Source organism: Clostridium sp. MCC328 (genome assembly GCF_018785465.1).
GTDB lineage: Bacteria > Bacillota > Clostridia > Lachnospirales > Lachnospiraceae > Pilosibacter > Pilosibacter fragilis.
The window spans coordinates 1-50,435 of sequence record NZ_WQPW01000022.1; the positions used below are offsets into that span (position 1 = coordinate 1).

Sequence of the window (50,435 nt, forward strand, 5' to 3'; positions counted from 1 at the left end):
CGTCTGACATTCCCACGGATTTTCTGCACAAGGTCAAAGGTCTGCTGGTCAATGATAGCTTCATGGGTATTCTCGAAAATCGTCCATTCGTCCTCCGGGACATAATGGCTTTTCTTGTCCTTGAAGTGCTTTCGGGTCTTGAAATTGATGGTGTGTCCCAGATATTCACGCTTTTCAAGAAGGTTGCAGATGGTTGAAGAACCCCAGCCGTACACATCTTTGAAAGTCTTGTTTTTGTTCACGCCCTCGCCGTGTTGGGCAAGGTAAGCAGACGGAATAAGCACCTTTTCCGATTTCAGTTTGCTGGCGATCTGATACGGACCGTAGCCGTCAATCGTCATGGCAAAGATGCGCTTGACCACCTCGGCGGCTTCGGGGTCAACCAACCATTGGTCTCTGGCTTCGTTCCAGAGATAGCCGTAAATGACCGTGCCTGTAAGGTGCTTGCCGGACTTGCCTTTGGACTGGAAAGTGGAACGGATTTTACGGCTGGTGTCTCTGGCGTAGTATTCATTCATGATATTTAGAAATGGTGTAAAATCATTATCTGCCGGATTGGCACTGTCAACTCCGTTATTGACTGCAATAAAACGGACATTTTTCTTAGGAAACATCATTTCAGTATAGAAACCTACTTGCAGATAGTTTCTGCCAAATCGGGACATATCTTTGACGATCACTGTTCCCACCCTGCCAGCTTCAATCTCTGTCAGCAGAGAATTGAATGCCGGTCTGTTGAAAGCTGACGTTAGATAACGATACTTTTGAAAACACTGGAAAATCAAGGTTTTTCGAGCGACGGACAAGCAGGGTATTGTACTAAAAACTGAATACGACGCAGAAGCGGCGTTTCTTACTCTCTACATGGGAGAACAGGAACGCCGCTTTTTTATGCCCTTTGTTACGCAGTAGGGGCAGAAAAAGCCTTGCTACAAGCGATTTTGCGGGCGCGTATCTGGCGCGGCAAGGGATTTATACCTTATCCCCCGAAACCGCGCTTCTACTGCGTAACAAATCCACAGCAAAAGGAGTGATTTACTATGGCAGTTTTCAGAGTGGAACGGAACAAGGGCTACACCGTAATGAGCAACCACCACCTACGCAACAAGGAGCTTTCCTTAAAGGCAAAAGGGCTGTTGTCGCAAATGCTGTCACTCCCCGAAGATTGGGACTACACCTTGAAAGGCTTATCCCTTATCAACCGGGAGAAGATAGACGCTATCCGCGAAGCCATTAAGGAGCTTGAACGCGCCGGGTATATCGTTCGGTCAAGGGAGCGCGACGAGAAAGGACGCTTGCGGGGCGCGGACTATGTGATATTCGAGCAGCCGCAGCCGCCTACGCCGGATTTACCTACATTGGAAAATCCAACATTGGATAATCCAACGCAGGAAAAACCAACATTGGAAAAACCTACGTTGGAAAATCCAACGCAATTAAATAAAGATATACAAAGAACTGACTTACCAAAAAAAGAAAAATCAAATACAGATTTATCAAGTACCCATTCCATTCCTATCCTTTCCCCTAACCCCTCTCCTTGCAGAGAAGCGGCTACGCCGCCGGAACGGAAAGGAACGGAAGCGGCAGCACAGAGCGCAGTTGATATATACCGGGAAATCATCAAGGACAATATCGACTACCACATTCTCAAACAGGACATGAAGTTTGACGGGGACAGGCTGGACGAGATTGTAGACCTCATGCTTGAAACCGTATGCACCGCCAGAAAGCGGGTACGGATTGCGGGGGACGACTACCCGGCAGAGCTTGTGAAATCTAAGTTTATGAAACTGGACGGCGAGCATATCCGCTTTGTGCTTGACTGTATGCGGGAGAACACAACGAAAATCCGCAACATCAAGCAATATCTGAAAGCAGCCCTTTTCAACGCCCCGTCCACTATCGGCAATTATTACACTTCCCTTGTCGCCCATGACATGGCAAGCGGCGCACTGTCACCGAAGAAGCCGCAGTACGGCGACCCGGACTATTATTCATTCAAACCGGGCGAAAGCCTGTAAAACAACAAAAGGAGGATTTTATTATGGCACAGAAAATGACAGGAGCATTGGTATTTGACGAGCGCACCGACCGTTACGACATTCGCTTTGACTTAAACAGCTACTACGGGGGCTTGCATTGCGGTGAGTGCTTTGACGTATTCGTGCGGGGCAAGTGGAAGCCGACCCGGATTGAGTACGGCGACAACTGGTATCTTGTGGGTATCAGAGCCGAGGACTTGAACGGGCTGCGGGTGCGTATCTGACCGCCGCCCCATAAAGAAACGCGAAAGGAGGACGCGAGGAATTGCAGGACGAAGTAAACGAAAAGACCATAGCCCTTTACATCAAGACCGGGAAGCTGACCGCCCAGACGCTCCAAAAGGCAATGAAAGCCATACTGTCAAAGGGCAAAAAGCAGCTTGCAAAACCGCCACAGGGAAAGCAGAGCTTAAAGCAGCTTATGAAGCAGAACGCGGGCGTTTCCAACATTGAGATTACCGAGGGCAATATCAAAGCCTTTGAGAGTACGGCGAAAAAGTACGGTATCGACTTTGCGCTGAAAAAGGACGCAACGGAAAGCCCGCCCCGCTATCTGGTTTTTTTCAAGGGGCGGGACGCGGACGTGCTGACCGCAGCCTTTAAGGAGTTTTCCGCAAAGAAGCTGACACAGGAGAAAAAGCCCTCTATCCGAAAGCTGCTCTCTACGCTCAAAGAAGCCGCACAGGGCAAGAACGCGGAACGGGCAAAGGTCAAGAACAAGGACAGGGAGGTATCGCTATGAAGCCGGAAATCAAGAAGCTGCTTATCCTAAATCTCCCGTATCTGCTCTTTGTCTGGCTCTTTGATAAAGTGGGCGCGGCTGTCCGTCTATCCCCCGGCGCGGACGCAAGCGCAAAGCTGCTACATCTTGGGGACGGTTTTACCACCGCCTTTTCCAGTATCGCGCCGAGCTTCCACCCGGCAGACTTACTTATCGGCATTGCGGGGGCGGTCATTGTCCGGCTGATTATCTACACCAAAGGCAAGAACGCGAAGAAATACCGCCGCGGGACAGAATACGGTTCGGCGCGTTGGGGCGGGGCTGACGACATAAAGCCGTACACAGACCCGGTATTTGAGAACAATATCCCCTTAACGCAGACGGAACGGCTCACCATGAACAGCCGCCCGAAGCAGCCGAAATACGCAAGAAACAAAAATATTCTTGTAATCGGCGGTTCCGGCAGCGGCAAGACCCGGTTCTTTGTGAAACCGTCGCTCATGCAATGTACGTCAAAGGATTTTCCAACGTCGTATATCGTCACTGACCCGAAAGGAACACTGATTTTGGAAACCGGGAAAATGTTGCAGCGGTACAAATACCGTATCAAAGTGCTAAATACGATTAACTTCAAAAAATCCATGAAATACAATCCCTTTGCCTATCTGCGGAGCGAAAAGGACATTTTGAAATTAGTCAATACCATTATCGCCAACACCAAAGGCGACGGGGAAAAATCCGGCGAGGATTTCTGGGTGAAAGCGGAAAAGCTCTACTACACCGCACTAATCGGCTATATCTGGTATGAAGCCCCAGAGGACGAGAAGAACTTCACGACGCTGCTTGAAATGATAAATGCGTCGGAAGCCCGCGAGGACGACGAGGATTTCCAGAACCCGGTTGACCTCATGTTTGAACGTCTGGAAGAAAAAGACCCGGAACATTTTGCAGTCAAGCAGTACAAAAAATACAAACTGGCGGCGGGTGTTGTATGCTTTAAGAGACTTATTCATCACGATATGAGTAAGTCTCTTAAAACATATAAGGCTACAAAGCAGAAAGGAGACCCCCATGAGCAAACAGAAAATAACCGCCCTGTATGAGCGTTTGAGCCGTGACGATGAACTGCAAGGCGAGAGTAATTCCATATCCAATCAGAAAAAATTATTGGAGGAATACGCCGCACAGCAAGGCTTTACAAACTGTGTCCACTTTACGGACGATGGAATAAGCGGGACTTGTTTCGATAGACCCGGCTTTCTTGATATGATGCGGCAAGTCGAAGCCGGAAATGTGGACTATCTGTGCATTAAGGACATGAGCCGTCTGGGGCGTGATTATCTCAAAGTCGGTCAGATTATGGAGATTTTACGCCAGAGAGGTGTCCGTCTCATTGCCATCAATGACGGTGTGGACAGTGCCAGAGGAGACGATGATTTTACCCCTTTTCGCAATATCATGAACGAATACTACGCCAGAGACACAAGCCGCAAAATCAAGTCCACTTTCAAGACCAAAGGCATGACAGGCAAGCATCTGACAGGGACGGTCATTTATGGTTATCTCTGGAATGAGACGAGAGACCAATGGATTGTTGATGAATACGCCGCCGAGGTTGTCAAGCGTATTTTTGCTATGACGATTGACGGCTACGGACCGTATCAGATTGCAAAGAAGCTGTCCGAGGACAAGATACTCATTCCCTCTGCCTACCTTGCACAGCATAACGAGGGCGTGAACAAAAACAAGACTTTCAAGGATGTGTACGGTTGGGGTTCTTCCACTATCGTCAATCTGTTGGACAAGCGTGAATATCTCGGTCATACCGTCAATTTCAAGACCCGAAAGCACTTTAAGGACAAGAAAAGCCATTATGTCCCGGAGGACGAATGGACGATTTTCGAGAATACCCACGAAGCCATTATCAGCCAAGAGACTTTCGACCTTGCACAGAAAATCCGAAGCAAGGTCAGACGATACCCCGATGGATGGGGCGAAGCTGCTCCCCTCACAGGCTTGCTCTACTGTGCCGATTGCGGCGGCAAGATGTATGTCCACCGCACTAACAACGGCAAGCGTATCTCTCAATACACTTGCTCACAGTACACAAAAGTCCCTTGTGGAACGCTCTGCAAGACACAGCACCGTATCAATGAAGATGTGGTACTTTCCCTTGTCTCCGATATGCTCCGAGCCATAGCCGAGTATGCAAAGCATGAGCGAGCCGAGTTTGTCCGAGTGGTACAAGAAGCACAGTCCAGTCAGCAGACAAGCGAGGTCAAGAAGCAACGCACAAGGCTTGCTACGGCAAAACAGCGTGTTTCAGAACTGGAAGTTTTGCTCTGTAAAATTTATGAGGACAATGTATTGGGCAAGCTCCCCGATGCCAGATATGCCGTTCTGGATGCACAGTACGCAAAGGAACAGGCGGCACTTACCGCCGAGATTGCAACACTTGAAAAGGCTGTCGGAGATTATGAGAAGCATGAGAAATCCGCAGACCGCTTTATCGCTCTGATTGACAAGTATCAGAACTTCGACAAGCTGACAAATACCATGCTCAATGAGTTTGTCGATAAAATCCTTGTCCATGAGCGAGCCAGAAAAGGCAGTCGAGAGACTACGCAAGAGGTTGAAATCTTCTTTAACTTTGTCGGGCGTTTCGTCCCTCCGGCATTTGCCGAAGTGGAGCTTACACCGGAAGAATTAGAGGAAATCCGCAAGCGTGAGGAACGCAAGGACAAACTTCATCAGAACTACTTGAAGCGTAAAGCCAGCGGTGCCCAGAAGCGTTATGAGGACAAAATCAAGGCGGCAAAGAAAGCCGAGATGGACGAAAAGAAAAATGCCATTCGAGCCGAGGATATTGCAAGGGGCGTATTTATCCCTGTCAGCAATCTTCCGAAGCGAGAACCACAGAAAGGAGCTATCACAGCATGAACGAACTGAAAGCGAGAATCCATGAAAACGGCATTGACTATGTCCTTGTGGGAGATTACTATGTGCCGGATTTGAAGCTGCCGGAGGAAAAGCGACCTATCGGGCATTGGGGCAGACTTCACAAAGCCTATTTGCAGAACTACCGCCCCACCGTTTACAACGAGCTTGTTTTGTCCTGTCGGCTTCATTCCGTCCTTGCGGATCTGAACGAACAGGCAAATGACCGCTTCTCTCTGATTATGGAGCAGATGGCAAGAGCCGAGGGCGTGACAGAGCAAATGAAAGCGGAAAATCAGATGTTGTGGGTGCAGTCTATGAACTCTATCCGCAACCGAGCCGAGGAAATTGTCAAGCATGAAATGATTTACTGCCATTATAGCGGAGGGGGTGATTAAATGATTATGGAAGCGATTTTCGGCGGCGATATGTACCCATTGGAGAACATTGTACCGCAACAGGACGGCTACAAGGCAGAGGTCAAAGCCATTGCCGACCTTATGGACGAACTGGCGAACAGGTTTTCAAAAGCTGACTTTTCCAAAGTGGAGGAGCTTCATCAGCGAATGACGATTATTCAGCAGTACGAAAGCACCGAGCATTTTAAGTGCGGACTGTCCACAGGATTGCTACTTATGAAAGAAGCCTATGAATATCCACTCAATCCCAAAGAGGATTAAAAAAACAAGGTCTGAACCCGACAATTTAATACCGTAATTCAAGCGGCAAGTGTTTCGTTCTTCGTGAAATGCTTGTTGCTTTTATTAACCTTAAATCTTAATCTTTCAAGGAGGAACCCACTATGAATATGAACATCAATGAAAAGAAAGCTCTTTATGCTTTTGGCTGTCCGAATCGAGAAGCGACCGTTCAACGCTTGCGTCTTGTGGCTGCACTTGCTCCCGACCCTGCGGCTAAGAAGCTGTTTTTCGCTCTGGCAGTCAAGTTGAATGACAAGGACTGTGACCGTTGGTATCGCTGTTTCTTCTACAACATGAGGGTGGAAATGGAACGCTTTGCTCACCACAAGTATGTGCCGGACAGCTATCCTGTTCCGATTATGGAGGGGCTTTATGAGTAAGCTGACGAAGTATGAGAAAGAAACAATCGTCCTGTTTAATGAAGCAGACGAAGAAGCTCATATCCAGACTTACAATGCCGGACTTCGGAAACGCCTTGAAGCGTTCAGCAAGAAGTACCCCGACCTCTGCCGTTTGGATATGAGTATGGGGCAAGGCGGTGTGTCCTATTGGATTGACAAGTCCAGATTGTCTATCCGCTTTCAGCCGCCCATGAGCGAGGAACGCAGACGAAAAGCAAGCGAATTGGCGAAGCAAAACGGTTTTAACGGTCAGAACGGATAATGTAGCTTTTCGGGTCTGTTTGCGGTCAAAATGTCGGGTCTGTACCCGATGTTTTGACTGTTACATATCGTCAAGGTATAAAGTCCTTACCTACCCAAAAAAGGAAAAGTATGCGTTATGGAGCTAATATGAACTACGAATTTACCGCAAGAGTGTTGATTTATTCACACTTGCGTGATATAATAATAGAATATGTAAGCACAAGGAGGGTAAGCTATGGCGGTAACATATAAAAAGTTGTTTCATTTAATGATTGACAAGGGTATGAGCAATGCGGAATTGATGGAACAGGCAGGTTTTAGTGCCAACATCATAACCCGATTGAAACGAGATAATTACCTTTCCCTTGACACCATCGAAAAGATATGCAACACACTCCATTGCGGAGTTGATGATATTCTTGAATTTATACCTAACGAAAAAGGCAATGATGCCAGAAATCCTTTCAGCAAGGAGAATACATGATGAGTAAATTATTATTAGTGGAGGATGACCAAAGTATCGTATCCTCATTATCGGACTATTTAGGAAATGAAGGGTTCAAAATCGAAAGTGCTTCCGGGCAAAAAGAAGCAATAGAAAAATTGGATAACGACCAATACGATATAGCCTTGGTGGATATTCAATTATCAAATGGAAATGGCTTTTCTGTTTGTTCTGCAATTAAAGAAAGAGGAACTATGCCGGTTATTTTCTTAACGGCGTCTGATGATGAATATAGTGTTGTGGCAGGACTGGACATGGGAGCTGACGATTATATCAGTAAACCATTTAGACCAAGGGAGCTTCTTTCAAGGATCAACAGCGTATTAAGGAGAACTAAGAACACGCAAAACATTATCAGCTACCATGACTTAGTTGTGGACACAAATCAAGCAACCGTGGTAAAAAACGGAACAGAGATTTTATTGTCTGCTATGGAATATAAGTTGCTGTTAGTCTTTTTGCGTAACAAAGGTATTGTCCTTTCTCGCAGAAGATTGTTGGAGCTTTTATGGGACACTACCGGAGAGTTTATCAATGATAATACGCTGACTGTTTACATGAAAAGGCTGCGTGACAAAATTGAAACAAATCCACAGGAGCCGGAAATCATAATTACCGTTCGTGGGCTTGGCTATAAGGTGGGTTGATATGGACTTTATCAGAAATAAAGAAGTTAAAAGGCAGATTGTTGTCAGCAGTATTCTTATTCTATTTTGGGGCGGCATTGGCATTATCGTTGATAGCAAAGCTGTGTGGATTGTTCTGTCGGCTATCATTTCATCAAGTGCAGTTTCCCTCTTTTTTACATATCAGAGATACAAGAAAATTGCTGATTTTAGTTTGCATATTGATAGGCTGCTGCATGGAGATGAAACGATTTCTTTTGGGCAGTTTCAAGAAGGCGAATTATCTGTTTTACATGATGAAATATCTAAGATGACAAGACGACTTATTGAACAGGCAGAAGCTCTGAAAATGGAGAAAGGTAATTTGGCGAATGCTTTAGCCGATATTTCACATCAATTAAAAACACCTTTGACATCGCTGAATATCCTAAATGCTTCTCTGTGTAATGAGGAACTGACTGACGAAGAAAGGTATGAGCTGATCCGCAAACAGACTATGCTCTTATCAAGAATGGAGTGGCTGATAGCCACACTTCTGAAAATATCCAAGCTGGATGCAGGAACGATTACTCTAAAGCCACAGGAGATATACTTAAAAGATGTGGTAGAAAAAGCAATTCGTCCTCTGGAGATTGCGGCAGAATTAAAAATGCAGACAATAACGCAAGTGATTCCGGCAGAACTGAAACTTGCTCTTGATGCTGATTGGACTGCTGAAGCCTTGGGGAATGTAATTAAAAACTGTATCGAACATTCACCAGAGAGCAGCAGTATTGAAATCAAGGCAATAGAAAGACCTCTTTTGACACAGATCATTATAGCGGATAATGGAGCAGGTTTTCGGAAAAAGGATATACCGCATCTATTTGACCGATTTTATCAAGGAAGTGGCTCTACAATCGGTAATGCCGGTTTGGGGTTGGCTCTGGCAAAAACAATCATCGTCAATCAGGGCGGCGTCATCCAGGCGAAAAACCGGAAGTCAGGCGGTGCAGAATTTGAAATCTGCTTTTATCGGGGGACTGCTTAATGCAGCCCCTTTTTAAGTGACATTTTTGTAATGAAAAAGTAATGAAGCAGTCACTTGGCTTTGCTATACTGAATTGCAAAAATATATGGAGGAACTTTTTATGGAAATATTAAGAGTAGAGAATATCTGCAAAACCTATGAAATGGACAATGCTCCTGTCCATGCTTTGTCAGATGTTTCTTTTTCCGTCGATAAAGGAGAGTTTGTTGCAATCATTGGAGCATCTGGGTCTGGCAAGTCTACCCTGTTGCACATTTTAGGTGGTGTTGACAGACCAACTTCGGGAAAAGTATTTGTGGATGGACAGGATGTTTATGAGCAAAACGAAGATGAATTGGCTGTATTCAGAAGAAGGCAGGTTGGGCTTGTCTATCAGTTTTATAATCTGATCCCGGTTTTGACTGTCGAGGAAAATATCACGCTGCCGATTCGATTGGATGGGCGTAAAATCAATAAGGAGCGTTTGAAAGAACTGCTATCCACGCTCAAACTGGTAAAGCGTAGAAAGCACCTGCCAAGTCAGTTATCCGGCGGTCAACAACAAAGAGTGGCAATCGGACGAGCGTTGATTAACGCACCTGCGATTATCCTTGCGGACGAGCCGACGGGAAATCTGGACACGGAGAACACAAGGGATATTATGAAACTTCTGCGTGAATCCAATGAAGTCTATCGCCAGACAATGATCCTGATTACCCATGACCGTGAAATCGCAATGCAGGCAGACCGTATTCTGGAAATTCAGGATGGCAGACTTGTGAGGGATGAGGTGATACGCTGATGAATATGATTTTCACGCTTACACTCAGGAATCTGCTGTCGAATAAAAAGCGTACCCTACTCACACTTTTAACCATTCTTTTGTCAATCAGTATGATAACCGCTATTCTCTGTGGGGGATGGTCGTTGGTTGATTTTTTGAAAGAGAAAGAAAAAGTGTATGGTGGCGATTATGACTACTACATGGAGGATTTGACTTGGGAGCAGGTTCAAGAGCTATATAGTCAAAACAATGTAGGCGAGGTTTCGCTTCTCCGCTTTGCCGGAAACAGTTTTTACGGGGAGAAATCCAACAGTACAATGCTCTCCGTTGGCGAGATTGACGAGAACTTTACCCAAAGATTTTCGTTAAATCAGTATTTGCTTGCGGGGCGTTTCCCGCAAGATGAAAATGAGCTTGTTATTTCAGAATCTTTTTTGAAGAAAAACAATATGAACACAGAGATTGGAGATACGATTTCTTTAACCCTTGGTTCAAGAATTTGGGATGAATATAATGCCCAGCTTTCCGGGCTGACAAATTATAGGGGCGAAGAAGAAAGTTTCGTTCCAACGAAAGAGAAAGCGTATGTAGTTGTTGGTATTCTGTCAGATGTGAATGACTCAAAAATCGCAGCAAACTATAATGCCTTTGCAGGCGTTGACAAAACGGCATCCGATTTTGCTGCGTATGTCAAGGCAAAGAATTTATCCAATTCGATCTATACAGAAGCCGAAGAAGTGGCTGCGGCAGTAGACAGTCATGTAGCAAAGTTTCATTCTGAACTGTTAGTCTATCATGGAATTACCGGCGGCAAAGGAGCTGCCAAACTGATTGCTTTGGTAGTCATGGTCATTTGCCTTTTGATGGCTGCATCCGCTTCAATGATCAGCAACGCCCTCTCCATTTCCTTGCAGGAACGAATTAAGCAGATGGGAATGTTATCCAGTATTGGAGCCACAAAAGGGCAAAAACGCCTTAGTGTATATTTAGAAGCCTTTCTTTTGGGTGTGGTAAGCATACCTTTGGGATTGGTTGTCGGCATACTGCTGTCTGCTCTGTTGTTAAGTGTGGTCAGGGCAGCTTTTGGAGAAACATTCACTTTTGGCATTGTAGAACTGTCCTTAAAGGTAAACGGACTTATCCTACTCGTCAGCGGATTATCCGGCATTGCTTCTTTGTACTTCGGAAGCAGAAAGCCTGTGAAGCAAGCTGCTAAAATTACAGTTATTGAAGCTATCCGCCAGTCTAACAATGCGGTATCAAAAAAGAAATTCCGTGATGGAAAAATCGTTTCTTTGGTTTTTGGCATTTATGGTTCGCTGGCAGCTAAAAATATTAAGCGTAATCCAAAACGCTTCCGAGCAATTACTGGCTCTATTTTCTTGTCGGTGGTAATTGCCCTTTCCTTATACAGTTTGTCTGATTTTATGCTTTATCAGACATCCTTGGACATGAAGGAGGACGGTTCCTGTTATACTGATGTGATTTCGACGATTCAATACAAAGATATTCCTACCGCAATCGGGGCATTATCGGATGAAAATATCACTGCGGATGTTTCCTATTCTTTTCAGCGATATATGACTGCTGAATTTTCGCAGGAACAAATCAATCCTGATATGCAGGGATATTTTATCAATGGTACGAAAGCAGAGGTATATGTCGTAGGACTGGACGAAGAACATTTTACTTCCTTTTGTGAGGAAAATGGCTTTCATATTATGACTGGCAGCTCCAATCGTGGAATCCTGCTCAATCAGACAATGGGATATTATAATGCGGGTCAAAATCGAGTGATTGCAGGCTCCCCGTTTCTTATTGAACCGGGAACTGAAATCATTCCGTTGGGGGCATCCGAGGATGCCTTGCCGATTATCGTGGAAGAAATCGTTTCAGAAGAAAATGCAAATATCCAATCCATGTTTGTGAGAGATCGAGCTGTCCTCATTGTGCCTTTAAGTTATTTTAACTGGCTGATAGATGATAACGCCTATGTGGAAATGAGAATACAGACAGCACAGCATAAAGAAGCAATGGACTGTCTGGCTGACAGAGGATTTCCGCAAACTGTGGACATTGCAGCCGCAACGAATAATTCCAGACAGGTATATACGATTGCAAAACTGGTAATCTGCCTGTTCTCGATCCTGATGACGGTTATTATCAGTTTGAATGTTTGCAACACTATCTCAAATACAATTCATTTGAGAAGAAGCGAATTTGCTGTTCTGCGTTCTGTTGGTATGACTGCCAAAGGATTGAAATGTACGCTATTGCTTGAAGCTGTTTTGTACGGCGTAAAAGCATTGGTTCTTGCGTTGCCTGTGAGCTTTTTGATTCATTGTGCCATCTACTACTTCATATCGTCGGGTATGACACCATTTGCTTTTTATATCAACGGTGGTATTTATGCTCTTGCAGTTCTGGCGGTCGGTGCTATGGTATGTATCGCTATGCTGTTTGCTGTCAGAAGCGTATCAAAGGTGGAAATTGTAGAGGAACTGAAATTGAGCAATATGTAATCATTCAATCTAACAAAGCAACTGAAACGGAGGTAATAGAAATTGCGTAAAAAGAAACTGGTAAAGAGAGTTGCAGGCATTGCTTTGACTGTTGGTGTAGTTATACTTGCCATTGTATGTGTCGGTAAAGTAAATCGCATTCAGAACGAAAAAGATATTATTGGCACATGGAAGGATACAAATGCGGAGGAGGTATTTACCTTTCAAGAGAACGGGGAACTTGCTGTGAGTAAAGATATGCCCGATTCGGGTCTGTCCTGCGGTAACGCATCTTATGGTTTTTCTTACTCGGATATAATCTGCGTGACACAGGGAGATAGTAGTGTAGAATTTGAGATAGAAGTAGATCATGACGAATTGACAATCTTCTTTATGGGGCAAGAATACTTAGCGTTAGAAAGGTAATGGTAGAAACTCTCTTGTTTCGTAAAAACTGAATAGAATGAACAAACCAAAGGCGACTAACCGTAAAAAGTTGGTCGCTTTTGCTTTGCTCATTTGCAAAGCGGATGTGTCGGAAACGGCATATCCGAAAAGTGGAGAAATCCGATTTGACGAAATTGGACTTCTCCATTTTTTTGTGAAAGTCTCCGATGGAGAGTTTCGCAAAAACCGATGGACTGCAAATGTCGGCAGCTGACGATGTGAAGCAGTTTATCGGGCAGGAGTACAGAGGGCGGCAAGCCCTTTGTGCATGGGTACAGGGAATGCAATATCCCTGTGCAGGTCAAGGGCGGCAGCCTTGCCCAGTTAAGTGGCGTTTCGCCACTTAGTACTGGGTATTACTTGTCGCAAAATTGCAGCAAGGATGGCAGCTTCGCTGCCCCTTTCCCCTGCGGGGAAAATCTGAACGGAGGTTAGAAATGGTTTGAAATTAACAAGACACAACGGTCGCTCCGGCAAGCATGGCACTTACAACCCGAAGCACAATGACCGCACTTTTGATGTGAGCAACAGCGAACACATTGACGAAGAACGAGCCAAGCACAATGTCTATTGGGACTGCTTCAACGGCTATCGCACCTTTGCAGAGAAGCAAGTCCAGAGCGAGCTTGCAGACACTTTCGAGGAAGTGGAGGAACTGTTCTACTCCGCAAAATACGGTGCTTATGTCGAAGCACAGAACGCCAGAAACGATAAGAACAGGCACTCGGAACGCAACCGCACCACAACGGATTTGCTTAAAGACAAAAGGACTTGCCCGGAGGAAACCATCTATCAGATCGGAAAGATGGGCGACCATGTTTCGCCTGATGTTCTGCTGAAAGTCGTGACGGATTTCTTCGTGGAGATGGAACGGCGTTTCGGCTCTCATGTTCACATTCTGGATTGGGCATTACATCTGGATGAAGCGACACCGCACATTCAAGAACGCCATGTATTCGACTGTGAAAACCGCTACGGCGAGATTTGCCCACAACAGGAAAAGGCACTTGAAGCATTAGGCTTTGAACTGCCAGACCCCACCAAGAAGCAAGGCAGACACAACAACCGAAAAATGACTTTCGATTCTGCCTGTCGTGCCATGCTCTTTGATATTGCAAAAAGGCATGGTCTGCATTTGGAGCAAGAGCCGGAATATGGAGGGCGAGCCTATCTTGAAAAACAGGACTTCATTCTTGCCAAACAAAAAGAGCAGTTGGAGGTACAGGAGCAGAGATTAGAGGAACTGACTTTGAAAATCGAGGATGTGGAAACGCTGATTGATGATGTTGCCGATATTGCCTATGACAAGGCGGTGGAGGTCGTGACAGATACAGTCAGAGTGGAAACCCACAAGGAGGACATTCGGCTGATTGAGGAAACAAAGACATGGCTTCAATCGCCGGAACGCAAAGCACCGAAGAAAGAGCGTGACTATGCAATCAGCCGTTTGGATGGCGTGATTGGCAAAATCAAAAATGCCATGCAGTCTGCATTGCAGAAAATCCAGTCCAGACTTCTTTCGCCGGAGGTCAAGAAAACGAGCAAAGAGCAGATTAAGGAAAAGGTCAAGCCCTCCATCCTTGCCAGACTTGAAAGAAACAAGGAACTGGCAAAACAGGAAAATGAAGCGAGACGGAGCGAACACCGTCCGCACAAAAAACAGAATATGGAGCTTTAAGGCACTTGCCATTTTCGATTTGAGAATGACAGGTGCTTTTTCCATTTTGGGAGGTTGATAATGAATGTATTTGAAGCAGTAAAGCAGTCGGTCACGACAAGGCAGGCGGCAGAGTTTTACGGCTTTCGTGTAAACCGAGCCGGAATGATAGCCTGTCCGTTTCACAATGACCGCACACCGAGCATGAAAGTGGATAAGCGTTTTCATTGTTTCGGCTGCGGTGCGGATGGGGATGCCGTTGACTTTGTTTCCCGACTGTTTGAATTGCCGAGCAAAGAAGCCGCTATGAAACTGGCTGACGATTTCGGTATCGCTTATGACCGAAACGGCAAGCCGTCCATCGTGGCAAAAATCCGAGAGCCTACCGCCAAACAGAAGTTTGAAGCGGAGGAAAAACGGTGCTTTCGTGTGCTGTCCGATTACTTCCACAAGCTCCGAGCGTGGGAAAAGGACTATGCACCGAAGCAGCCAGAGGACGAATGGCATCCGCTATTTACAGAAGCCTTGAACAAGAGAGATTATATTGAATATCTCCTTGATATTTTGATTGACGGAACACTTGAAGATAGAAAGGCACTTGTAGCCGAGCAAAGAAACGAGGTGATGAAACTTGAACGAAGATTTGCAGACAGCCGCCAGAGAGGAAATTCGAGACCGATTAGAACTGACACAGCAAGGTAAGCCTGCGAATACCGCCATGAATTACAAGACGGTATTTCAGAATGACCCTCTACTGAAAGGTGCTATCCGCAAAAATCTGTTGACGGAACGCACCGACATTGTAAAGCCGCTTGGTTGGTATCGTGAAAGCTCCACTCTGACCGATGTGGATATTAAATATCTGCTTCTCTACTTTGAAGAACACTACGGCTTGACGGTTGAGAAGAAAATCGAGGATGCCGCATTGGTTATTGCCAACGAAAACCGCTACCACCCTGTCTGCGATTTTCTGAACGGCTTGGAGTGGGACGGACAGGAACGCATACGCTTTTGTCTGCACCGCTTTCTTGGGTCGGATGCCGATGATTATACCTATGAAGCCTTGAAGCTGTTTCTGCTTGGGGCAATCAGCCGAGCCTTTAAGCCGGGGTGCAAGTTTGAAGTCATGCTATGCCTTGTCGGAGGGCAAGGAGCCGGAAAGTCCTCTTTCTTCCGTCTGCTTGCGGTCAAGGACGATTGGTTTACCGATGACCTTAAAAAGCTGGATGATGAAAATGTGTACCGCAAAATGCAAGGGCATTGGATAATCGAGATGTCGGAGATGATAGCCACAGCCAATGCAAAGAGTATTGAGGAAATCAAGTCCTTTTTGAGCAGACAGAAAGAGACCTACAAAGTCCCCTATGAGACACATCCGGCAGACCGCAAGCGACAATGCGTGTTTGGCGGTTCGTCAAATACTCTGGACTTCCTACCCCTTGACCGCACAGGCAACCGCCGTTTCGTGCCGGTCATGGTTTACCCCGAAAGAGCCGAGGTGCATATCCTCGACAATGAGGAAGAATCCAGAGCCTACATTCATCAGATGTGGGCAGAAGCAATGGCGATCTACCGAAGCAGAGACTTCAAGCTGCGGTTTAGCCCGACAATGAATGAGTATCTGAAAGCACATCAAAGGGAGTTTATGCCGGAGGACACCAAAGCCGGACAGATACTTGATTATCTGGACAGCTACACAGGCAATGCCGTCTGCTCCAAACAGCTTTACAGAGAAGCATTGGGGCATGAGTATGACGAGCCGAAGCAATGGGAACTGCGAGAGATAAACGACATTATGAACAATGTTGTCAAAGGTTGGAAGTCTTTCAGCAATCCGAGACACTTCCCGAAGCCGTATCTTCGTCAGAAAGGTTGGGAGCGTGAGTTGCCCGACAACGGAGAAGCTGACAACGGAGACGGAAGATTTATTCCTCTCTCCGATGCGGAGCTTGAACAGATGGAACTGCCGGAGGGATGGCGATAGAAAATTGCTATCCTGTTGTCAGCTTGTTGCCGAGCCGGTTGTCAATCCCGTTGTCGGGCAAAATCCGAAAAAGCCTTGTCAAGACTGGACTTTTCTCTCTCTGACAACCTTGACAACCAAGATTTCAAAGAAAAAGTAAATAGTAAGCAATAAGAGCCGCCCGATAAGATAAAAGGTTTTTGAATGTCCGTTGTCAGGACTTCGTTGTCAGCCTTTCCTTGTCGGGCATTTTTCATTCACAGGAGGTATTGAATGACAGAAAACAGAAACACAGCAGCACAGACCACCACCCAGCACACCGCACCCACCGTCAGAAAGCAGATAAACGGCACGACCTATATCGTCCGTGTCCACTTCAACGAGAACGCCAGAGAGACAATGGAGGACAAAATCAAGCGTCTGCTTCGCAACGAGATTCAGCAAAATGTAACTTGTTTGTGAATTTGATGAAAAAGTCCTTGACTTTTCGTCTCTGGCAAGACCGCAAAAAGCATACTTATCTCATGCGGCGCGAGGTTAGCCCCATTCGACATTAAGGAGCTGCGGGAGCTTATGGAAACCGACGAAATGGAGCTTGACACCATAGGTGACAGAAAGACCGCCCTTTTCGTGATTATCAGCGACACCGACGACACCTTTAACTTTGTCGTGAGTATTCTCTACACACAGCTATTCAACCTCTTGTGCGACAAAGCAGATGATGAATACGGCGGGCGGCTTCCCGTCCATGTACGGTGCTTACTTGATGAATTTGCGAATATCGGGCAAATCCCCAAATTTGAGAAACTAATCGCAACCATACGGAGCCGGGAAATCTCCGCGTCAATCATCTTGCAGAGCCAGTCACAGCTAAAGGCAATCTACAAGGACAACGCCGATACCATAGTCGGCAACTGCGACACCACGCTTTTCTTGGGCGGCAAGGAAAAAACCACGCTCAAAGAAATATCGGAGATTTTAGGCAAGGAAACGATAGACAGCTTCAACACTTCCGAAACAAGGGGGCGGGAGCTTTCGCATGGGCTGAACTATCAGAAATTGGGAAAGCAGCTTATGACGGAAGATGAAATCGCAGTCATGGACGGAGGGAAATGTATCTTGCAGCTACGCGGGGTGCGCCCGTTCTTTTCGGACAAATTCGACATAACGAAACACCCGAAATACAAGTACCTATCCGACGCAGACCCGAAGAACGCCTTTGACATGGAAAAGCACCTTAAACGCCGCCCCGCCATTGTCAAGCCCGACGAGGTTTTTGACTATTACGAGATTGACGCAGCAGACTTACAGGAGGACGCAGACCATGAGGAAACGTAGCGCAGAGGAAAAACAAAAGCAGCTTGAACGGTTTTTAATGAATGTTGCGGAAGCCGCCGACGCTGCATTATGGGAGTATTGGCGGGAAAAGGAAGCGGAACACCGCCGTTTTGCAACGGAGTATGTCACGCGCCGGGGGCTTATCCCTCAACAGTGACAGCATGGCAGACCGCCGGGGAGGGGGGGACAGGGGAAGCTACACTTCCCCTACGCTGCCTTGCGGCAGCTACCCCTTTGTGAACTTGCGGGAAGCGAACACCTTGCTATGCAAGCTATTCACTTCCCGCAAGTCTGAATAATACCCGTCCGGCAGCACAGCGGGACACCGAAAGGAGGAATCGAAGCAATCACATATATCAATATCGGCTACATGATACGCGCCCCTACTTTCCGGCGCAGCACACAGCGGCAGGAGCCGCACCCCCCTACAACTGAATACCGCCGCGCCGCAGAACTTACGCAGCGCGGGGACAGCCGCCTTTACCAGAGGGCGGTTTTTTTATGCGGCGGCATACGCTGACCGCCTTTTGTCCGCTTGCCGGACAGCCGCAGACGCGGCAGAAAGGATTTATTTATGGCATTTTTCAATAGCGCAGTAGACGTTTTGCAGACCCTTGTTGTAGCACTTGGAGCCGGGCTTGGTATCTGGGGCGTTATCAATCTCATGGAGGGCTACGGCAACGACAATCCGGGCGCGAATGCTCATGTGCGGTAAAGTAATAAAAAGATTTAGGTAGCCGCCTTAACTATTCCTAAATAAGATAATATGCACAGTATTTTCTCGTAAATAGAAAATAAATTATTGCATTTTACCAATTATTATGTTAAAATGACAATGTAACAAAGAGCTATGTATTTTTAAGGAAAGGGGGGAACTTATGAATTTAAGAAAATCTATTTTAGCACTTTCAGTAGTAGCTGGAATTGTAGCTGCTCCAATGACTGTATTTGCCGCTCATACTCATAGTTGGGGTTCTCCCCAGTACTATGGATATGAAGATGAAATGCCTGGTATATATGATGACTGGGATAAATGTGCGACACGTCATGTATATAATTACAAACAATGTTTAATTTGTGGAGAAGTAAGCATTTATGAAGTTGAGACGATTGAAATGTCTTACAAATGGGTGAATGGTGCATGTGTATATTGCAACAAAGGTTACGCGAAAGAGATAAATTAACATAGTATCATTACCGGCAAGTTTATAATCAAAAAATAGAAAGCATTGAGAACATTTCAAAATTTCTTGAAAGTACTCTCAGTGCTTTCTTTGATAATATGAAAGGAGAAATAAATGCAAAAAAAACAACTTTCTGTATTAGTACTAATTATTTTATGCTTTTTATTAGGATGTAACAGAGAAACACCAAAAGATGAATCTCAACAAAATTATGAAGATGAATCTAATATTTCTAAAACAAATGGAGAAGAACTTGTAAATATAAACAGTGAATTGTTAGGTTCGACTCCTTTTGATATCCAAATCGATAAAACAGCATTGCAGACTAGAAAAGAAACAGAAACAGAAGTTACAATAAAGACAAATTTAACAGACTGGGGTTATACTGTTTCTTCTGAAAAAGGGAAAATATCTGATATAAATAAAAATTCATTCATATATATAGCACCTAAAGATGAGAGGGATGATACTATAAAAATACAATTATCGGACTATGAAAATGGCATATCATATGAATATACAATTCCACTTATTTTTGCGGGAAACAATGAACATTCTTTAGATAAATTCAAGGAAAATCTTTCAAGATTACCTAATAGTTAGTAAAGAGTCGATAGACTAAAGTACCACCATCCTCTTTTATTTCAACTGAATATCCATCCCGCCGCACCGCAGCGGCACATGAAGCAGTAAATCCGAAAAAGATTTGCTGCTTTTTTTGCGTCCATTTTTGGCAAATTTCCAAAAGTTCCGTATTAGACAGTGAAACCAAAAAAGGCTGCCATTTTTTTCAGACAGCGGGCAAAACGCAGCTTCCGAAACGCCTTATTGTCGGGAAAGACCGAGCCGCCGGAAAAGTTCTTGCCGGAAAGTCCGTCCATTCTGCTCTTTTGTGGTTTGTAGGGAGTAAGGGAAAAACGCCAGCCCGCAGCCTTTTATAAAAAAAGCTGGTTATAGATTTTCTGAAAAAGTGGCAGTAGCAAGTGAACGGCAGGCCGGCAGTTTCTTAGAGCAAGATTCTACCGAGGTGCCAAAATTCGCTTATCGCTCATTTTGCCCCTGCGGGAATCTTGTTGGGGAGTGCCTTCCCCAAACCCTGCTTATGCGGCTTGCGCCGCTGAAAAACCCCTCAAAATATTTTTCGGATTTTTCAAAAACAGTTCCGCTTCACACCCTGTTTTTCTCCTATTAGTGAGAGGACACCACGCACAGAAAGGAGGTCAACCACCTATGAAACGATACAACACGCCGCACCGCAGCCGGGTAGTCAAAACACGCATGACCGAGGAAGAATACGCCGAGTTTGCCCAGCGGCTTTCTGCTTACCACATGAGCCAAGCCGAGTTTATCCGGCAAGCCATAACCGGGGCAGCCATACGCCCCATCATAACCGTTTCCCCCATCAATGACGAGCTGCTTGCCGCTGTCGGGAAGCTGACCGCCGAATACGGGAGGATCGGCGGCAACTTAAACCAGATAGCCCGGACGCTGAACGAGTGGCACAGCCCCTATCCGCAGCTTGCCGGGGAGGTACGGGCGGCGGTTTCCGACCTTGCTGCCCTAAAGTTTGAAGTCTTGCAGAAAGTGGGTGACGCTGTTGGCAACATTCAAACATATCAGCTCTAAAAACGCCGACTATGGCGCAGCGGAAGCCTATCTCACATTTGAGCATGACGAGTTTACCATGAAAGCCACCCTTGATGAAAACGGGCGGCTGATACCGAGGGAGGATTACCGCATTTCTTCCCTCAACTGCGGGGGCGAGGATTTCGCTGTTGCCTGTATGCGAGCCAATCTCCGCTATGAGAAAAACCAAAAACGGGAAGATGTGAAAAGCCACCACTATATCATCAGCTTTGACCCACGGGACGGGACAGACAACGGCTTGACCGTAGACCGGGCGCAGGAGCTGGGCGAGCAGTTCTGCAAGGAGCATTTCCCCGGACACCAAGCCCTAATCTGCACCCACCCGGACGGGCATAACCACAGCGGGAATATCCATGTGCATATCGTTATCAACTCCCTGCGGATTTACGAAGTCCCGCTTCTGCCCTACATGGACAGACCAGCCGACACACGGGAGGGCTGCAAGCACCGCTGCACCAACGCCGCTATGGAATATTTCAAGAGTGAAGTCATGGAGATGTGCCACCGGGAGGGGCTTTACCAAATCGACCTCTTGAACGGCAGCAAGGAACGGATAACCGAACGGGAATACTGGGCGGCAAAGAAAGGGCAGCTTGCCCTTGACAAAGAGAACGCCGCCAGAGAAGCCGCCGGACAGCCGACCAAGCCCACCAAGTTTGAAACGGACAAGGCGAAGCTGCGCCGGACGATACGGCAGGCACTTTCCCAAGCTGGCAGCTTTGACGAGTTTTCTTCCCTTTTGCTGCGGGAGGGTGTGACCGTCAAGGAGAGCCGGGGGCGGCTTTCCTACCTCACGCCGGACAGGACAAAGCCTATCACAGCCCGAAAGCTGGGGGACGATTTTGACAAGGCTGCTGTCCTTGCCCTGCTCACGCAGAACGCCCACAGAGCTGCCGAACAGACCAAAGCCATACCCGAATACCCTGCCGCAGTTAAAAAGCCGTTACAAGGGGAAAAAGCTGCAAAAACCACCCCGGCAGACAACACCTTGCAGCGCATGGTTGACCGGGAAGCCAAGCGAGCCGAGGGCAAGGGCGTGGGCTATGACCGCTGGGCGGCAAAGCACAACCTAAAGCAAATGGCAGCTACCGTTACCGCCTATCAGCAGTACGGCTTTTCCTCCCCGGAGGAACTGGACGAAGCCTGTTCTGCCGCCTATGCCGCCATGCAGGAAAGCCTTGCGTGGTTGAAGCAGGTGGAAAAGACGCTGAACGGGAAAAAGGAGCTGCAACGGCAGGTGCTTGCCTATTCCAAGACCCGCCCTGTCCGGGACGGGCTGAAACAGCAGAAAAACGCCAAAGCAAAAGCAGCCTACCGTCAGAAGCATGAAAGTGACTTTATCATAGCAGACGCAGCCGCCCGCTATTTCAGGGAGAACGGCATTTCCAAGCTGCCGAGCTATAAATCCCTGCAAGCAGAGATTGAAAGCCTTATCAAAGAGAAAAACAGCGGCTACAACGATTACCGGGCAAAACGGGAGGAGTACCGCCGCTTGCAGACTGTCAAGGGCAATATCGACCAGATTTTACGCCGGAGCGAGCCGCAGCGCAGAAAGGAGCAGAGCCATGAACGGTAATATCCCCCGCATGGACTACCGCCAGTACCGGGCAGCCCGCCGCCTTGTGCATGAGTGCTGCAACTATGACAGCGGGAACTGCCTGCTGTTGGAGGACGGCGAGCCTTGCGTGTGTGTACAGAGTATCAGCTATTCGCTGCTCTGCCGCTGGTTTACCGCCGCTGTCCTGCCCCTTGATGAAGCACTGGAAGCCGCCCTCTTGCGCCGGGGAAGCCGGAAACGCTGCGCTGTCTGCGGGGCGTTCTTCTTCCCAAAATCCAACCGGGGGAAATACTGCCCGGACTGCGCCGGACGCATGAAGCGGATAAACGCCGCCAAACGGAAGCGGAAACAAAGGGAGAAATGTCACGCTTTAGGGCATTTCAAACCCGCATAAATCAAGGCTTTTTTGGAGGGTGTCAAAGGGTGCGTGATACATTTATCCTTTTCCCTTAAAAACGCCCCCTAAAAGCGTAACAGAACCCACAGACAGACACCACAAGGAGGTGAACCCTATCGCTGATTATATGACCGCAGGAACGGAGCTGCCCGCTTACCTGCCTTACCCCCGTTTCCTGCTGGAAACAGACCTATCCCACACCGCAAGAGAGTTATATGCGCTGCTGTTAGACCGTTCCACCCTTTCGCAGAAGAACGGCTGGCAGGACAGCGAGGGACGGACATACATTGTCTACCCCATAGCAGAGATAGCGGAAATGCTGGATAAAGGCTGCACCACCATAAAGGGCGCACTGAACGAACTGGACGCTGCCGGGCTGCTGGAACGCAGACGGACGGGCTTTTCTGCCGCCAACCGTCTGTATGTGAAAGTGCCGCCTATCCCAGTGGTACAGTTTTCCGACCAACTGACGGACGGAAAACCGCCCCTCATAAGGGCGGGAAACCGACCAACTGACAGCCGGAAAACTGACCTTATGACGGTCGGAAAACCGTCCCCTAACCAAACTAATATAAACAACCTAATAGAGAGCCAAACAAAAGGAGCGAGTGAGGGGCAGCCCCCCGCCGCTTATGGCAGATATAAAAATGTATTTCTTTCTGACACAGAACTTTTGGAGCTGGAACAGGACTTCCCCGGCAAGTGGGAGTATTACCTTGACCGCCTTTCCTGCCACATCGCTTCCACCGGGAAGCAGTACCAGAGCCATGCAGCCACCATTTACAAGTGGGCGCAGGAGGACGCTGCCAAAGAGAAGCCAAAGAAAGGCATACCGGACTATTCATTCAAGGAGGGAGAAAGCCTATGACCGATACAATCCACAACACCATACTGCCTATGACCGACACCACAGCCGAGCCGGAGGATTACACCGGGGAGGACGGGCTTTTATACTGCGGCAAATGCCGGAAACCCAAAGAAGCCTATTTCCCGGAGGGCAAGACCTTTTTCGGGCGTGACCGCCACCCGTCAGAGTGCGACTGCCAGCGGGCAGCCCGTAAGGAACGGGAAGCCGCCGAGAAGCGGCGCAGCCACCTTGAAACGGTGGAACGGCTGAAACGGCAGGGCTTTACAGACAAGACCATGCAGGACTGGACATTTGCCAACGATAACGGCAGCTGCCCGCAGATGAAGAACGCCGCCGGATATGTGGCACGCTGGGAACAGATAAAGGACGGGAACTACGGGCTGCTCTTGTGGGGCAGGGTAGGCACTGGGAAAAGCTATTTTGCCGGGTGTATTGCAAACGCCCTCATGGAGCAGGAAGTCCCGGTGTGCATGACAAACTTTGCAGCAATATTAAACGACCTTGCCGCCAGCTTTGCGGGCAGGAACGAATATATTTCCCGCCTTTGCAGCTTCCCCCTGCTCATCATTGACGATTTTGGAATGGAGCGTGGCACAGAATACGGTCTGGAACAGGTCTACAATGTGATTGACAGCCGCTACCGGAGCAGGAAGCCGCTGATTGTGACGACCAACCTCACGCTGGAGGAATTGCAGCACCCGGAGGACACCGCCCACGCCCGGATTTATGACCGCCTGCTTGAAATGTGTTCCCCTCTCTGCTTTACCGGGGAGAATTTGAGGAAAGCCGCCGCACAGGGAAAAATGGAACAGCTGAAACGGCTGCTTGCCGGAAAGGAGATTTGCCTATGACCGACACCCAGAGAAACAAACGCCCTGCCCGCCGCCCGGACTGCGTGACCGAAACGAGGATAGGCAACACAATCCTTGTGGTGTCTGGCTTTTTCAAGGAGGGGGCGACCGACACCGCCGCTGACAAGATGATGAAAGTGCTGGAAGCAGAAGCCGCCGCCGGATATTTGACCTGTGATAAGCCTGATTGAAAAACCGTCATTTTTACCGACCGTAAAGAAGCAGATTTGACGCTTTTGCCGCTATACAGACAGCCGCCCCATGTGGTACAATCAAGGTACGGAATAGTGGGGCTGGCTGTCGGAAACGGAGGAATTTATGTTAAGACAGACCACCCAGCAACTCATTACCGCCCTTTACCCAAGACTGTCCCATGAGGACGAGCTGCAAGGCGAGAGCAATTCCATTTCCAACCAAAAGAGGATTTTGGAAACCTATGCCAAACAGAATGGATTTTCTAATCTGCGCTGGTACACCGACGACGGTTATTCCGGTGCGAACTTTCAAAGACCCGGATTTCAAGCCATGCTTGCAGACATTGAAGCAGGGAAAGTCGGGACAGTTATCGTCAAGGATATGTCGAGGTTAGGGCGAAACTACTTACAGGTGGGAATGTACACAGAAATGATTTTCCCACAGAAAGGTGTCCGCTTCATCGCTATCAATGACGGAGTGGACAGCGCACAGGGGGAAAATGATTTTGCCCCGCTGCGGAACATTTTTAACGAATGGCTGGTGAGAGATACGAGCAAGAAAATCAAGGCAGTAAAACGCTCTAAGGGCATGAGCGGAAAGCCCATCACAAGCAAGCCCGTCTATGGCTACCTCATGGACGAGGACGAAAACTTTATCATTGACGAGGAAGCCGCCCCGGTGGTACGGCAGATTTACAGCCTTTGCCTTGCCGGGAACGGTCCGACCAAGATAGCCCGTATGCTGACCGAGCAGCAAATCCCCACGCCGGGGACGCTGGAATACCGCAGGACGGGCAGCACCCGCCGCTACCACCCCGGCTATGAGTGCAAGTGGGCGACCAATACCGTGGTTCATCTGCTGGAAAACCGGGAATATACGGGCTGTCTGGTAAACTTTAAGACCGAGAAGCCGTCCTACAAGCTGAAACACAGCATAGAAAATCCCCCGGAAAAGCAGGCGGTTTTTGAGAACCACCATGAGCCTATCATTGACCGGGAAACGTGGGAACGGGTGCAGGAGTTACGCAAGCAGCGCAAACGCCCCAACCGTTATGACGAAGTGGGCTTGTTCTCCGGCATACTCTTTTGTGCCGACTGCGGCAGCGTCATGTACCAGCAGCGATACCAGACGGACAAGCGCAAGCAGGACTGTTATATCTGCGGAAGCTACAAGAAACGCACCGCCGACTGCACAGCGCACTTTATCCGCACTGACCTCTTGACCGCTGGCGTACTCTCCAATCTGCGGAAAGTTACCAGCTATGCGGCAAAGCATGAAGCCCGGTTTATGAAGCTTTTAATCGAGCAGAATGAGGACGGGGACAGACGCAGGAACGCCGCCAAGAAAAAGGAGCTGGAAGCCGCCGAGAAACGCATAGCCGAGTTATCTGCTATCTTCAAGCGGCTGTATGAGGACAGCGTAACCGGGCGCATATCGGACGAGCGTTTCACAGAGCTGTCGGCAGACTATGAAGCCGAGCAGAAAGAACTGAAAGAACGTGCCGCCAGACTGCGGGAAGAACTTTCCAAAGCGCAGGAAGCCACCGCAAACGCTGAAAAGTTTATGAATGTGGTACGCAGGCACACTACCATTGAAGAACTTACCCCTACTCTGCTGCGGGAGTTTGTGGAGAAAATCGTTGTCCATGAAAGCGTTGCCCTTGACGGGAAACGCCGGGGCAAGTTACGCAGACAGGAAATCGAAATCTATTATTCTTTTGTCGGCAAGGTAGAACTGCCCGACACCTAACCGCCCGACCTATCCGACATACCTCATGTGCCGGATAGGAACGGCAAAATTTTTTACACTTCTATTACTTCTTTATCACACATAAGCAAAGAGCCAGGGCATGAAGCAGCTTATGGCGGGCGGCGGCGTTGCCCTTATCGGCATGACCCTTGTACCGCTGCTTTCCGGCTTGTTCGGTTAAGAAGCGCGGGTAAAGGCTTATGCAGAGCATACTTGACGCGATTAACGAATGGATAAAGGAAATCCTCATAGGAGCCATAAACGGTAATCTGTCAACTATGTTCGGGGACGTAAACGAGAAAGTCGGCACTATCGCCGCAGAGGTAGGGCAGACCCCGCAAGGGTGGAACGCAAATATATTCTCCATGATACAGACCCTTAGTGAGAATGTAATCGTACCCATTGCGGGGCTTGTCATTACCTACGTCCTATGCTATGAGCTTATCAGCATGGTAACGGAAAAGAACAATATGCACGACGTTGACACTTCCATGTTCTTCAAGTGGGTGTTCAAGGCGTTTGTGGCAGTCTACCTTGTGACGCACACCTTTGACATCACTATGGCGGTGTTCGATATGGCGCAGCACGTTGTTTCCGGCGCGGCGGGGGTAATCGGCGGCAGCACAGAGATTGATGTTGCCGCCGCCCTTGCTTCCATGCAGGACGGGCTTGACGCTATGGAAATCCCCGAACTGCTCTTACTTGTCATGGAAACAAGCCTTGTGAGCTTGTGCATGAAAATCATGTCCGTACTGATAACCGTTATCCTCTACGGGCGCATGATAGAGATTTACCTTTACTGTTCGGTATCGCCTATCCCGTTTGCAACAATGACGAACCGGGAATGGGGGCAGATAGGAAACAACTACCTCAAATCCCTGTTCGCTATCGGTTTTCAAGGCTTCCTCATTATGATATGCGTCGGCATTTACGCGGTTCTGGTAAACAACATGATAATAGCGGACAATCTGCACAGCGCGATATTCTCCCTTGCAGCCTATACCGTTATCCTCTGTTTCTCCCTGTTCAAATCCGGCGCACTGGCGAAGTCGATATTCTCCGCGCATTAGCGGCGTGTCAAGGGCAGGGTGGAGATTTTCAGAGCGAAGCGGCGAAAATACGACCCGACCTTGACGCGGATAACCCCCATATAATACGGGCGGGCAAAGGGCATAGATTGACCTTTGCCTTGATTACCCTTATGGGAAGTTACAGCAACACCAAACCCAGAGAAAGGAGGTTTTCACTTGGCGTATGTACCCGTACCCAAAGACTTATCCAAAGTCAAGACAAAAGTAGCGTTCAACCTTACCAAACGGCAGATTGTATGTTTTGCGGCGGCTCTCCTGTTCGGCTTGCCGCTTTTCTTTCTGCTCAAAGACAGCACAGGCACAAGCCTTGCGTCTATGGCTATGATTGCCGTCATGCTGCCCTGTTTCCTCTTTGCCATGTATGAGAAGCATGGACAGCCCCTTGAAGTGGTGGTGAAGAACATCATTCAGACGAAATTCATAGCCCCCAAAGAACGACCATACAGGACAGACAACTTTTATTCCGTCTTAGAACGGCAGAGAAAACTTGAAAAGGAGGTATCAGCGATTGCAAAAGGAAACACGAAGAAACAGCGCGGCGGGAAGCGCAAAGCCTAACCCGCCCCGCAAGCTCACCCGCGCCGAGAAAAAGCAGATTGCGGAAATCATCAGACAGGCAAAGGGCGACGGGAAAGCGCACACCGCGCAGCAGACAATCCCTTATATCCAGATGTACCCGGACGGTATCTGCAAGGTTACGGGACGGAAATACTCAAAGACCGTCGCCTTTGAAGATATTAACTATCAGCTTGCACAGGCAGACGACAAGACCGCCATTTTTGAGAACTGGTGCGACTTCCTCAACTACTTTGACGCTTCCGTTTCGGTGCAGCTCTCTTTCATCAATCAGGGGACGCAGCGCGGCGAAGCGGAAAAGGCGGTCAATATCCCGGCACAGGAGGACGCTTTCAATTCTATCCGCACAGAATACCGGGATATGCTGAAAAACCAGCTTGCAAAGGGCAACAACGGGCTTGTCAAAGCAAAATATATCACCTTTGCCATTGAAGCCGACAGTCTGGGCGCGGCGAAATCCCGCCTTGCCCGTATCGAAACGGACGTACTCAACAACTTTAAGCTCTTGGGCGTGTCTGCCCGCCCCATGACAGGCTATGAACGCCTTAAAATGCTGCATGGCATTTTCCACCCGGAGGGCGGGCAGTTTGCCTTTGATTTTTCATGGCTTGCCCCGTCCGGGCTTTCCACAAAGGACTTTATCGCCCCGTCCTCTTTCCGTTTTGGCGAGGGGCGGTATTTCCGCATGGGGCGCAAAATCGGCGCGGTTTCATTCCTTGAAATCCTTGCGCCGGAATTAAACGACCGTATCTTATCTGACATTCTGGACTTGGAAACGGGCGTTATCGTCAATCTGCATATCCACAGTATCGACCAGACCGAAGCCATAAAGACAATCAAGCGGAAAATCACCGACCTTGACAAAATGAAAATCGAAGAACAGAAAAAAGCGGTACGCAGCGGCTACGACATGGATATAATCCCGTCCGACCTTGCCACTTTCGGCAGCGAAGCGAAGAACCTCTTACAGGACTTGCAGAGCCGGAATGAAAGAATGTTCCTCTTGACGTTCCTTGTGGTGAACATGGCAGACACAAAAAGGAAACTGGAAAATGACGTATTCGCGGCGGCGGGCATTGCACAGAAGAACAACTGCGCCTTAACCCGCCTTGACTACCAACAGGAAGCGGGGCTTATGTCCTCTGTACCGCTTGGGGAGAACCTTATCCCCATTCAAAGAGGGCTTACCACGTCAAGCACCGCTATCTTTATCCCCTTTATCACGCAGGAGCTTTTTCAGACGGGCGCGGCTTTGTATTACGGCTTAAACGCCCTGTCTAACAACATGATACTCTGCGACCGCAAGCAGCTAAAGAACCCCAACGGCTTAATCTTGGGTACGCCGGGAAGCGGGAAATCCTTTGCCGCCAAACGGGAAATGACAAACGCTTTCCTCATTACCGACGACGACATAATTATCTGCGACCCGGAAGCAGAGTATTTTTCCCTTGTGCAGCGGCTTGACGGGCAAGTGATACGGTTATCGCCTACGGGCAAGGGCATTGACGGGAAGCCCCAGTATGTGAACCCTATGGATATTAACCTCAATTACAGCGAGGACGACAGCCCCCTTGCGCTGAAATCCGACTTTATCCTCTCCCTCTGCGAGCTTGTCATAGGCGGCAAGGAGGGCTTGCAGCCCGTCGATAAGACCGTCATTGACCGCGCTGTTAGGAACGTGTACCGCCCTTTCCTTGCAGACCCCGACCCGGAGAAAATGCCTATCTTGGGCGACCTCTACAACGAGCTTTTGAAGCAGCCGGAGCCGGAAGCGGCGCGTATCGCGGCGGCGTTGGAGCTTTATGTTTCCGGGAGCCTTAACGTCTTTAACCACAGGACGAATGTAGAGCTTTCAAACCGCCTTGTCTGCTTTGACATCAAGCAGCTTGGGAAGCAGCTCAAAAAATTAGGTATGCTCATTGTGCAGGACCAGGTATGGAACCGCGTCACCGTCAACCGGGCAGAAAGGAAATCCACCCGGTATTTTATGGACGAATTTCATCTTCTCTTGAAAGAGGAACAGACCGCCGCCTATTCCGTTGAAATCTGGAAGCGTTTCAGAAAATGGGGCGGCATACCCACAGCAATCACGCAGAACGTCAAAGATTTGCTTGCTTCCCGCGAAGTGGAGAATATCTTTGAAAACTCTGATTTTGTCCTCATGCTCAATCAGGCGGCGGGCGACCGGGCTATCCTTGCAAAGCAGCTCAACATCTCCCCGCAGCAGATGAAGTATGTCACCCACACCGAAGCGGGCGAGGGGCTTATCTTCTACGGGAACGTGGTGCTGCCCTTTGTAGACCGCTTCCCGAAAGACACCGAGCTTTACCGGGTAATGACGACGAAGCCGGAGGAAGTGGGCGAAGCATGAACGGGCTGAAAACTGACACAATCATCAACCGGGACGCGCTCTATGCCTTGCGGGAGCTTCCAGAGGAAAGCGTACACTGTTGCGTCACAAGCCCGCCCTACTATGCGCTTAGGGATTACGGGCTTGATATGCAGATTGGGCGGGAGGACACGCCGGAGCAGTACATTGACAGGCTGACCGAGGTTTTCCGCGAGCTGCGCCGGGTACTGCGTTCTGACGGTACGCTCTGGCTGAATATCGCGGACACCTACTGCGGCACAGGAAATAAAGGCTACCATGCAGACCCGAAGAACCCGAAAGGCAGAAACGGACAGCAGATTGCAAGAAACAACCGCGTTTCCGGCTGCAAACAAAAGGACTTAATCGGTATCCCTTGGCTTTTAGCCTTTGCCCTACGCGCTGACGGGTGGTATTTACGGAGCGACATTATCTGGCAGAAAGAAAACCCCATGCCGGAGAGCGTGAAAGACCGCCCTACCCGCTGCTATGAACATATCTTTCTGCTTACGAAGTCAAAGAAGTATTTTTATGACGCAGCCGCCATAGCCGAGCCGTTAGCCCCCACAACGGCGGCGCGGTACCGCACCGGGCGCAGCGCGGGACAGAAATATGCGGACGAAGTACCCGGACAGGGGAACGTACAGGGGCTTAACCGGGCGCGAAGCGGCAGCTACTACGACGAAGCCCTCATGCCGACCATGCGGAACAGGCGGGACGTGTGGCTTATCAATACCGTTCCCTACAAGGGCGGGCATTTCGCCGCGTTCCCGCCAAAACTTGCCGAAACCTGTATCAAGGCGGGCTGTCCGAAAGGCGGCGTTGTGCTTGACCCCTTTTTCGGCAGCGGCACGACGGGGGCAGCCGCAAAGCAGCTTGACAGGCATTATATAGGCATTGAGATAAACGCCGAGTATTGCGCCCTTGCAAGGGCGCGGATTGGAGGGACAGACACATAAAACAATATAAGGCGCGTGAAAAAGTCACGCAGAAAATGACCCGCGAGGGGGCTGTCGAGGTAAACGCCGCTACCGGGAAAAAGAAACGTATCAGCAAGCGGATAAGGGACGCGGACTTTGCAAAGACCGAAGCCCCACCGCAGCCGGAACAGGCAGCGCAGCCCCTACCGGGCGGCGCAACTTCCCCGCCCTTAACCGACACGCCGCCGCTTCCCCATGCGCCGGGGGCAGAACGGGAACAGGACACCGCAGCAGCCGAGCGCGTCTTGGAACGTATCGACGGGGCGCGTACCAGAAAGGCGAGCAAAAAGGCGGCGAGGAAAGCACAGGCAGAAGCCACAGCAAAAGAAAAATCTTCCCGCTTGCAGTTTACCGACGAGGAACGGGCAACGCCGGAGCTTGAAAGGTATATCCGAAAATCGGACAAAGCAGCCGACCGTCTGGACGCGGCAAAGGCGGCTATCCCCAAAGAAAAGAAACTTGTACGGGAGCGCACCTTTGATGAAGCCACCGGGAAAGGCAAGACCCGCCTACATTTTGAGGAACAGGAAAAGCCCATAGGAAAGAATAAGCCCCACAATAACCCGCTATCCCGCCCCGCACAGGAAGCGGGTATTTTCGTCCACAACAAGATACATTCCGTTGAAAAGGACAATTCCGGCGTTGAGGGGGCGCACAAATCCGAAGAACTGGCAGAGCGCGGCGCAAAGTACGGGGCGCGGAAAGTCAAGGAGGGCTACCACAGCCACAAGCTCAAACCCTACCGGGCGGCGGCAAAGGCAGAGAAAGCGGCGTTCAAGGCGAATGTGGATTTTCAGTACCATAAAGCCCTGCATGACAATCCGCAGATTGCGGGCAATCCCCTTTCCCGCTTCATGCAGAAGCAGCAAATCAAGCGGCAGTATGCAAAGTCGGCAAGGAAAGGCGGCGCAAAAACGGCGCAGAAAGCCGCAGAGAACACCCGCAAGGCGGCAAAAAAGACCGCCGAGGAAACAAAAAAGGCAATCGCTTTTGTAGGGCGGCACCCGGCGGGCGTATGTATCGCCGTTGCCGCGCTACTCTTATTCATCATGGTATCGGCGGGGCTTTCCTCTTGCGGTTCCATGTTCTCCGGCTTGATGAACGGCATACTTGGGACTTCCTACACGTCGGAGGACAGCGACCTTGTGGCGACGGAGAACAATTACGCCGCAAAGGAAAACGAGCTTCAGCAGCAGATTGACAATATCGAAAGCACCCACCCCGGCTATGACGAATACCGCTATGACCTTGACAGTATCGGGCATAACCCCCATGAGTTAGCGTCCTACCTCACCGCCCTTTTACAGACCTACACCCCGCAGAGCGCACAGGCAGAGCTAAATCGCGTCTTTGCCATGCAGTACACTTTGACGCTGACAGAAGAAACGGAAATCCGCTACCGCACAGAAACAAGCACAGACCCGGAAACAGGGGAAACGACCACCGAGGAAGTACCCTACGAGTACCATATCCTCAACGTGAAGCTGACGAACAAGCCCATTTCCGAGATTGCGGAGGAACTTCTAACGCCACAGCAGCTTGAAATGTACCGCGTCTATCTGGAAACAAGCGGAAACAAACCGCTGATTTTCGGCGGCGGCTCCCCCGATATGGGCGCGTCCGAGGATTTAAGCGGCGTACAGCTTGTAAACGGCACACGCCCCGGCAACACCGCCGTTGTAGACCTTGCGAAGCGGCAAGTCGGCAACGTGGGCGGGCGACCCTTTTGGAGCTGGTACGGATTTAACAGCCGCGTGGAATGGTGCGCCTGTTTCGTTTCATGGTGCTACAATCAAGCCGGAAAGAGCGAGCCGCGCTTTGCCGGGTGCCAGTCACAGGGCGTACCCTGGTTCCAGTCACGCGGGCAATGGGGCGCGAGGGGCTATGAGAATATCGCCCCCGGCGACGCTATCTTTTTCGACTGGGACGGGGACGGGAGCGCAGACCATGTGGGGCTTGTTATCGGAACGGACGGGGAGCGCGTCTATACCGTCGAGGGCAATTCCGGCGACGCCTGCAAGATAAAGAGCTACCCCGTCAATTACTCCTGTATCAAAGGCTATGGGCTGATGAACTGGAATTAACATATTTTTGAGCAAAGAAAGGAGAAATTTATTGATGGCTATGAACAAAATTGAACGTATCGACAAAGAGATTGCAAAGACCCGCGAGAAAATCACCGAGTACCAGAACAGATTAAGGGGGCTTGAAGCGCAGAAAACCGAAGCGGAAAACCTGCAAATCGTACAGCTTGTGCGCTCCATGCGCCTTTCCCCGCATGAGCTTTCCGCTATGCTTTCCGGCGGCGGTATTCCGGGCATGGAAGCCGCGCCGGGCTACCCCGCAGAACCCGCAGACCACGACACCGAAGAAATGGAGGACACCGAGAATGAATAAGAAAATCCTTAGAACCTTGACCGCACTCTGCGCCGCCCTCATGCTGACGGGCGGCTTTTCCGTCACCGCCTTTGCACAGACCCCGGAGGGACAGGACGCGACCGACGACAGCGGCGTTGTCTATGAGGAACCCGAAAAGGAAGAACCCCTTACCCCGGACGGGAACGCGACCCTTGTAGACGATTTCGGCGGCAACAAGCAGCTTATCACAGTGACGACCAAAAACGGCAATTACTTTTATATCCTTATCGACCGGGACGACGAGGGCGAGGACACCGTACATTTCCTTAATCAAGTGGACGAAGCCGACCTTATGGCACTCATGGAGGACGGAAGCACCGAAGCAGCCCCGCCCGCCGTTTGCAGTTGCACCGATAAATGCGAAGCCGGAAAGGTAAATGTGAGCTGCCCTGTCTGCAAGGACAACATGACCGCTTGCAGCGGCAAGGAAGCGGAGCCGGAAACCGAGAAACCAACAGAGCAGCCCAAAGAGAAAGGCAATACAGGCGGGCTTGTGCTTTTCCTTGTCGTGGCACTTCTTGGCGGCGGGGGCGCGTTCTATTATTTTAAGTTTATGAAGCCAAAGCAGAACGTCAAGGGCGACACCGACCTTGAAGATTTCGATTTTGACGATTACGACGAGGACGAGGGGGACGGGCTTTCTGATGAAGAACAGGAGGACGAGGAAGCATGACGCTTTTTACCGAAAACCCTTTAGAAAAAATGATGGTACAAAGACCCACCGGGCGGCGTGACAGTGCGCCGCCCGTTCCAAAATCCCCGGCGTGTATGCGTTGCCCTTATAAGGCGCAATCCCCCTGTATCGGCTATTGTCTGAAACAGGCACAGGAGAAGAAGCACACCGCGCCGGAACGCTGAAAGGAGGATTTTTTCATGGCATTTAGACTTGTGATTGCAGAAAAGCCGAGCGTGGCGCAGACTATCGCCGCCGCGCTTGGCATTAAGGGGAAACAGGACGGGTATATCGAGGGCGGCGGCTACCTCATTTCATGGTGCGTCGGGCATTTGGTACAGCTTGCGGAAGCTGCCGCCTACGGGGAGCAATATAAAAAATGGAGTTTTGACAGCTTACCCATTCTGCCGGAGGAATGGCAGTACGCCGTTGACCCGGACAAGGGGAAGCAATTCAAAACCATTAAAGAGCTTATGCACCGCGCCGACGTTTCCGAAGTGGTAAATGCGTGTGACGCGGGGCGCGAGGGTGAATTGATTTTCCGCTTTGTCTACGAAGTGGCGGGCTGCAAGAAGCCCATGCGCCGCTTGTGGATTTCTTCAATGGAGGACGGGGCGATTAAGGCGGGCTTTGCTTCCCTCAAAGACGGGCGGGACTATGGCGCGCTCTTTGCGTCCGCCCTCTGCCGCGCAAAGGCTGACTGGCTTATCGGCATTAACGCCACCCGGCTTTTCTCCTGCCTGTATGGAAAGACCTTGAACGTGGGGCGCGTCCAGACCCCGACCTTAAAAATGCTCACCGACCGGGACGCGGCTATCTCCCATTTCCAGAAAGAAAAATATTATCATGTTCGCCTTGATTTATCCGGCGCGGACGCGGCAAGCGAAAGGATTTCGGACAAGGCAGAAGCCGACGCGCTGAAAGGGGCTTGCGAAGCGGGAAAGGCGGTATGCGTTTCCCTTACCAGAGAGAAGAAAACCGCAGCCCCGCCAAAGCTCTTTGACCTTACCTCTTTGCAGCGGGAAACGAACCGCATTTTCGGTTACACCGCAAAGCAGACCCTTGACCTTGCACAATCCCTTTATGAAAAGCGGCTCCTTACTTATCCGAGGACGGACAGCAGCTTTCTTACTGACGACATGGGCGGCACCGCAGCGGACATTATCGCGCTGCTTTGCGAAAAGCTCCCCTTTATGGCGGGCGCGGACTTCACGCCGGAGATTGCAAAGGTATTAGACAGCAAGAAAGTATCAGACCACCACGCAATCATTCCCACTATGGAGCTTGCAAAGGCTGACCCGGACGCGCTGCCGGAAAGCGAGAAGAATATCCTTACCCTTGCGGGGGCGCGTCTGCTTTTTGCCACCGCCGAGCCGCATATTTATGAAGCGGTTACGGCGGTTTTCTCATGCGCCGGGACAGACTTCACCGCAAGGGGAAAGACCGTACTTGCGGAGGGTTGGAAAGAGCTTGAACGCAGATACCGGGCGACGCTGAAAGATAAGCCCGAAGCAGAGGACGGGGAAAATGAGGGCGTGACGCTGCCGGAGCTTTCCGAGGGACAGAACTTTCCTAACCCCGCCGCAAAAGTAACGGAGCATACCACAACGCCGCCGAAGCCCCACAGCGAAGCGTCGCTTCTCTCTGCTATGGAGCGAGCCGGGAACGGGGACACCGACCCGGACGCGGAACGCCGGGGGCTTGGCACTCCCGCCACCCGCGCCGCCGTCATTGAAAAACTGGTAAAGGGCGGCTTTGCAGAGCGCAAGGGGAAGCAGCTTATCCCCACGCAGAACGGAGCCGCCCTTATATCAGTCTTGCCGGATATGCTCACTTCCCCGCAGCTTACCGCAGAATGGGAAAACAATCTGACGCAGATAGCAAAGGGAGCCGCAGACCCCGGCGAATTTCTGTCCGGCATTGAAGCTATGGCGCGGGAGCTTGTGCAGACACACGCCGCAGCACTGGACGGGAAAAAGGATTTGTTCCGGGAGGAAAAGCCCTCTGTCGGCAAATGCCCCCGTTGCGGTTCCCCCGTCCATGAGGGGAAGAAAAACTATTATTGCAGCAACAAAGAATGTGCCTTTGTCATGTGGAAGAATGACCGCTTTTTCGAGGAACGCAAGACCGCTTTTTCCGCGAAGATTGCCGCCGCGCTCCTTAAATCCGGCAAAGTGAATGTGAAGAAGCTCTATTCCCCGAAAACAGGCAAGACCTATGACGGAACTATCGTTCTGGCTGACACTGGCGGGAAATACGTCAACTACCGTATCGAAGTACAGAAGAACTAAAAACTTGAATAGCAAGCATAGGAAGCGGGTACCCACTTCCGTAAATCCCTGTCCTGCCGCTGACGCGCCGGACGGGGATTTTGCTTGTTGGGAAGTTTCCCAAACCCTCTAAAAAAATGAAAAAATTGTTGGCATAACGCACAGCCCACCGTAGTACGGGGCGAACCCCAAAAGCGCGGCGGTGCGCCGCCATTTCAGAAAGGAGCGAATGAATGGAAAAGAAAAAAGGTTACTCCATGTTTGAGCGTGACAAGTTAGACCCGGCTGACAGTATGCGGATAGAGCGAAATATTTATTTTGAGGAACAGACCGCTGACCTTTCCGGGCTTACCGCCCTGCCCTTAGAACAGTTACAGGCATTGCGGGAAGAATACGCGGCGGCTGAACAGGCAGCTTTTGAAGCCTTGCAAGAACAGGCGGCGGCATGGGACGAACAGGCGGGAAAGACCCTTGCCATTGACAAAGCCATTGAGTATGTGAGGACACCCGAAGCTACGCATACCGCGAACCAGTGGGAAGCTACGGACTACGGGAAGCACATCAGCAACCGCGTCTACCAAATGCGCTACCACATATCCGAGAATACCCGGTATGACAGGGAAAAAGAGAAATCCATTCCCTATTCGTGGACGCTTTCATGGAGTATTTACACCAACAGCCCCCACAATTACGGACAGGCAAAAATCGCCGGACAGGAAAGGAAAGTCTTTGCAGACAAGGCAGCTATGGAAAAATATCTGAATGGGCGTATCAAAGCCTATCAGCATTTATTCACCGAGGTATCGCCGCCTATCCCGCCAGAGTATGCAGAGCATTTCAAAGTAAACGGGCAGCTTTTACCGGGCTATGCTATCGAGGGCGAGGAACGGGCGCAGCCTACCGCTGAAAAAGCAGCCCCCACCACAGCAGAGCCGCCACAGGACACCGAACAGAGAAAGGAGCGTGAAACCATAAACGAGCAGTTTTCAATTCTTATCGACAGCCGCAGCCGCTTTGAAACAGGCAAACCGGGCGGCGTGTGGCTTCCCATGCCGACCACAACAGAGCAGCTTCATGCGGCTATGGAAAGCGTCGGCATTACCGCAGACAATCCGCAGGATTTTTTCATCAACGGGTATTCTTCTACGGAGGACTGCCCCTTTGACTTGCCGCTTTCCGTTATCCAAAGCGCAAGCATGGACGAGCTGAATTATTTTGGAAAACTTCTGGAAATGCAGAGTGACGGGGACAAGGATAAATTTGCGGCGGCGGTTACACATGGCGAGTATGCCGGAAGCATGAAAGACCTTATCAACCTTGCACAAAACCTTGACTGTTACTGGCTCTATCCCACTGTCCGCAGCGAAGAAGATTACGGTTATTATCTTATCGACGAACTGGACGAGCTGGAGCTTCCCGAAGAAGCAAAGAAATATTTCAAGTATGAAGAATACGGGCGGGACGCAGTTAGCAAGGATAAGGGGCAGTTTACCGAACAGGGCTATATCTATAACAATCAGAACACCTTTACCGAATGGTATCGGGGAACGGAAAACGAGATACCCAAAGAATACCGCGTTATGAGCTTCCCACAGCCGGAACGCGGCGGACAGGACAAGACCTTTATGGACGCAGCCGCCACAGAGCAGACCGCCCGAACCGCCGCAGAGCAGCCACAGGAGCCGCGCCCGGTTATCCCTATCGTGCTGACGAGCGAGAAGCCCGCCGAGAAATTAAAAGAGATTACCGACCGTCTGGAACAGGGTATTGCGGAACTCTTTGACAGCGAGCGTTACAAGGAATATCTGAAAGTCATGTCAAAATTCCATAATTACAGCTTCCGAAACACCGTCCTTATCGCCATGCAGAAGCCGGACGCTTCCCTTGTGGCGGGCTTTTCCGCTTGGAAGAACAACTTTGAGCGAAACGTGATGAAAGGGCAAAAGGGAATTAAAATCATTGCCCCGTCGCCCTATAAAATCAAACAGGAAATGCAGAAAATCGACCCGCACACGCAGAAGCCCATAATCGGCAAGGACGGGAAGCCCGTCACCGAGGAAAAGGAAGTCACCATACCCGCCTACAAGGTGGTATCCGTCTTTGACGTTTCCCAGACCGAGGGAAAGGAGCTGCCGGACATTGCCATTGACGAGCTGCCGGGCGACGTTGACCGCTACAAGGATTTTTTCGCAGCCCTTGAAAAGACTTCCCCCGTTCCTATCGCCTTTGAGAATATCGAGGGCGGCTCTCATGGCTACTACCACTTGGAGGACAAGCGCATTGCTATCAACGAGGGCATGAGCGAATTGCAGACCTTAAAGACCGCCATTCACGAAATCGCCCATGCGAAGCTGCACGACATTGACCTCAACGCGCCAAAGGACGAGCAGCAGCCCCACATTGACCGCCGCACCCGCGAAGTCGAAGCGGAAAGCGTCGCCTATACCGTCTGCCAACATTACGGGCTTGACACGTCGGACTACTCTTTCGGCTATGTCGCCGGGTGGAGTAGCGGGCGGGAATTGTCCGAGCTGAAAAGCTCCCTTGAAACGATACGCAGCGCAGCCGCCGAGATTATCAATTCAATAGACGAAAATCTTGCGGAGCTGCAAAAGGCACAGGACAAGGAGCAGACCGCCGGACAGGAGCAGCCCACCAGAGAGGAACAGGCAGCCCCGCCGGAGCAGCCGCAGCCGGAAGCCCCGGCAAAGGCAGATACAGCCGGGAAAGAGAAGCCGGAAGCAGCCGCACCGGGAAAATCCGGCGCACAGGAAAAGGCGGGTGCAGCCCCGAAAGAAGCCTTTACCCCGGAAACGATTTACAAGGTGCGCCGGAACCCTTACAGCGACAGCCGGGAAAACAGCTACCTCTTGCAAGCCTATGTGACACAGGAGAACGGGCGGGCGAAAATGGGCGACGTGCTTTATACGGGAACGCCGGAGAAATGCCGCGAGCTTATGGGGCAGCTCAAAAGCGGCGAGCTGACCGAGGGCGACGTAAAGCAGCTTTACGCAAAGGCACAGGAAACGGCGCAGACCGCCGGACAGGACAAAGACACCTTTTCCATTTACCAGATAAAAGGCGGGGACGAAACAAGGGATTTCCGCTTTGAGCCTTACGACCGCCTGCAGGCGGCGGGGAATGTGGTTGACAGGGCGAACTATGAGCTTGTCTATTCCGCGCCCCTTGCGCCGGAAACTTCCCTTGAAGATATTTACACCCGTTTCAATATCGACCACCCCAAAGATTTTAAGGGACACAGCCTTTCCGTTTCGGACGTGGTAGTGCTTCATCAGGACGGACAGGACGCGGCGCATTTCGTTGACAGTGTAGGTTTCCGGGAAGTGCCGGAGTTTTTACAGGAGCAGAAGCAGCTTACCCCGGACGACTTGGAAACGGGCGAAACTGTCAAAACACCGAGAGGGACTTTCCATGTAACCGCCATGAGCCGGGAGCAGATAGAAGCCGCCGGATATGGCTTTCACCACCAGTCGGACGACGGAAAGTATCTGATTATGGGGAATGGGACGCGGGCGTTTGCCGTTGCCGCAGAACAGGCGCAGCGGGACAATCCCTTGAAAACCGCCGAGCAGACCACAGAGCAGAACGGGAACATGATTGACGGTATCATCAACAACACCCCCACCGTTGACGAACTGGAAGCAAAGGTAAAGGCGGGCGAGCAGATTTCCCTTGTTGACCTGGCTAACGCTGTCAAAGCCGACAAGGAGCGCGGCAAGGGAGCGAAGCCGGAAAAGAAGCCCTCTATCCGGGCGCAGCTTAGAGCCGACAAGGAAAAGGCACAGAAGAAAAACGCAAAGCAGAAGTCACAGGACTTGGAAAGGAGCTGACCCATGCCGGAACAGAGCAAATTTGAAAACGTGGATTTGTTCGCTTCCCTTGAAGCGATTATGAAGCAGAACACAGGCTTTTACCAGAGCGACTTAGACATTGACAAAGAGATTATCGCAAAGGCGGCGGCAAGCCCCCACAGGGAGGACAAGACCCTTTTGTGGTTCTGCCGCCCGTCCGGGACGCACTGTTTCCGGGAGCGCGACGTTTTCCTCAAAGACACCGCGCCCCACAACACATGGCGTTTCTACATGGAGCAGACAAGCGACCGCGTTCTTGCCTATGCAATCGAGCTGACGGGAAAGGAGCGCGGGAAAATCAAGGGCAATCTGTACGAACTGGACTACTCTAAACATTATGAGCGCGTCAAGGAAAAGGAGCTGCCCGCCGATACGGTGAAGCTGATTTATGAGCGAGGGGAAAGGGAGATACCCGCCGGACGGTTCTTCAACGGCAACCCAGACCCGCAGCTTGGGAAGTTTGAACGCTTTGAAGCCCTACCCAACGACCCGGACGCGCTGCAATCGCTCTTACAGGAAGAACGGCGCAGCCGGGAGCAGCTTTCACCGGGGGACTTCAAGGCGCATATCACAGCCTTGCGGGACGGGCTGATTGAAACGGAAGCGCGGCGCATTGTGCGGGAAATGAAGCGGCATTACGAGCCGAACAGCCCGAACAAGACCCATTTCATGGCAGAGCTTTCCCCGGCGTTCATGCGGCTTGCAGCCACAAAGGACACTGACCGCCTTTTCTCCATGCTGCCCTACAAGACACTTTCCTTTTCCAAAATCGAGGGCAGACATGGGATGTATGCGCTGATTGACAAGGGGGAGAACCGGGACAGGGAGATAAGGAAGCCCCGCCCCTCTATCCGGGCGCAGATTAAAACGGACAAAGCAAAGACCGCCCCGAAAAAGGCGGCGGCGAAAACAAAAAATCACGATTTGGAGGTGTGAACATGACAAAACTGACCGTAGAGGAAACAAACCTTTTGAGCATTTACAAGACCGGGAGCCGACAGGGGCTTATCGTCGCCATGAACGCCGCGCTGCCCTTTATGGACGGGGAAATGCGGGACTTTGCAGCCCGTACCCTTGCCAAAGTGGAGCGCATGGGCGAAGCGGAGTTTGCGGTGCTTCCCATTTACGCCGCTGATGAAGCATGAGTGGGATTAAGCGGCTGACACCGCCCCAGAGCCGGAAAGTAAATGCGCTTGTGCGCCGGACGTGCTGCAACTGCGATAACGGGAACTGTATCTTACTGGACGACGGGGACGAGTGCGTATGTCCGCAGCTCATTTCCTATTCGCTTCTCTGCAAGTGGTTCCGGGTTGCGGTGCTTCCCGCCGACAAGCTGCTCTATGCGGAGCTTTACCAGACCGGGGACAGGAAGAAGTGTACCGAGTGCGGCGCGTTCTTTGCGTCAAGCTCTAACAGCGTCAAATACTGCCCCGACTGCCGGAAACGTATCACTCGCAGGCAGGCCGCCGAGCGCATGAGGAAAAGACGCGCCCCTGTTACGCAGTAGGCGCGGAAAATCCCTTGATTTACAGGGCTTTCCGGGCGTGAAAATCGGATAGGCGATACTTTATACCTTTACCCCCGAAAATGGCGTTCTACTGCGTAACATTCACGAAAACAGCACCCATAAAAAGACAGGGCGCGGAAGTCATATACTGGCTTCCGCGCCCTGTTCTTTTTTTGCCTATCTGACATTTCCCTTTTCCATTTCTTCAAGCGGGAACTGCGGGAGGGCTTCTATCAGCTTCTTTGTGATAGACTGGCGCATATCTTCGTTGATTTCCTGTTTCGTGCTTCCGTCTGGCTGTCTGACCGCTACCGTCGATAGCCTGTCGATTTCGTCCTTGTAGCAATCCACGACTTTCTCCACCGCCCATTTCTCCCCGGCAACGGCGGCGCGTATGGTTTCATATTCCGGCATTTTCTGGTTTTCCATGCTCAACGCTCCTCTGCTTTTTGATAGCCCTATCATAGCACAGCGGCGGGGATTTTGCTATCCTTATCCGCGTTCTGTTTCCTTTTCCCGTTCCGGCTGTCTGTCTGCCTGTAAAATGCTGTCAATGTTCTGCTTGATAATATCATATTCCCGGACTTTCTTTTTCAATTTTCCATAGTCGGCGTAAAGGGCTTCTTTCTGCGCTTGGAGGGCTTCATACTCCGATTGCAGCGCGGCGAGGTTCGGGAGCTTCGCAATGCCCGCCGCTTTCAGTGACCTTACGGCGGCTTCATGGAGGATAATTGCCTGTTCCTGTCCGGCGCGGTACTTCTCCCTGTTCCTTGCCTTGCGGTATGCGTCATAGACAGGCTTTGTCTTTTGATAGGTGGAAACATTCTTGATAAGCACCGCCATTTCCGCAAGCCGCTTTTCGGCGTTCTTCAATGCGTCTGCCGCCTGTCCGCTTTCCGCTGCCATTTCCTCAATCCGGCTGACTAAATCCGCGTACTGCTCAATCTTATGTTCCGTCAAGAAATTCATTGTTTTAGCTGCCTGTTTCAGATTGTGGATTTTCGCCCACTGTTCATAGCCCTTACTCTGCGCTGCCTTGATACTGTTCTCAATGTCGATAAGCAGCGACACGCCGCGCTGCTCTCTGGGAGCTTTCGCCACCTTTGTCCGTCTGCCCGCTATCCGTTCCCTTACGGCTTCCTCTGTATAGTCTGCGCCGAGGGTTTTAAGGCGGGTGAAGCGTTCCTGTCCGGGGGCGCGGCATGATACATATTTCCCCGGCTTTATCTCATAGCCCGCCGCCTGTAACCGCGTTAGCAATTCCTCAAAACTGGAAACTTGGGGGATAAGCGCGTCAACAGTGGTTTTCAGCTTGCCTTTCCAACTTGTACCCGTCTTTTCTGCCTGGTACTCCGCATAGCTCTTTCCCTTGCTGCCCTTGCCGGGGACGACAACGGACAAGCCATTTTCCCGGCACAGCTTGTCGCTCATGTTCCGTATGCCGTAATAGCTCCTTTTGTTGGAATTGTATTTATGGTGGTCTACAAAGTTCACCGCGCAAAAAATGATATGGTTATGGACGTGTCCTTTGTCAATGTGCGTCGTGAGTACATACTCATGCTGCCCCTTTGTTACCGCGTCGGCAAGCTGCTTTCCGATTTCATGGGCTTTCTGATAATCGACTTCCCCCGGCTCAAAGGACTGTATCAGATGAAAGGCTAAATTGTTCCCCTTTTGGAGTGCTTGCGACAGGGTATATTCAAACTCAATATCTGCCGTTTCATAGGAGCAACCGAAAGAGGACACAAGCATTTTCCCGTCCGTCTTGTCCGGGTTTTCGATATAGTCAAGGGCTTTGCTTAGAGTGCTTTTAATAGGCTTAATCTTTGTAACCGCCATATCTCCGCAAGCACCCCCTTTATTTCCTCTATGTCCTCTTGGTATGCGTTCCCCGTCGCGTTTACGCGGCGTGCTATCTGGTTGACGTTGACACCGATTTTCTGTATCTCTGCGGTCATAGCCTTTATATCGGCGTGGTCTATCTGAATGATATACCCGTCAATGGCAATCTTCCGCAGATACGCCGCCATGTTCCGGGTGGGTACGAGCTTCATTTTTTCCAGTATTAAATCCCGTTCCGCTTCCGTCACTCTGAATTTGATTTGCACTGTCCTTTTGCGTCCGTCCATGTGTTCGCTCCTTTCCTTTCCGTTCCGAGGGTTTGGGACACTTCCCAACAAGCAATTTTCAACCGACGCGCCGCAGCGCGGGAGGGCGAAAATACGGAAGTGGTACCCGCTTCCTATGCTTGCTACGAATGTTTTTATCCTTTAGGCTCTTATCACCTACTACGGAGAAAAAGCGATTTTGCCAAACTTACGCAAAAGAAAAACGCTGCAACCTCAAAAAAGATTACAACGCTTTCTAAATCCTGTTCAGTTTTAAGTCGGACATTCCTATTCGCCCTCTTTTTCGACTTCGGAAATCTCCTTTGCCGTTGCGGTTACAATCCGTATGCCTGTATCGCTCATACCGTCAAGAAGCGCGTCAAGCTGCCGCCGCTGCGTGTTCTTCTCCGGCGGCGTTTCTAAAAGGAATTGGTCTACGGATATATGGTAACGCTGTATCAGCTCAAAGAATATCTGTAAACTTGGGTGCTGCCCCTTGTTCTCAATGTTCGCAAGGTAGCGCGGCGAGATAAACATTTCGTCGCCTACTTTCTTGCGGCTCTCCTTGCATCCCTCACGCGCTGCCTTTATCGCTGCCCCAAAAGCCTTAAAGTCGTATCGTGGTACTGGTCTTTTTGCCATAGTTATTCACCCTATTACATTTTACTGTTCCCCTTTCTTCTTGGATATGTCTACGTAGTTCTATCAGTTAGCCAAAATAATTCATATATATATATGTTGACAACAAGCTGCTTTTGTATATAATATTATATAAAAGGGGGGGAATGTTTATGTTACATAGCATGCGTATTCGATAAGCATTGAAATCAAAAAAGATTTTTCCCATTTTCAATATGGGCTTTTTTGTCATGCTTATTTTGCGTATGCTATACAACAAAACTAACGACGTATAGACATAGTATAAAAACTATGCCTTAATTTTGTTGTAGTATTATATGTATAAATGCAGGTCAATGCTCATGTTGAGAATTGACCTGCATTTTTTTGCGCAAAAGGAGAAATATTATGCTTGAAAAATATTGGATAAAATGTCCAATTTGTAACGGAAAGACGAGGGTTCAAGTATTTTATAATACGGTATTAAGAAATTTTCCTCTTTTCTGCCCTAAATGTAAATTAACGCATATCGTTGATGTTGAAAAACTAGAAATCATAATCAAAAACTCTGAAAAACAAACTTTTTAATTTTGAAAAGGAAGGATATTTAAATGAAACACTTACCTAAAAGTACACCTACGGAAATATTGAATGACCCATACGGATTTACTTACAAAGAAATGTCGGAAGTAATTGGAGAGGATAAAGCAAGAGCCTTATATACGGAATTGTATAAACAGCCATTTCACAAAGAAAATCTATCAATATCAACAAAAAAAGTCTATAAAAGTAGCGATACTGAAAAGTATGTTTATGAATTGAAAGATAACAGGTATATTGAAACGGTTTTTATTAAACGGCGAGATGGTGGGACTGTTTGCGTAAGTACGCAAGTTGGTTGTTCTGTTGGCTGTATTTTTTGTGAGTCCGGACGCAATGGTTTTGTTCGTAATCTAACACCGTCTGAAATTGTGCAGCAGGTTGTATTGATACGTCAAAAAGTAAATCGTATCGTTTTTATGGGAATGGGAGAACCTTTATTCAATTACGACAACTTGATTGCAGCAATCCATATTCTTCGAGATAGAAATGGACTTAACTTTCCAACCGACGGCATTACCGTATCAACAGTTGGTCCAGTTAATCAATTAAAAAAATTGCGCGAAGAACATCTAAAAATTCAGTTGACAATATCTTTACATGCAGCAACACAGGCTGCGAGAAACTGTATCATTCCTCATATGCACATGTACGCTATTGAAGATGTTGTTAAGCAAGCATTGTCCTATTCTCAAAGGCATAATCGAAAAGTGGTATTTGCGTATTTGCTTTTACCAGGTATAAATGACCGTTCCTCAGATATAAGGCAACTTGCAAAATGGTTTAAGGGCAAAAATGTTATGATTAACGTGCTGCAATACAACCCGACGAGTAATTCAAAAATTAGAGCACCACAAAAACAAGAAATGGTTGCGTTCAAACATCAATTAGAGCAAACAGGACTTGAAGTTACCATGAGAGTTTCTCATGGTAGAGAGATTAAAGCAGCTTGTGGACAGTTAGCTAATACATATAATAAAGCCAAAAAACAACAGAAATAATTTAATTAAAAGAGCCAGACGCACAGACGCAGAGCCGATAATATGCAGTTTGAAATACTGCTGTTATCGGCTCTTTTTTGATTTTAATTTGTGCCCCTAATAACCATATTGGAGCAAAATCAGAACTGTTGCTTGTCGTTCTTTGATTTCCGCAGTAGCTTTGAAAAATCAAAGCCGCCGTTTCTTTTTATCTTCTAATGAAATGACGCGGTATCACTGTTGAAATCGGCGGCTAAAGGAGGTAGCCGCCATGAAGCAAAAAGCATATCGACAAAATCCGACAGTTATTGACTTATCAAAAAAAGCCCGCCCACCACCGGGGGAAACTACGCTTATATATATGAACTGTCTAATCATCTGGATACTGCTTACAATGCCTATGCGCCCGTCCGGGCTTTTCGGACGGGCGCATTTTGTACGTTCAAAAAATTTTTGAAGAAATTTCAAAAAATCTTCGGCGTTTTTGAAAAACGCCGTATTGCCCCGCGAAAAGGGGGGAAGCACCACCAACTTTCCAACGAGAAAGGAGGTGAGAATGTGGAACCTAATAGCAGGGAGTTTTACAAACAGTGTGCTTTTCAGAAGTTTTGTAATACGGTATTGCACAATGAAGCTTGCGACACCCATAGAGAACTTCGCAGACACAAGGCAAAGGAAGTGACCTTTTCCGACATGACCTTAGACGAAGCGCGGCAGCTTCATACGTTTGATGAATATTTCAAACGTGAAGCCGCCGAAACCGTCTTTGAGAAAGCCGGGAAGAAAATCACGCCAAAGCTGCTTCTTGAAGCAATCCGTACTTTGCCGGAAGAAAAGCGCAAAGCCATATTGCTGTATTACTTCGAGGGAATGAACGATACCGAGATTGCGGAGCTGTTCAACACGTCGAGAAGCACGATACAGTACAGGCGGACAAGCTCTTTTGAGAAATTAAGAAAATATCTGGAGGAAAATGCTGATGAATGGGACGAATGGTAACGAACCCGGCTACCCGGAAAATGCCCTTGTTCCTTATCCTGTCATTGTGGCAGCGACAAAGGGCGACCCGGACGCCATGAAGATTGTCTTGCAGCATTTCAGCGGCTACATAGCCCGCCTCTCCATGCGGAAGCTGTACGACGAGCGCGGGAACGTCTATTTTGGCGTAGACCACGACATTCGGGAACGGCTGCAAGCAAAACTGATGATGGCTGTCCTCACCTTTAAGGCAGAGGAATAAACCGCAGCGGCGGCGGGACGCTTTCTCTCTCCCCCTTTTCCGTTCCGCTGCTGACGCGGCAGCAAAGCCATTCTGAACCTTGACAAAGAAAGCGGCGCAAGATAACGGCGGCGCAGCATAGGGCAAATCGGATACGTTCCTTTTGCGCCGAGCCATACGGCGGGTGCGCCATGACGCTATCCGGGTGAGGTTATCCCCGCCCGGACAGCCGAGCGACCAACACCGCGCCGGAAAGCAAGTGTAGCGGCTTGCGGGCGACGACACGCAGAATATACAATGATACTTCCTTACAGCCACAGTCCGAGCGTTAAGAGCGTCGCAGGCAATGGGTAGGGCGGCATGAGAACCATGCCGGGGTGAAATTCCCATGAGGTTATGCTAATAACCGTCCGATTAAAGCCTTTGTTTTATTGAATAGTGGACTTGCTGCTATTCATAGACTATATTATATGTTTGCGAAAGAAAGGGGGATTTTCTTTGACGCAAAACCAAACGCCCGTTACCACAACGGAGCATAAAATAGGAAAAGTTACTTACCTTGTATGTTCGTCCGCAAGTGAACGCGCAACGGACACACTGGATAAAAAGATAAAAAAACTCATTCGCAAAGACATGGAACTGAACCCCGCAAACGCCCGGAAATAGGGCGTTTCTTCACATTTTATACATGACACAGGCAGCGGTATGTGGTATAATATAGACAGTACAAATACCATGCTTGTCTGTCGTCGGAAAGGAGGACAAAATGTTACAGACAGACAAGATTACCGCTTTATATTGCAGATTGAGCCAGGAAGATATGCAAGCCGGGGAAAGCGAGAGCATACAGAACCAAAAACTGATTTTACAAAAGTATGCTGACGAACACCACTTTTTCAACACGCGCTTTTTCGTAGACGACGGATTTTCCGGCGTGAGCTTTGAGCGTGAGGGGCTTCAAGCCATGCTGCATGAGGTTGAAGCCGGGAACGTGGCGACCGTCATAACAAAAGACCTTTCCCGTCTGGGACGTAATTATCTGAAAACCGGGGAGCTGATAGAGATTGTCTTTCCCGAATATGAAGTGCGCTACATTGCCATTAACGACGGTGTAGACACAGCAAGGGAAGATAACGAGTTTACCCCTCTGCGGAACTGGTTCAACGAGTTTTACGCCCGCGACACCTCAAAGAAAATCCGGGCTGTCAAACAGGCAAAGGCGCAGAAAGGCGAGCGCGTCAACGGCGAAGCTCCTTACGGCTACCTTATCGACCCGGATAACCGCAATCATCTGATACCCGACCCGGAAACGGCGCACGTCGTAAAACAGATTTTTGCAATGTATGTACGGGGCGACCGTATGTGTGAAATCCAGAACTGGCTGCGGGACAATGAAATACTGACCGTCGGGGAACTGCGCTACCGCAGGACAGGGAGCAAACGCCACCCCCGCCCACAGCTCAACGCATGGTACAACTGGCCGGATAAGACGCTGTACGACATTCTGACAAGGAAAGAATATTTAGGGCATACCATAACCGGGAAAACCTACAAGGTATCTTATAAGTCGAAAAAGACGAAAAAGAACCCGGAGGAAAAAAGGTATTTCTTCCCCAACACTCACGAACCTTTGATTGATGAAGAAACCTTTGAACTTGCACAGAAGCGGATTGCCACCCGGCAACGCCCGACAAAGGTTGATGAAATTGACCTGTTTTCCGGGCTGCTCTTTTGCGGGGACTGCGGCTACAAAATGTATGCAGTACGCGGAGCCGGGACGCTTGAACGGAAACACGCCTACACTTGCGGCAACTACCGCAACCGGGCAAGAAATGATATGCTCTGCACTACGCATTATATCCGCAAAAGCGTATTGAAAGAACTTGTCCTTGCAGACTTGCAGCGAGTAACGTCTTATGTGAAAGAGCATGAACAGGAGTTTATCGAAACAGCCAACGAGTGCAGCGCAAAGGCAGTACAAAAGACGCTGACACAGCAGCGGAAAGAGCTTGACAAGGCGCAGAACCGTATTAACGAGCTGAACATCTTATTCCGCAAGCTCTACGAGGACAACGCTTTAGGGAAACTTTCAGATGAACAATTTGCTTTTCTGACTTCCGGCTATGATGAAGAAAAAAAGACGCTGACCCGGAGGATTGCGGAGCTGTCACAGGAAATCGACAACGCCACCGAGCGCAGCGCGGACGTAAAAAGGTTTGTCGCACTGGTACGCAGATACACAGCGATTGAAGAACTGACCTACGAAAACGTCCATGAATTTATTGACCGTATTCTTATTCACGAACTGGATAAGGAAACGAACACCCGCAAAATCGAAATCTTTTATAGCTTTGTCGGCAGAGTTGATACAGGTGACAAGCCTACCGAAAGTATCTCCTATTTCAGACAGATAGGAGCCGACGTAAAGAGTTATGCTATCTAACATACATCAAAAAGAGGTAAGATAACACCCTCTGCAAAAAAGGTATCGTTATCTTACCTCAACAAAGTTCGTTCCTGAATATCCATCATCACTGAAATGCTGAATATTATCAAATCCATGCTGTACTGCATAATCTTCCAGATACTTCTTCTGCAAGGACGATGCAAACCGCGCCATCAAAGTGGTGCACGATAAGTTCTTCGGCAACGAGGACTGACCGATCGGTCTTTCCTTTTTTGAAGCAGCGTGTTATACTATGGAAAATAGTGTAACGCGCTGCTTTTTTCAGCAGGCAGAAGGAGTTAGAAACGATGATTTATCACTGCGAGGATCACACCTGTAATTATTGGGATGAAGGCGAAAAGCTGCCGGAGCGCTGTCCGCA

Annotated in this window: 52 protein-coding genes and 5 pseudogenes; 52 read left to right on the top strand and 5 right to left on the bottom strand. The window is 49.4% G+C overall.

From position 1 onward, the window contains the following. Positions 1 to 746, bottom strand: a pseudogene (locus tag GPK83_RS04445) (recombinase family protein); the annotation flags it as partial. A 294-nt stretch (positions 747 to 1,040) separates the two neighbouring features. On the opposite strand from GPK83_RS04445, the gene GPK83_RS04450 reads away from it, so the two are divergent. The 46 genes and pseudogenes from GPK83_RS04450 to GPK83_RS04675 all read left to right on the top strand — a co-directional run bounded on the left by GPK83_RS04450 (position 1,041) and on the right by GPK83_RS04675 (position 42,082). Continuing rightward, positions 1,041 to 2,024: a DUF6017 domain-containing protein gene (locus GPK83_RS04450; RefSeq protein WP_002569163.1), complete on the top strand. Its 984-nt coding sequence runs from the start codon at positions 1,041 to 1,043 to the stop codon at positions 2,022 to 2,024. A 23-nt stretch (positions 2,025 to 2,047) separates the two neighbouring features. Then, on the top strand, positions 2,048 to 2,269 hold the full coding sequence (locus GPK83_RS04455; RefSeq protein WP_002569164.1) for a DUF5348 domain-containing protein: 222 nt from the start codon (positions 2,048 to 2,050) through the stop codon (positions 2,267 to 2,269). 41 nt (positions 2,270 to 2,310) lie between these two features. Next, complete coding sequence (locus GPK83_RS04460; RefSeq protein WP_002569165.1) at positions 2,311 to 2,787, top strand: PcfB family protein; 477 nt, start codon at positions 2,311 to 2,313, stop codon at positions 2,785 to 2,787. Further along, positions 2,784 to 3,752 (top strand): annotated as a pseudogene (locus GPK83_RS04465) (type IV secretory system conjugative DNA transfer family protein); the annotation flags it as partial. The gene GPK83_RS04460 and the pseudogene GPK83_RS04465, both read left to right, overlap by 4 nt. An 85-nt stretch (positions 3,753 to 3,837) precedes the next feature. After that, the gene (locus GPK83_RS04470) at positions 3,838 to 5,706 is read left to right on the top strand and encodes a recombinase family protein (protein WP_055163286.1); all 1,869 of its coding nucleotides are present in this window, start codon (positions 3,838 to 3,840) and stop codon (positions 5,704 to 5,706) included. Next, complete coding sequence (locus tag GPK83_RS04475; protein ID WP_055163287.1) at positions 5,703 to 6,101, top strand: TnpV protein; 399 nt, start codon at positions 5,703 to 5,705, stop codon at positions 6,099 to 6,101. Before GPK83_RS04470 ends, GPK83_RS04475 begins: the two co-directional genes overlap by 4 nt. Beyond that, positions 6,102 to 6,383: a DUF6809 family protein gene (locus GPK83_RS04480; protein WP_055163288.1), complete on the top strand. Its 282-nt coding sequence runs from the start codon at positions 6,102 to 6,104 to the stop codon at positions 6,381 to 6,383. Between the two features lie 122 nt (positions 6,384 to 6,505). Then, positions 6,506 to 6,784, top strand: coding sequence for a hypothetical protein (locus GPK83_RS04485; protein WP_070101529.1), 279 nt, complete (start codon positions 6,506 to 6,508; stop codon positions 6,782 to 6,784). Then, positions 6,777 to 7,067, top strand: coding sequence for a hypothetical protein (locus GPK83_RS04490; protein WP_055163289.1), 291 nt, complete (start codon positions 6,777 to 6,779; stop codon positions 7,065 to 7,067). The genes GPK83_RS04485 and GPK83_RS04490 overlap by 8 nt, the downstream gene beginning before the upstream one ends. Before the next feature lie 216 nt (positions 7,068 to 7,283). After that, positions 7,284 to 7,532 carry a helix-turn-helix transcriptional regulator gene (locus GPK83_RS04495; RefSeq protein ID WP_055163290.1) on the top strand — a complete coding sequence of 83 codons (249 nt, stop codon included), beginning with the start codon at positions 7,284 to 7,286 and terminating at the stop codon, positions 7,530 to 7,532. Further along, positions 7,532 to 8,200 carry a response regulator transcription factor gene (locus GPK83_RS04500; RefSeq protein ID WP_055163291.1) on the top strand — a complete coding sequence of 223 codons (669 nt, stop codon included), beginning with the start codon at positions 7,532 to 7,534 and terminating at the stop codon, positions 8,198 to 8,200. Before GPK83_RS04495 ends, GPK83_RS04500 begins: the two co-directional genes overlap by 1 nt. Position 8,201: 1 nt before the next feature. Beyond that, positions 8,202 to 9,209 (top strand): HAMP domain-containing sensor histidine kinase, encoded by a 1,008-nt coding sequence (locus GPK83_RS04505; protein WP_055163292.1) that lies wholly within the window; start codon positions 8,202 to 8,204, stop codon positions 9,207 to 9,209. Between the two features lie 100 nt (positions 9,210 to 9,309). Beyond that, positions 9,310 to 9,990 carry an ABC transporter ATP-binding protein gene (locus GPK83_RS04510; RefSeq protein ID WP_055163293.1) on the top strand — a complete coding sequence of 227 codons (681 nt, stop codon included), beginning with the start codon at positions 9,310 to 9,312 and terminating at the stop codon, positions 9,988 to 9,990. Then, positions 9,990 to 12,494, top strand: a complete 2,505-nt coding sequence (locus tag GPK83_RS04515; RefSeq protein WP_055163294.1) for an ABC transporter permease — start codon at positions 9,990 to 9,992, stop codon at positions 12,492 to 12,494. Before GPK83_RS04510 ends, GPK83_RS04515 begins: the two co-directional genes overlap by 1 nt. A 42-nt stretch (positions 12,495 to 12,536) precedes the next feature. Further along, positions 12,537 to 12,899: a hypothetical protein gene (locus GPK83_RS04520; RefSeq protein WP_055163295.1), complete on the top strand. Its 363-nt coding sequence runs from the start codon at positions 12,537 to 12,539 to the stop codon at positions 12,897 to 12,899. Between the two features lie 463 nt (positions 12,900 to 13,362). Beyond that, positions 13,363 to 14,598: a hypothetical protein gene (locus GPK83_RS04525; protein ID WP_055163297.1), complete on the top strand. Its 1,236-nt coding sequence runs from the start codon at positions 13,363 to 13,365 to the stop codon at positions 14,596 to 14,598. Between the two features lie 60 nt (positions 14,599 to 14,658). Next, positions 14,659 to 15,279 carry a CHC2 zinc finger domain-containing protein gene (locus GPK83_RS04530; RefSeq protein ID WP_055163298.1) on the top strand — a complete coding sequence of 207 codons (621 nt, stop codon included), beginning with the start codon at positions 14,659 to 14,661 and terminating at the stop codon, positions 15,277 to 15,279. Positions 15,280 to 15,295: 16 nt separating this feature from the next. Beyond that, positions 15,296 to 16,561 carry a virulence-associated E family protein gene (locus tag GPK83_RS04535; protein WP_227589489.1) on the top strand — a complete coding sequence of 422 codons (1,266 nt, stop codon included), beginning with the start codon at positions 15,296 to 15,298 and terminating at the stop codon, positions 16,559 to 16,561. Positions 16,562 to 16,813: 252 nt separating this feature from the next. Next, positions 16,814 to 17,002, top strand: a complete 189-nt coding sequence (locus GPK83_RS04540; protein WP_055163299.1) for a transposon-encoded TnpW family protein — start codon at positions 16,814 to 16,816, stop codon at positions 17,000 to 17,002. A gap of 30 nt (positions 17,003 to 17,032) precedes the next feature. Continuing rightward, a pseudogene (locus tag GPK83_RS04545) lies at positions 17,033 to 17,878 on the top strand (TraG/TraD/VirD4 family protein); the annotation flags it as partial. Continuing rightward, positions 17,865 to 18,035 carry a hypothetical protein gene (locus GPK83_RS04550; protein WP_002569167.1) on the top strand — a complete coding sequence of 57 codons (171 nt, stop codon included), beginning with the start codon at positions 17,865 to 17,867 and terminating at the stop codon, positions 18,033 to 18,035. The pseudogene GPK83_RS04545 and the gene GPK83_RS04550, both read left to right, overlap by 14 nt. A gap of 417 nt (positions 18,036 to 18,452) precedes the next feature. Then, positions 18,453 to 18,581: pseudogene (locus GPK83_RS04555) on the top strand (Maff2 family protein); the annotation flags it as partial. Between the two features lie 175 nt (positions 18,582 to 18,756). Beyond that, positions 18,757 to 19,062 carry a desmoglein-4 gene (locus tag GPK83_RS04560; RefSeq protein WP_215704119.1) on the top strand — a complete coding sequence of 102 codons (306 nt, stop codon included), beginning with the start codon at positions 18,757 to 18,759 and terminating at the stop codon, positions 19,060 to 19,062. 114 nt (positions 19,063 to 19,176) lie between these two features. Continuing rightward, a complete protein-coding gene (locus GPK83_RS04565; RefSeq protein WP_002569239.1) occupies positions 19,177 to 19,665 on the top strand; it encodes a hypothetical protein in 489 nt (162 codons plus the stop codon). Between the two features lie 367 nt (positions 19,666 to 20,032). After that, a complete protein-coding gene (locus GPK83_RS04570) occupies positions 20,033 to 20,254 on the top strand; it encodes a hypothetical protein (RefSeq protein WP_156327584.1) in 222 nt (73 codons plus the stop codon). A 38-nt stretch (positions 20,255 to 20,292) separates the two neighbouring features. Further along, the gene (locus GPK83_RS04575) at positions 20,293 to 20,688 is read left to right on the top strand and encodes a plasmid mobilization relaxosome protein MobC (protein WP_002594236.1); all 396 of its coding nucleotides are present in this window, start codon (positions 20,293 to 20,295) and stop codon (positions 20,686 to 20,688) included. Further along, positions 20,660 to 22,285, top strand: a complete 1,626-nt coding sequence (locus GPK83_RS04580; protein WP_215704120.1) for a relaxase/mobilization nuclease domain-containing protein — start codon at positions 20,660 to 20,662, stop codon at positions 22,283 to 22,285. Before GPK83_RS04575 ends, GPK83_RS04580 begins: the two co-directional genes overlap by 29 nt. Beyond that, complete coding sequence (locus tag GPK83_RS04585; RefSeq protein WP_002594234.1) at positions 22,275 to 22,661, top strand: cysteine-rich VLP domain-containing protein; 387 nt, start codon at positions 22,275 to 22,277, stop codon at positions 22,659 to 22,661. Before GPK83_RS04580 ends, GPK83_RS04585 begins: the two co-directional genes overlap by 11 nt. A gap of 130 nt (positions 22,662 to 22,791) precedes the next feature. Further along, positions 22,792 to 23,532 carry a replication initiator protein A gene (locus GPK83_RS04590; RefSeq protein ID WP_002594233.1) on the top strand — a complete coding sequence of 247 codons (741 nt, stop codon included), beginning with the start codon at positions 22,792 to 22,794 and terminating at the stop codon, positions 23,530 to 23,532. After that, complete coding sequence (locus tag GPK83_RS04595) at positions 23,529 to 24,383, top strand: ATP-binding protein (protein WP_002594232.1); 855 nt, start codon at positions 23,529 to 23,531, stop codon at positions 24,381 to 24,383. The genes GPK83_RS04590 and GPK83_RS04595 overlap by 4 nt, the downstream gene beginning before the upstream one ends. Then, positions 24,380 to 24,574, top strand: coding sequence for a transposon-encoded TnpW family protein (locus GPK83_RS04600; protein ID WP_002594231.1), 195 nt, complete (start codon positions 24,380 to 24,382; stop codon positions 24,572 to 24,574). Before GPK83_RS04595 ends, GPK83_RS04600 begins: the two co-directional genes overlap by 4 nt. A 127-nt stretch (positions 24,575 to 24,701) precedes the next feature. Beyond that, positions 24,702 to 26,327, top strand: coding sequence for a recombinase family protein (locus GPK83_RS04605; RefSeq protein ID WP_002594230.1), 1,626 nt, complete (start codon positions 24,702 to 24,704; stop codon positions 26,325 to 26,327). 85 nt (positions 26,328 to 26,412) lie between these two features. Beyond that, positions 26,413 to 26,508 (top strand): annotated as a pseudogene (locus GPK83_RS16785) (Maff2 family protein); the annotation flags it as partial. A gap of 19 nt (positions 26,509 to 26,527) precedes the next feature. After that, positions 26,528 to 27,397 (top strand): CD0415/CD1112 family protein, encoded by an 870-nt coding sequence (locus tag GPK83_RS04615; protein ID WP_002595174.1) that lies wholly within the window; start codon positions 26,528 to 26,530, stop codon positions 27,395 to 27,397. Between the two features lie 177 nt (positions 27,398 to 27,574). After that, positions 27,575 to 27,976 carry a PrgI family protein gene (locus GPK83_RS04620; protein WP_002569171.1) on the top strand — a complete coding sequence of 134 codons (402 nt, stop codon included), beginning with the start codon at positions 27,575 to 27,577 and terminating at the stop codon, positions 27,974 to 27,976. Further along, the gene (locus GPK83_RS04625) at positions 27,927 to 30,365 is read left to right on the top strand and encodes an ATP-binding protein (protein ID WP_002569172.1); all 2,439 of its coding nucleotides are present in this window, start codon (positions 27,927 to 27,929) and stop codon (positions 30,363 to 30,365) included. The genes GPK83_RS04620 and GPK83_RS04625 overlap by 50 nt, the downstream gene beginning before the upstream one ends. After that, the gene (locus tag GPK83_RS04630) at positions 30,362 to 31,321 is read left to right on the top strand and encodes a site-specific DNA-methyltransferase (RefSeq protein ID WP_002569173.1); all 960 of its coding nucleotides are present in this window, start codon (positions 30,362 to 30,364) and stop codon (positions 31,319 to 31,321) included. The genes GPK83_RS04625 and GPK83_RS04630 overlap by 4 nt, the downstream gene beginning before the upstream one ends. A 35-nt stretch (positions 31,322 to 31,356) precedes the next feature. Next, positions 31,357 to 33,426, top strand: a complete 2,070-nt coding sequence (locus tag GPK83_RS04635) for a CHAP domain-containing protein (RefSeq protein ID WP_002569174.1) — start codon at positions 31,357 to 31,359, stop codon at positions 33,424 to 33,426. A 34-nt stretch (positions 33,427 to 33,460) separates the two neighbouring features. After that, positions 33,461 to 33,739, top strand: a complete 279-nt coding sequence (locus GPK83_RS04640; protein ID WP_002569175.1) for a DUF4315 family protein — start codon at positions 33,461 to 33,463, stop codon at positions 33,737 to 33,739. After that, complete coding sequence (locus GPK83_RS04645; RefSeq protein ID WP_002569176.1) at positions 33,732 to 34,433, top strand: DUF4366 domain-containing protein; 702 nt, start codon at positions 33,732 to 33,734, stop codon at positions 34,431 to 34,433. Before GPK83_RS04640 ends, GPK83_RS04645 begins: the two co-directional genes overlap by 8 nt. Then, on the top strand, positions 34,430 to 34,618 hold the full coding sequence (locus GPK83_RS04650) for a hypothetical protein (RefSeq protein WP_002569177.1): 189 nt from the start codon (positions 34,430 to 34,432) through the stop codon (positions 34,616 to 34,618). The genes GPK83_RS04645 and GPK83_RS04650 overlap by 4 nt, the downstream gene beginning before the upstream one ends. 15 nt (positions 34,619 to 34,633) lie before the next feature. Next, a complete protein-coding gene (locus tag GPK83_RS04655) occupies positions 34,634 to 36,724 on the top strand; it encodes a DNA topoisomerase 3 (protein ID WP_002569178.1) in 2,091 nt (696 codons plus the stop codon). A gap of 212 nt (positions 36,725 to 36,936) precedes the next feature. Further along, positions 36,937 to 40,554 carry a YodL domain-containing protein gene (locus tag GPK83_RS04660; RefSeq protein ID WP_004853550.1) on the top strand — a complete coding sequence of 1,206 codons (3,618 nt, stop codon included), beginning with the start codon at positions 36,937 to 36,939 and terminating at the stop codon, positions 40,552 to 40,554. A gap of 3 nt (positions 40,555 to 40,557) precedes the next feature. Next, positions 40,558 to 41,511, top strand: coding sequence for a hypothetical protein (locus GPK83_RS04665; RefSeq protein ID WP_004853548.1), 954 nt, complete (start codon positions 40,558 to 40,560; stop codon positions 41,509 to 41,511). Positions 41,512 to 41,513: 2 nt separating this feature from the next. Then, positions 41,514 to 41,720 carry a transposon-transfer assisting family protein gene (locus GPK83_RS04670; RefSeq protein WP_004853547.1) on the top strand — a complete coding sequence of 69 codons (207 nt, stop codon included), beginning with the start codon at positions 41,514 to 41,516 and terminating at the stop codon, positions 41,718 to 41,720. Further along, positions 41,717 to 42,082: a cysteine-rich VLP domain-containing protein gene (locus tag GPK83_RS04675; RefSeq protein WP_025489053.1), complete on the top strand. Its 366-nt coding sequence runs from the start codon at positions 41,717 to 41,719 to the stop codon at positions 42,080 to 42,082. Before GPK83_RS04670 ends, GPK83_RS04675 begins: the two co-directional genes overlap by 4 nt. Before the next feature lie 177 nt (positions 42,083 to 42,259). Here GPK83_RS04675 and GPK83_RS04680 read toward each other — a convergent pair whose 3' ends face one another. From GPK83_RS04680 to GPK83_RS04695, 4 genes are all read right to left on the bottom strand, one after another. Next, positions 42,260 to 42,511 carry a helix-turn-helix domain-containing protein gene (locus GPK83_RS04680; protein WP_002569183.1) on the bottom strand — a complete coding sequence of 84 codons (252 nt, stop codon included), beginning with the start codon at positions 42,509 to 42,511 and terminating at the stop codon, positions 42,260 to 42,262. Between the two features lie 63 nt (positions 42,512 to 42,574). Further along, the gene (locus GPK83_RS04685; RefSeq protein ID WP_002569184.1) at positions 42,575 to 43,921 is read right to left on the bottom strand and encodes a relaxase/mobilization nuclease domain-containing protein; all 1,347 of its coding nucleotides are present in this window, start codon (positions 43,919 to 43,921) and stop codon (positions 42,575 to 42,577) included. Beyond that, positions 43,882 to 44,211 (bottom strand): plasmid mobilization relaxosome protein MobC, encoded by a 330-nt coding sequence (mobC, locus tag GPK83_RS04690; RefSeq protein ID WP_002569185.1) that lies wholly within the window; start codon positions 44,209 to 44,211, stop codon positions 43,882 to 43,884. Before mobC ends, GPK83_RS04685 begins: the two co-directional genes overlap by 40 nt. A 267-nt stretch (positions 44,212 to 44,478) precedes the next feature. Next, positions 44,479 to 44,832, bottom strand: a complete 354-nt coding sequence (locus GPK83_RS04695; protein WP_002569186.1) for a helix-turn-helix transcriptional regulator — start codon at positions 44,830 to 44,832, stop codon at positions 44,479 to 44,481. Positions 44,833 to 45,216: 384 nt separating this feature from the next. Here GPK83_RS04695 and GPK83_RS04700 point away from each other — a divergent pair, with 384 nt between their 5' ends. From GPK83_RS04700 to GPK83_RS04725, 6 genes are all read left to right on the top strand, one after another. Next, on the top strand, positions 45,217 to 45,396 hold the full coding sequence (locus GPK83_RS04700) for a cysteine-rich KTR domain-containing protein (protein ID WP_002588768.1): 180 nt from the start codon (positions 45,217 to 45,219) through the stop codon (positions 45,394 to 45,396). Between the two features lie 23 nt (positions 45,397 to 45,419). Beyond that, complete coding sequence (gene rlmN / locus GPK83_RS04705) at positions 45,420 to 46,409, top strand: 23S rRNA (adenine(2503)-C(2))-methyltransferase RlmN (RefSeq protein WP_002569187.1); 990 nt, start codon at positions 45,420 to 45,422, stop codon at positions 46,407 to 46,409. Positions 46,410 to 46,946: 537 nt separating this feature from the next. Continuing rightward, positions 46,947 to 47,387, top strand: a complete 441-nt coding sequence (locus GPK83_RS04710) for a sigma-70 family RNA polymerase sigma factor (RefSeq protein ID WP_002569188.1) — start codon at positions 46,947 to 46,949, stop codon at positions 47,385 to 47,387. Further along, positions 47,368 to 47,628: a helix-turn-helix domain-containing protein gene (locus GPK83_RS04715; RefSeq protein WP_002569189.1), complete on the top strand. Its 261-nt coding sequence runs from the start codon at positions 47,368 to 47,370 to the stop codon at positions 47,626 to 47,628. Before GPK83_RS04710 ends, GPK83_RS04715 begins: the two co-directional genes overlap by 20 nt. Positions 47,629 to 48,045: 417 nt before the next feature. Next, positions 48,046 to 48,273: a transposon-encoded TnpW family protein gene (locus GPK83_RS04720; RefSeq protein ID WP_004613661.1), complete on the top strand. Its 228-nt coding sequence runs from the start codon at positions 48,046 to 48,048 to the stop codon at positions 48,271 to 48,273. Positions 48,274 to 48,373: 100 nt separating this feature from the next. Then, entirely contained in the window at positions 48,374 to 50,050 is a 1,677-nt protein-coding gene (locus GPK83_RS04725) for a recombinase family protein (protein ID WP_002569190.1), read from the top strand. Positions 50,051 to 50,435: the final 385 nt, after the last annotated feature.

Coding starts and splice junctions, on each gene's coding strand:
- GPK83_RS04450 (WP_002569163.1), top strand. CDS start 1,041: ATGGCAGTTTTCAGAGTGGAACGGAACAAGGGCTACACCGTAATGAGC.
- GPK83_RS04455 (WP_002569164.1), top strand. CDS start 2,048: ATGGCACAGAAAATGACAGGAGCATTGGTATTTGACGAGCGCACCGAC.
- GPK83_RS04470 (WP_055163286.1), top strand. CDS start 3,838: ATGAGCAAACAGAAAATAACCGCCCTGTATGAGCGTTTGAGCCGTGAC.
- GPK83_RS04475 (WP_055163287.1), top strand. CDS start 5,703: ATGAACGAACTGAAAGCGAGAATCCATGAAAACGGCATTGACTATGTC.
- GPK83_RS04480 (WP_055163288.1), top strand. CDS start 6,102: ATGATTATGGAAGCGATTTTCGGCGGCGATATGTACCCATTGGAGAAC.
- GPK83_RS04485 (WP_070101529.1), top strand. CDS start 6,506: ATGAATATGAACATCAATGAAAAGAAAGCTCTTTATGCTTTTGGCTGT.
- GPK83_RS04490 (WP_055163289.1), top strand. CDS start 6,777: ATGAGTAAGCTGACGAAGTATGAGAAAGAAACAATCGTCCTGTTTAAT.
- GPK83_RS04495 (WP_055163290.1), top strand. CDS start 7,284: ATGGCGGTAACATATAAAAAGTTGTTTCATTTAATGATTGACAAGGGT.
- GPK83_RS04500 (WP_055163291.1), top strand. CDS start 7,532: ATGAGTAAATTATTATTAGTGGAGGATGACCAAAGTATCGTATCCTCA.
- GPK83_RS04505 (WP_055163292.1), top strand. CDS start 8,202: ATGGACTTTATCAGAAATAAAGAAGTTAAAAGGCAGATTGTTGTCAGC.
- GPK83_RS04510 (WP_055163293.1), top strand. CDS start 9,310: ATGGAAATATTAAGAGTAGAGAATATCTGCAAAACCTATGAAATGGAC.
- GPK83_RS04515 (WP_055163294.1), top strand. CDS start 9,990: ATGAATATGATTTTCACGCTTACACTCAGGAATCTGCTGTCGAATAAA.
- GPK83_RS04530 (WP_055163298.1), top strand. CDS start 14,659: ATGAATGTATTTGAAGCAGTAAAGCAGTCGGTCACGACAAGGCAGGCG.
- GPK83_RS04535 (WP_227589489.1), top strand. CDS start 15,296: ATGAATTACAAGACGGTATTTCAGAATGACCCTCTACTGAAAGGTGCT.
- GPK83_RS04540 (WP_055163299.1), top strand. CDS start 16,814: ATGACAGAAAACAGAAACACAGCAGCACAGACCACCACCCAGCACACC.
- GPK83_RS04550 (WP_002569167.1), top strand. CDS start 17,865: ATGAGGAAACGTAGCGCAGAGGAAAAACAAAAGCAGCTTGAACGGTTT.
- GPK83_RS04560 (WP_215704119.1), top strand. CDS start 18,757: ATGAATTTAAGAAAATCTATTTTAGCACTTTCAGTAGTAGCTGGAATT.
- GPK83_RS04565 (WP_002569239.1), top strand. CDS start 19,177: ATGCAAAAAAAACAACTTTCTGTATTAGTACTAATTATTTTATGCTTT.
- GPK83_RS04575 (WP_002594236.1), top strand. CDS start 20,293: ATGAAACGATACAACACGCCGCACCGCAGCCGGGTAGTCAAAACACGC.
- GPK83_RS04585 (WP_002594234.1), top strand. CDS start 22,275: ATGAACGGTAATATCCCCCGCATGGACTACCGCCAGTACCGGGCAGCC.
- GPK83_RS04590 (WP_002594233.1), top strand. CDS start 22,792: ATGACCGCAGGAACGGAGCTGCCCGCTTACCTGCCTTACCCCCGTTTC.
- GPK83_RS04595 (WP_002594232.1), top strand. CDS start 23,529: ATGACCGATACAATCCACAACACCATACTGCCTATGACCGACACCACA.
- GPK83_RS04600 (WP_002594231.1), top strand. CDS start 24,380: ATGACCGACACCCAGAGAAACAAACGCCCTGCCCGCCGCCCGGACTGC.
- GPK83_RS04605 (WP_002594230.1), top strand. CDS start 24,702: ATGTTAAGACAGACCACCCAGCAACTCATTACCGCCCTTTACCCAAGA.
- GPK83_RS04615 (WP_002595174.1), top strand. CDS start 26,528: ATGCAGAGCATACTTGACGCGATTAACGAATGGATAAAGGAAATCCTC.
- GPK83_RS04630 (WP_002569173.1), top strand. CDS start 30,362: ATGAACGGGCTGAAAACTGACACAATCATCAACCGGGACGCGCTCTAT.
- GPK83_RS04635 (WP_002569174.1), top strand. CDS start 31,357: ATGACCCGCGAGGGGGCTGTCGAGGTAAACGCCGCTACCGGGAAAAAG.
- GPK83_RS04640 (WP_002569175.1), top strand. CDS start 33,461: ATGGCTATGAACAAAATTGAACGTATCGACAAAGAGATTGCAAAGACC.
- GPK83_RS04645 (WP_002569176.1), top strand. CDS start 33,732: ATGAATAAGAAAATCCTTAGAACCTTGACCGCACTCTGCGCCGCCCTC.
- GPK83_RS04650 (WP_002569177.1), top strand. CDS start 34,430: ATGACGCTTTTTACCGAAAACCCTTTAGAAAAAATGATGGTACAAAGA.
- GPK83_RS04655 (WP_002569178.1), top strand. CDS start 34,634: ATGGCATTTAGACTTGTGATTGCAGAAAAGCCGAGCGTGGCGCAGACT.
- GPK83_RS04660 (WP_004853550.1), top strand. CDS start 36,937: ATGGAAAAGAAAAAAGGTTACTCCATGTTTGAGCGTGACAAGTTAGAC.
- GPK83_RS04665 (WP_004853548.1), top strand. CDS start 40,558: ATGCCGGAACAGAGCAAATTTGAAAACGTGGATTTGTTCGCTTCCCTT.
- GPK83_RS04670 (WP_004853547.1), top strand. CDS start 41,514: ATGACAAAACTGACCGTAGAGGAAACAAACCTTTTGAGCATTTACAAG.
- GPK83_RS04675 (WP_025489053.1), top strand. CDS start 41,717: ATGAGTGGGATTAAGCGGCTGACACCGCCCCAGAGCCGGAAAGTAAAT.
- GPK83_RS04680 (WP_002569183.1), bottom strand. CDS start 42,511: ATGGAAAACCAGAAAATGCCGGAATATGAAACCATACGCGCCGCCGTT.
- GPK83_RS04685 (WP_002569184.1), bottom strand. CDS start 43,921: ATGGCGGTTACAAAGATTAAGCCTATTAAAAGCACTCTAAGCAAAGCC.
- mobC (WP_002569185.1), bottom strand. CDS start 44,211: ATGGACGGACGCAAAAGGACAGTGCAAATCAAATTCAGAGTGACGGAA.
- GPK83_RS04695 (WP_002569186.1), bottom strand. CDS start 44,832: ATGGCAAAAAGACCAGTACCACGATACGACTTTAAGGCTTTTGGGGCA.
- GPK83_RS04700 (WP_002588768.1), top strand. CDS start 45,217: ATGCTTGAAAAATATTGGATAAAATGTCCAATTTGTAACGGAAAGACG.
- rlmN (WP_002569187.1), top strand. CDS start 45,420: ATGAAACACTTACCTAAAAGTACACCTACGGAAATATTGAATGACCCA.
- GPK83_RS04715 (WP_002569189.1), top strand. CDS start 47,368: ATGAATGGGACGAATGGTAACGAACCCGGCTACCCGGAAAATGCCCTT.
- GPK83_RS04725 (WP_002569190.1), top strand. CDS start 48,374: ATGTTACAGACAGACAAGATTACCGCTTTATATTGCAGATTGAGCCAG.